49 protein-coding genes, 3 tRNA genes and 2 pseudogenes (1 of these 54 running past the window's edge) are annotated in these 56021 nt (G+C 72.4%); 26 read left to right on the top strand and 28 right to left on the bottom strand.

Annotation, left to right across the window (positions count from 1 at the left end; translation table 11 throughout):
- Window positions 1-1712, bottom strand: partial view of an FtsX-like permease family protein gene (locus ACXJMZ_RS28515; RefSeq protein WP_457032911.1) — the 5' portion only. 640 nt of this gene lie to the left of the window's left edge; 1712 of the gene's 2352 nt are visible here — the first part of the coding sequence; its start codon is at window positions 1710-1712; the stop codon falls past the left edge of the window.
- Window positions 1709-2401 (bottom strand): ABC transporter ATP-binding protein, encoded by a 693-nt coding sequence (locus ACXJMZ_RS28510; RefSeq protein ID WP_457032910.1) that lies wholly within the window; start codon window positions 2399-2401, stop codon window positions 1709-1711. Before ACXJMZ_RS28510 ends, ACXJMZ_RS28515 begins: the two co-directional genes overlap by 4 nt.
- Window positions 2402-2606: 205 nt before the next feature.
- Here ACXJMZ_RS28510 and ACXJMZ_RS28505 point away from each other — a divergent pair, with 205 nt between their 5' ends.
- The 3 genes and pseudogenes from ACXJMZ_RS28505 (at window position 2607) to ACXJMZ_RS28495 (ending at window position 5180) form a co-directional block, all read left to right on the top strand.
- Window positions 2607-3761: a sensor histidine kinase gene (locus ACXJMZ_RS28505; RefSeq protein ID WP_457032909.1), complete on the top strand. Its 1155-nt coding sequence runs from the start codon at window positions 2607-2609 to the stop codon at window positions 3759-3761.
- Window positions 3746-4435: a response regulator gene (locus tag ACXJMZ_RS28500; protein ID WP_457032925.1), complete on the top strand. Its 690-nt coding sequence runs from the start codon at window positions 3746-3748 to the stop codon at window positions 4433-4435. Before ACXJMZ_RS28505 ends, ACXJMZ_RS28500 begins: the two co-directional genes overlap by 16 nt.
- A gap of 74 nt (window positions 4436-4509) precedes the next feature.
- Window positions 4510-5180, top strand: a pseudogene (locus ACXJMZ_RS28495) (MerR family transcriptional regulator).
- Here ACXJMZ_RS28495 and ACXJMZ_RS28490 read toward each other — a convergent pair.
- The 4 genes from ACXJMZ_RS28490 to ACXJMZ_RS28475 are packed head-to-tail and all read right to left on the bottom strand — an operon-like array spanning window position 5177 to window position 10856.
- Window positions 5177-7333: a 3-hydroxyacyl-CoA dehydrogenase NAD-binding domain-containing protein gene (locus ACXJMZ_RS28490; protein ID WP_457032908.1), complete on the bottom strand. Its 2157-nt coding sequence runs from the start codon at window positions 7331-7333 to the stop codon at window positions 5177-5179. The pseudogene ACXJMZ_RS28495 and the gene ACXJMZ_RS28490 overlap by 4 nt on opposite strands.
- Window positions 7334-7362: 29 nt before the next feature.
- On the bottom strand, window positions 7363-8577 hold the full coding sequence (locus ACXJMZ_RS28485) for an acetyl-CoA C-acetyltransferase (protein WP_457032907.1): 1215 nt from the start codon (window positions 8575-8577) through the stop codon (window positions 7363-7365).
- An 11-nt stretch (window positions 8578-8588) separates the two neighbouring features.
- Window positions 8589-9731, bottom strand: coding sequence for an acyl-CoA dehydrogenase family protein (locus ACXJMZ_RS28480; RefSeq protein WP_457032906.1), 1143 nt, complete (start codon window positions 9729-9731; stop codon window positions 8589-8591).
- A gap of 12 nt (window positions 9732-9743) precedes the next feature.
- Window positions 9744-10856, bottom strand: a complete 1113-nt coding sequence (locus ACXJMZ_RS28475; protein WP_457032924.1) for a CaiB/BaiF CoA transferase family protein — start codon at window positions 10854-10856, stop codon at window positions 9744-9746.
- A 174-nt stretch (window positions 10857-11030) separates the two neighbouring features.
- Here ACXJMZ_RS28475 and ACXJMZ_RS28470 point away from each other — a divergent pair, with 174 nt between their 5' ends.
- The 7 genes from ACXJMZ_RS28470 to ACXJMZ_RS28440 all read left to right on the top strand — a co-directional run bounded on the left by ACXJMZ_RS28470 (window position 11031) and on the right by ACXJMZ_RS28440 (window position 17283).
- Window positions 11031-11294 carry a DUF1876 domain-containing protein gene (locus ACXJMZ_RS28470; RefSeq protein ID WP_457032905.1) on the top strand — a complete coding sequence of 88 codons (264 nt, stop codon included), beginning with the start codon at window positions 11031-11033 and terminating at the stop codon, window positions 11292-11294.
- A gap of 86 nt (window positions 11295-11380) precedes the next feature.
- Window positions 11381-12082: a hypothetical protein gene (locus tag ACXJMZ_RS28465; RefSeq protein ID WP_457032904.1), complete on the top strand. Its 702-nt coding sequence runs from the start codon at window positions 11381-11383 to the stop codon at window positions 12080-12082.
- A gap of 157 nt (window positions 12083-12239) precedes the next feature.
- Window positions 12240-13616, top strand: a complete 1377-nt coding sequence (locus ACXJMZ_RS28460; RefSeq protein WP_457032903.1) for an FAD-dependent oxidoreductase — start codon at window positions 12240-12242, stop codon at window positions 13614-13616.
- Between the two features lie 80 nt (window positions 13617-13696).
- Window positions 13697-14674: a hypothetical protein gene (locus ACXJMZ_RS28455; protein WP_457032902.1), complete on the top strand. Its 978-nt coding sequence runs from the start codon at window positions 13697-13699 to the stop codon at window positions 14672-14674.
- A complete protein-coding gene (locus ACXJMZ_RS28450; RefSeq protein ID WP_457032901.1) occupies window positions 14674-15888 on the top strand; it encodes a sensor histidine kinase in 1215 nt (404 codons plus the stop codon). Before ACXJMZ_RS28455 ends, ACXJMZ_RS28450 begins: the two co-directional genes overlap by 1 nt.
- Window positions 15885-16526, top strand: coding sequence for a response regulator (locus ACXJMZ_RS28445; RefSeq protein ID WP_457032900.1), 642 nt, complete (start codon window positions 15885-15887; stop codon window positions 16524-16526). Before ACXJMZ_RS28450 ends, ACXJMZ_RS28445 begins: the two co-directional genes overlap by 4 nt.
- Window positions 16527-16632: 106 nt before the next feature.
- Window positions 16633-17283, top strand: coding sequence for a Pr6Pr family membrane protein (locus ACXJMZ_RS28440; RefSeq protein ID WP_457032899.1), 651 nt, complete (start codon window positions 16633-16635; stop codon window positions 17281-17283).
- Window positions 17284-17290: 7 nt separating this feature from the next.
- Here ACXJMZ_RS28440 and aroA read toward each other — a convergent pair whose 3' ends face one another.
- Entirely contained in the window at window positions 17291-18529 is a 1239-nt protein-coding gene (aroA, locus tag ACXJMZ_RS28435) for a 3-phosphoshikimate 1-carboxyvinyltransferase (protein ID WP_457032923.1), read from the bottom strand.
- Between the two features lie 243 nt (window positions 18530-18772).
- Here aroA and ACXJMZ_RS28430 point away from each other — a divergent pair, with 243 nt between their 5' ends.
- Window positions 18773-19687, top strand: coding sequence for a hypothetical protein (locus ACXJMZ_RS28430; RefSeq protein WP_457032898.1), 915 nt, complete (start codon window positions 18773-18775; stop codon window positions 19685-19687).
- A gap of 322 nt (window positions 19688-20009) precedes the next feature.
- Here the strand turns inward: ACXJMZ_RS28430 and ACXJMZ_RS28425 are convergent, their stop codons facing one another.
- The 8 genes from ACXJMZ_RS28425 to ACXJMZ_RS28390 form a co-directional block, all read right to left on the bottom strand.
- Window positions 20010-21137, bottom strand: coding sequence for a glycerate kinase (locus tag ACXJMZ_RS28425; protein ID WP_457032897.1), 1128 nt, complete (start codon window positions 21135-21137; stop codon window positions 20010-20012).
- The gene (locus ACXJMZ_RS28420) at window positions 21134-21955 is read right to left on the bottom strand and encodes a sugar phosphate isomerase/epimerase family protein (RefSeq protein ID WP_457032896.1); all 822 of its coding nucleotides are present in this window, start codon (window positions 21953-21955) and stop codon (window positions 21134-21136) included. The genes ACXJMZ_RS28425 and ACXJMZ_RS28420 overlap by 4 nt, the downstream gene beginning before the upstream one ends.
- A complete protein-coding gene (locus tag ACXJMZ_RS28415) occupies window positions 21952-23055 on the bottom strand; it encodes a dihydrodipicolinate synthase family protein (protein WP_457032922.1) in 1104 nt (367 codons plus the stop codon). The genes ACXJMZ_RS28420 and ACXJMZ_RS28415 overlap by 4 nt, the downstream gene beginning before the upstream one ends.
- A 35-nt stretch (window positions 23056-23090) precedes the next feature.
- Window positions 23091-24242 (bottom strand): Gfo/Idh/MocA family protein, encoded by a 1152-nt coding sequence (locus ACXJMZ_RS28410; RefSeq protein ID WP_457032895.1) that lies wholly within the window; start codon window positions 24240-24242, stop codon window positions 23091-23093.
- A 27-nt stretch (window positions 24243-24269) separates the two neighbouring features.
- A complete protein-coding gene (locus tag ACXJMZ_RS28405; protein WP_457032921.1) occupies window positions 24270-25250 on the bottom strand; it encodes a hydroxyacid dehydrogenase in 981 nt (326 codons plus the stop codon).
- 101 nt (window positions 25251-25351) lie between these two features.
- Window positions 25352-26251 (bottom strand): carbohydrate ABC transporter permease, encoded by a 900-nt coding sequence (locus ACXJMZ_RS28400; RefSeq protein ID WP_457032894.1) that lies wholly within the window; start codon window positions 26249-26251, stop codon window positions 25352-25354.
- Window positions 26248-27165, bottom strand: coding sequence for a carbohydrate ABC transporter permease (locus ACXJMZ_RS28395; protein ID WP_457032893.1), 918 nt, complete (start codon window positions 27163-27165; stop codon window positions 26248-26250). Before ACXJMZ_RS28395 ends, ACXJMZ_RS28400 begins: the two co-directional genes overlap by 4 nt.
- Window positions 27162-28505 (bottom strand): ABC transporter substrate-binding protein, encoded by a 1344-nt coding sequence (locus ACXJMZ_RS28390; RefSeq protein WP_457032892.1) that lies wholly within the window; start codon window positions 28503-28505, stop codon window positions 27162-27164. The genes ACXJMZ_RS28395 and ACXJMZ_RS28390 overlap by 4 nt, the downstream gene beginning before the upstream one ends.
- A gap of 235 nt (window positions 28506-28740) precedes the next feature.
- On the opposite strand from ACXJMZ_RS28390, the gene ACXJMZ_RS28385 reads away from it, so the two are divergent.
- Both ACXJMZ_RS28385 and ACXJMZ_RS28380 read left to right on the top strand, forming a co-directional pair.
- The gene (locus ACXJMZ_RS28385; protein WP_457032891.1) at window positions 28741-30606 is read left to right on the top strand and encodes a DUF2264 domain-containing protein; all 1866 of its coding nucleotides are present in this window, start codon (window positions 28741-28743) and stop codon (window positions 30604-30606) included.
- Complete coding sequence (locus tag ACXJMZ_RS28380; protein WP_457032890.1) at window positions 30603-31346, top strand: sugar phosphate isomerase/epimerase family protein; 744 nt, start codon at window positions 30603-30605, stop codon at window positions 31344-31346. Before ACXJMZ_RS28385 ends, ACXJMZ_RS28380 begins: the two co-directional genes overlap by 4 nt.
- Before the next feature lie 17 nt (window positions 31347-31363).
- On the opposite strand, the gene ACXJMZ_RS28375 is transcribed toward ACXJMZ_RS28380, so the two are convergent.
- Window positions 31364-32134: an SDR family oxidoreductase gene (locus tag ACXJMZ_RS28375; RefSeq protein WP_457032889.1), complete on the bottom strand. Its 771-nt coding sequence runs from the start codon at window positions 32132-32134 to the stop codon at window positions 31364-31366.
- A 97-nt stretch (window positions 32135-32231) separates the two neighbouring features.
- Between ACXJMZ_RS28375 and ACXJMZ_RS28370 the strand changes: the two genes are divergently transcribed.
- Together ACXJMZ_RS28370 and ACXJMZ_RS28365 are read left to right on the top strand one after the other, a co-directional pair.
- Window positions 32232-32855 (top strand): TetR/AcrR family transcriptional regulator, encoded by a 624-nt coding sequence (locus ACXJMZ_RS28370; RefSeq protein ID WP_457032888.1) that lies wholly within the window; start codon window positions 32232-32234, stop codon window positions 32853-32855.
- Window positions 32856-33017: 162 nt separating this feature from the next.
- Window positions 33018-33311 (top strand): hypothetical protein, encoded by a 294-nt coding sequence (locus tag ACXJMZ_RS28365; RefSeq protein WP_457032887.1) that lies wholly within the window; start codon window positions 33018-33020, stop codon window positions 33309-33311.
- Window positions 33312-33348: 37 nt separating this feature from the next.
- On the opposite strand, the gene ACXJMZ_RS28360 is transcribed toward ACXJMZ_RS28365, so the two are convergent.
- Window positions 33349-34359, bottom strand: coding sequence for a HEAT repeat domain-containing protein (locus ACXJMZ_RS28360; protein ID WP_457032886.1), 1011 nt, complete (start codon window positions 34357-34359; stop codon window positions 33349-33351).
- Window positions 34360-34415: 56 nt separating this feature from the next.
- Between ACXJMZ_RS28360 and ACXJMZ_RS28355 the strand changes: the two genes are divergently transcribed.
- Window positions 34416-34988, top strand: coding sequence for a YdeI/OmpD-associated family protein (locus ACXJMZ_RS28355; protein WP_457032885.1), 573 nt, complete (start codon window positions 34416-34418; stop codon window positions 34986-34988).
- Window positions 34989-35000: 12 nt separating this feature from the next.
- Here ACXJMZ_RS28355 and ACXJMZ_RS28350 read toward each other — a convergent pair whose 3' ends face one another.
- From ACXJMZ_RS28350 to ACXJMZ_RS28340, 3 genes are all read right to left on the bottom strand, one after another.
- Window positions 35001-35387 carry a hypothetical protein gene (locus tag ACXJMZ_RS28350; RefSeq protein ID WP_457032884.1) on the bottom strand — a complete coding sequence of 129 codons (387 nt, stop codon included), beginning with the start codon at window positions 35385-35387 and terminating at the stop codon, window positions 35001-35003.
- Window positions 35384-35794, bottom strand: coding sequence for a hypothetical protein (locus ACXJMZ_RS28345; RefSeq protein WP_457032883.1), 411 nt, complete (start codon window positions 35792-35794; stop codon window positions 35384-35386). Before ACXJMZ_RS28345 ends, ACXJMZ_RS28350 begins: the two co-directional genes overlap by 4 nt.
- A gap of 204 nt (window positions 35795-35998) precedes the next feature.
- On the bottom strand, window positions 35999-37069 hold the full coding sequence (locus ACXJMZ_RS28340) for a substrate-binding domain-containing protein (RefSeq protein ID WP_457032882.1): 1071 nt from the start codon (window positions 37067-37069) through the stop codon (window positions 35999-36001).
- 132 nt (window positions 37070-37201) lie between these two features.
- Between ACXJMZ_RS28340 and ACXJMZ_RS28335 the strand changes: the two genes are divergently transcribed.
- A complete protein-coding gene (locus ACXJMZ_RS28335; RefSeq protein WP_457032881.1) occupies window positions 37202-39178 on the top strand; it encodes a carbohydrate binding domain-containing protein in 1977 nt (658 codons plus the stop codon).
- Between the two features lie 43 nt (window positions 39179-39221).
- On the opposite strand, the gene ACXJMZ_RS28330 is transcribed toward ACXJMZ_RS28335, so the two are convergent.
- From ACXJMZ_RS28330 to ACXJMZ_RS28320, 3 genes are all read right to left on the bottom strand, one after another.
- A complete protein-coding gene (locus tag ACXJMZ_RS28330; RefSeq protein ID WP_457032880.1) occupies window positions 39222-39599 on the bottom strand; it encodes a toxin Doc in 378 nt (125 codons plus the stop codon).
- Window positions 39596-39823, bottom strand: coding sequence for a hypothetical protein (locus tag ACXJMZ_RS28325; RefSeq protein WP_457032879.1), 228 nt, complete (start codon window positions 39821-39823; stop codon window positions 39596-39598). The genes ACXJMZ_RS28330 and ACXJMZ_RS28325 overlap by 4 nt, the downstream gene beginning before the upstream one ends.
- Window positions 39824-39899: 76 nt before the next feature.
- Window positions 39900-41507: an ABC-F family ATP-binding cassette domain-containing protein gene (locus tag ACXJMZ_RS28320; RefSeq protein WP_457032878.1), complete on the bottom strand. Its 1608-nt coding sequence runs from the start codon at window positions 41505-41507 to the stop codon at window positions 39900-39902.
- Window positions 41508-41784: 277 nt separating this feature from the next.
- Here ACXJMZ_RS28320 and ACXJMZ_RS28315 point away from each other — a divergent pair, with 277 nt between their 5' ends.
- The 4 genes and pseudogenes from ACXJMZ_RS28315 to ACXJMZ_RS28300 form a co-directional block, all read left to right on the top strand.
- The gene (locus ACXJMZ_RS28315) at window positions 41785-43422 is read left to right on the top strand and encodes an ABC-F family ATP-binding cassette domain-containing protein (RefSeq protein WP_457032877.1); all 1638 of its coding nucleotides are present in this window, start codon (window positions 41785-41787) and stop codon (window positions 43420-43422) included.
- A 72-nt stretch (window positions 43423-43494) separates the two neighbouring features.
- On the top strand, window positions 43495-44169 hold the full coding sequence (locus tag ACXJMZ_RS28310; RefSeq protein ID WP_457032876.1) for a nitroreductase family protein: 675 nt from the start codon (window positions 43495-43497) through the stop codon (window positions 44167-44169).
- Window positions 44170-44253: 84 nt separating this feature from the next.
- Window positions 44254-44853: a GNAT family N-acetyltransferase gene (locus ACXJMZ_RS28305; protein WP_457032875.1), complete on the top strand. Its 600-nt coding sequence runs from the start codon at window positions 44254-44256 to the stop codon at window positions 44851-44853.
- Between the two features lie 154 nt (window positions 44854-45007).
- Window positions 45008-45895 (top strand): annotated as a pseudogene (locus ACXJMZ_RS28300) (aldo/keto reductase); the annotation flags it as partial.
- Window positions 45896-45933: 38 nt separating this feature from the next.
- Here the strand turns inward: ACXJMZ_RS28300 and ACXJMZ_RS28295 are convergent.
- Window positions 45934-46890: an aldo/keto reductase gene (locus tag ACXJMZ_RS28295; protein WP_457032874.1), complete on the bottom strand. Its 957-nt coding sequence runs from the start codon at window positions 46888-46890 to the stop codon at window positions 45934-45936.
- A gap of 95 nt (window positions 46891-46985) precedes the next feature.
- On the bottom strand, window positions 46986-47636 hold the full coding sequence (locus tag ACXJMZ_RS28290) for an HAD family hydrolase (RefSeq protein WP_457032873.1): 651 nt from the start codon (window positions 47634-47636) through the stop codon (window positions 46986-46988).
- A gap of 36 nt (window positions 47637-47672) precedes the next feature.
- Here ACXJMZ_RS28290 and ACXJMZ_RS28285 point away from each other — a divergent pair.
- The 4 genes from ACXJMZ_RS28285 to ACXJMZ_RS28270 all read left to right on the top strand — a co-directional run bounded on the left by ACXJMZ_RS28285 (window position 47673) and on the right by ACXJMZ_RS28270 (window position 49315).
- Window positions 47673-47747, top strand: a tRNA-Trp gene (locus tag ACXJMZ_RS28285).
- Window positions 47748-47787: 40 nt separating this feature from the next.
- Window positions 47788-47863 (top strand) — tRNA-OTHER (locus tag ACXJMZ_RS28280).
- 4 nt (window positions 47864-47867) lie between these two features.
- Window positions 47868-47938, top strand: a tRNA-Gly gene (locus tag ACXJMZ_RS28275).
- A 6-nt stretch (window positions 47939-47944) separates the two neighbouring features.
- On the top strand, window positions 47945-49315 hold the full coding sequence (locus ACXJMZ_RS28270) for an SDR family NAD(P)-dependent oxidoreductase (protein ID WP_457032872.1): 1371 nt from the start codon (window positions 47945-47947) through the stop codon (window positions 49313-49315).
- 7 nt (window positions 49316-49322) lie between these two features.
- Here the strand turns inward: ACXJMZ_RS28270 and ACXJMZ_RS28265 are convergent, their stop codons facing one another.
- Genes ACXJMZ_RS28265 through ACXJMZ_RS28255 form a run of 3 tightly spaced genes read right to left on the bottom strand, consistent with a single transcriptional unit; the run spans window position 49323 to window position 53592 of the window.
- Window positions 49323-51164, bottom strand: a complete 1842-nt coding sequence (locus ACXJMZ_RS28265; protein WP_457032871.1) for an AAA family ATPase — start codon at window positions 51162-51164, stop codon at window positions 49323-49325.
- Window positions 51161-52567: a hypothetical protein gene (locus ACXJMZ_RS28260; protein WP_457032870.1), complete on the bottom strand. Its 1407-nt coding sequence runs from the start codon at window positions 52565-52567 to the stop codon at window positions 51161-51163. The genes ACXJMZ_RS28265 and ACXJMZ_RS28260 overlap by 4 nt, the downstream gene beginning before the upstream one ends.
- Window positions 52564-53592: a hypothetical protein gene (locus tag ACXJMZ_RS28255; RefSeq protein ID WP_457032869.1), complete on the bottom strand. Its 1029-nt coding sequence runs from the start codon at window positions 53590-53592 to the stop codon at window positions 52564-52566. Before ACXJMZ_RS28255 ends, ACXJMZ_RS28260 begins: the two co-directional genes overlap by 4 nt.
- A gap of 252 nt (window positions 53593-53844) precedes the next feature.
- Between ACXJMZ_RS28255 and ACXJMZ_RS28250 the strand changes: the two genes are divergently transcribed.
- Window positions 53845-55908: a hypothetical protein gene (locus ACXJMZ_RS28250; RefSeq protein WP_457032868.1), complete on the top strand. Its 2064-nt coding sequence runs from the start codon at window positions 53845-53847 to the stop codon at window positions 55906-55908.
- Window positions 55909-56021 lie beyond the last annotated feature (113 nt).

The following is a 56021-nucleotide window of genomic DNA, read 5'->3' as shown; positions in this document are numbered from 1 at the left end:
CTGGTGTCGCCCTCCTGGGTGACCCGTACCGAATCGCCGATCCTGCTGCCGGTCCGTTCCAGGAACCGGGTCGGCACCACCACCTGCCCGGGGCCGGTGAGCCACTGACCGGAGATCAGCTCGGGGGCGCCGGCGGCGGAGTCGCCCTGGTAGAGGACGGCTTGGGCCGCGCCGGGAATACCGGCCACGGTCACCTCCGCGAAGGCCCTGCCGTAGAACGAGGCTGTGCCCGCGTTGGCCTCGACGGCGGCGCGCACCTTGGCCGGGTCGGCGGCCACGGTGGCCTGCTGCCCGGGGGCCGGGGTCCCGGGGCCGTGGGCAGCGCCGCTGAAGACGGAGACCGCCGCCAGGCTCTCGCGGTCCTGGGCCTTGGTGATCGCACCCATCGAGCTGGTCAGCCCCACCGCGAAGGTGGCCGTGACGGTGCCGAAGACCACCGCGAGCAGCATCGCGACCGCCCGGACCGGATGGGCGAACGGAACGGCCAGGCCGTACGTCACCGCACGCGGCAGCGGCAGTCGGCCGAACGCCCGGTGCGCCCACTGGCCGCGCCCGGTGCGCGGCGCCCGGCCGACCGCGATGGCCTCCACCGTCCGCAGCCGGCCGGCCCGCAGCGCGGGGACCAGCGCGGCGATCCCGACCACCAGCAGGGCGACCGCCGCCACCAGCAGGTCCACCCACCAGGAGACCGCCAACGAGGCTGCGCCGTAAGCTTGTTCGGTGTCGGCCAGCAGCGGCAGTGCCAGCAGGTTGCCGAGCAGCACGCCCAGCGCGATGCCGGCTCCGGCCGGGATCAGCGCCTGGGCCAGGTAGGCCCGGACCACCTCGCCCGGGGTGAAACCGACCGCCTTGAGGATGCCGATCCGACGCAGACCGGTGCCGACCGCGCCGCCGACCACGCTGCCGACGATGATCACCGACATCGCGAGGCCGAGCACGCCGAACGCGACCAGGAACGGGATGGTCGGCGCGGCGCCCTGGTCGGCGGCGCGCTTGGTGTCGAGATAGGACTGGGCGCCGAGCAGCGCGCCGGACGGTACGGCTGCGGCGAGCCACTCCCGGGCGGCGGCCAACTGCTCCTTCGTCCCGGCCGCGTCGAGGCGGTAGAGCCGCTGGGTGGTGACCGGGCGGTCCGCCGAGGCCAGCGCCGTCAGCTGACCGGGCGTCACCCAGGCGTCGGCGGTCCGGCTCGCCGACAGGGCGAGGCCGACCACCGTCAGGGTCGGGCTGCCGGCGGCGTCCGGGACCCGCAGCGTGGAGCCGAGCCCGAAGCCGGGCCCGGCGAGCGAGGTGGCGAGCACCAGCTCGCCCGGCTGCTCCGCCCACCGGCCGGACTGCAGGTCCAGCCGGTCCACCTCCCCGCCGGGGCCCGACCGCCCGGCCACCGTGAACGTCGGTGTCCGCCGGCCCTCCTGGTCCAGGCCCCGGAGGGTGGTGGTCGGGTACGGGCCGCCGCTCGCCGTGAAGCCCGGCAACTTCGCGGTGGCGTCGAGCTGTTCGGCGCCCACCTGGGCCGGGTCGAACTGCACGGTGAGGTGCGCGCCGTGCTGCCGGGCGAAGGCGCGGTCGAAGGGGGCGTTCACGGCGACCAGCAGCGCCCCGGCCACCACCGCCGAGGCGACGGCCATCATCACGGCCACCGCGATGACCACCGTCTGCACCCGCCGCCGGCCCACCCCGGACCGGACCACCCGGCCGATCGGACTGCTCATCGGAGCGCCTCCGTCCGGCTGTCCAGGGCGAGTTGACCGTCCACCAGGCGGATCGTCCGGGTCGCGCACGCCTCGGCCAGCGCCAGGTCGTGGGTGACCAGCACGACGGTCTGACCGCTCCGGTGCAGGTCCACCAGCAGCTCCCGGACGTCCTGGCCGGAGGCGCTGTCCAGCGCCCCGGTCGGCTCGTCGGCCAGCAGCAGCGCCGGCCGGTTCACCAACGCCCGGGCCACCGCGACCCGTTGGCGCTCGCCACCGGACAGCCGGCCGGGGTAGGCGCGGGCGTGCTGCTGGATGCCCAACAGCTCCATCAGCTCACCGGCACGCGTCGCCGCCGTCCGCCGCGCCGTCCCGGTCAGCTGGGCGGGCAGCTGGATGTTGTCGGTGACGGTGAGGTCGTCGAGCAGGTTGAAGAACTGGAAGACCATGCCGATCCGCTCCCGGCGGAACCGTGCCAGCGCGTGTTCGCTCAGCCCGTCGATCCTGCTGCCCGCCACGGTGACGGTCCCCTCGGTCGGCCGGTCGAGCCCGGCCACCAGGTTCAGCAGCGTGGACTTGCCGCTGCCGGACGGTCCGGTCACGGCGAGCGCCTCGCCCTGGGCCACCGTCAGGTCGAGCGGTCCGAGCGCGGGCGGCCCGGCACCGTCGTACCTCCGGGCCACGCCGGTCAGTTCGATCACATGGTTCATCGCAGGTCCTCAACCGAGACAGGAAGTGTTGACTCGGCGAACCTAGGAGCGGCCCCTGCGGTGGCGCGTCGGCCCCGGCACCGACTTTCGCCCTCCCTGCGGACGGTCCGGCCGCCGCGTCATCCCTGCGACGTACGCCTGGCGGACGGGACCTTCGTCGCCGGGGAGGACGCGGGCCGGGACGGCGGGGCCGCACAATGACCCGGTGAACGCGGAAGACCGGCGCGGATGGCGTCAGCAGGGGCGCGGCCCACGAGGCGACGGGTACAGCGTCCCGGTGCTGCCGGTGCCGTCCCCCTTCGGTCCGCCGCCCGAGGAGCCTTCGGCCTCCGCCGGATTCTGGCTGCTGGTCCTGCTCTCGGCACTCCCGTTGGCGGCCCGGCGCCGGTATCCGCTGGCGGCGTTCGGGGTGGCGGTGACCGCCGTGCTGGCACTGGCCGACGACGCCTCCTGGATCAACGTGCTGACCTGCGTCATCGGCGCCTACAGCGCGGTGATGTACAGCCGCCACCGGGCCGGTGCGGCGGCGGGTCTGCTGGTCGCCGCCGTGCTGGCCGGGATCGCGCTCCGGGAGGCGGAGCCGGTCCTGCCCGGCTGGTCCAGCCCGGCGGTGGTGCTGCTGGTGGCCGGGGTGCTGGCCGGGCTGGTCCGGTTCTGGCAGCGGCAACTGGCGGCCGGCCGGGACCGTTTCACCGAGCTCCAGCAGGCCCAGCAGGAGGCCACCCGCCGGGCGGTCGAGGAGGAGCGGGCCAGGATCGCCGCCGAACTGCACGACGTGGTGACCCACAATGTCAGCGTGATGGTCATTCAGGCGGGAGCGGCGCGTACGGTGCTGGACACCGCACCGGAGCGTTCCAAGCAGGCACTGCTGGCGGTGGAGGCCGGCGGCCGGGCCGCGCTGGCCGAGCTGCGCCACGTGATGGGCCTGCTCGCCGCGCCCGACCACGAACGGGCCGAGGGCCTCGAACCGCAGCCCGGTCTCGCACAGTTGGCGGCCCTGACCGAGCGGGTGGCCGCCGCCGGGACACCGGTCGCGGTCACGGTGACGCTGCCGCCGGAGCCGCTGCCGCCCGGGGTGGATCTGACGGCGTACCGGGTCGTCCAGGAGGCGCTGACCAACACCATCAAGCACGCGCCGGGCGCCCGTGCCCAGGTGGTGATCGGCCACACCGGGGACTGTCTGGAAATCGAGGTCACCGACACCGGCCGGGTCGGCGACTCCCCCGTCGCGCCCGGCGCCGGCCGGGGACTGATCGGGCTGCGCGAGCGGCTGGCGGTCTACCACGGGGAGCTGACGGCCGGTCGGACCGCCGACGGCGGCTACCGGATCAGCGCCCGGCTGCCCTGGCGGACCGCGTGAACCGGCCACCGCTGCGGGTCGTGATCGCCGACGACCAGGGCCTGGTGCGGACCGGCTTCGGGATGATCCTGGCCGCCGACGGCATCGAGGTGGTGGCCGAGGCCGCCGACGGCGCCGAGGCGGTCACCGCCGTCCGCCGCACCCGGCCGGACGTCGTCCTGATGGACATCCGGATGCCGCAGATGGACGGCATCGAGGCCACCCGCCGGATCCTCGCCGACGCCGCCCCGGACGGCGTCCGGGTGGTCATCCTGACCACCTACGACCTCGACCACTACGTCTACGCCGCGCTGGCCGCCGGTGCCAGCGGCTTCCTGCTCAAGGACGTCACCCCCGAACACCTGGTGGCCGCCGTCCGCCTGGTGCAGTCCGGCGACGCCCTGCTCGCCCCCGCCATCACCCGCCGCCTGGTCGAACGCTTCGCCCGGCCCGGCGAGCCAGCCACCGCCCTGCACCGGGACCTCTCCGCACTGACGCCGCGTGAGCTGGAGGTGCTCCGCCTGCTCGCCACCGGCCTCAGCAACGCCGAACTCGCCGACCGCCTGGTGCTCAGCCCGACCACGGTGAAGACCCACATCGGCCGCATCCTGGCCAAACTGGAGCTCCGCGACCGCGTCCAGGCCGTGGTCCTCGCGTACGAAACCGGGCTGATCACCCCCACCGGGAGCAGCTAGCGCCGCTCGTTGGTGGGACACTGCTGCTGTCACAGCGGTACTGCCGCGTCCGATCCCGAGCGGGAGGCTTCACCATGACAGCGGCTGCGTCCCCGCAGATGACCGTCGACGAGCTGGCGGCCCGGGCCGGGGTGACGGTCCGGACGCTGCGGTTCTACAGCACGAAGGGGCTGCTGCCGCCGCCGGAGCTGGGGCCGCGCCGGGTGGGCCGGTACGGGGCCGAGCACCTGGGGCGGCTGGAGCTGATCGAGGAGTTGCAGCGGCAGGGCCTGACGCTGGCGGCGATCGAGCGCTACCTGTCCCAACTCCCGGCCGACGTCGGCTCCTTGGACCTGGCCATCCACCGCGCGCTGGTGGCCTCCTGGACCCCGGAGGCGGCGGAGGAGGCAACGCGGGCGCAGCTCGGCCGCCGGGCCGGACGGCCGCTGTCGGAGGCGGACGTCGACCGGCTGGCCGCGATGGGCGCGGTGCACCGGACCGACGACCCGGAGCTGTTCAAGATCGACCCCGGTCCCCCCCCCCCCCCCCCCCCCCCCCCCACGACCTGCACCGGCTGTTCCGGGACACCGTCTGGCGCCCGTACCGGGAGAGCGAGCCTGGTGACCAGGAGCTGACCCGGATGAAGGAGCTGGCCGGACAGATCCAGCCGATGATCGTCCAGGCCCTGGTGACGGCCTTTCAGCGCTCGCTCGCCGAGGAGCTGGCCGCGCGCCCGGACGAGGACGCGCGGCCGGACAACCCCTAGAACGTCCGCCCGTCGGCGGCCATCTCCGCCAGCAGCACGGGCGGCTCGAACCGCGCCCCGTACGCCGCCGCCAACTCGCGGGCCCGAGCGGTGAATCCGGGCAGGCCGCCGTCGTAGCCGTTGATGTACTGGAGCACACCGCCGGTCCAGGCCGGGAAGCCGATGCCCAGGATGGAGCCGACGTTGGCGTCGGACACCGAGGTGAGGACGCCCTCGGAGAGGCAGCGGACCGAATCCAGCGCCTCGGCGAAGAGCATCCGCTCCTTCATGTCCTCGAACGGAATCTCCGCGCCCGGGCGGGCGAAGTGCTCGCGCAGGCCGGGCCAGAGGCGGGTGCGGCGGCCGTCCTGGTAGTCGTAGAAGCCCGCGCCGCCGCTGCGGCCGGGGCGCTCGAACTCGTCGAGCATCCGGTCCATCACGGTGTCGGCGGGGTGCTCGGGCCAGTCGCCGCCCGCCTCCTCGATCGCCCGGCGGGTCTCGTTGCGGATCTTGCGCGGCAGGGTGAGGGTCAGCTCGTCCAGCAGCGAAAGCACCTTGGCGGGGTAGCCGGCCTGGGCGGCGGCCTGCTCGATCGAGGACGGGTCGAGGCCCTCGCCGACCATCGCCACGCCCTCGTTGATGAACTGGCCGATCACCCGGGAGGTGAAGAAGCCGCGCGAGTCGTTCACCACGATCGGGGTCTTGTTGATCTGGCGGACCAGGTCGAAGGCCTGGGCCAGCGCCTCGTCCCCGGTCTCCGGACCCCGGATGATCTCGACCAGCGGCATCTTGTCGACCGGCGAGAAGAAGTGCAGACCGATGAAGTCGGCGCGCCGGGTGACTCCTTCGGCCAGCACGCCGATCGGCAGGGTCGAGGTGTTGGAGCAGAGCAGCGCGTCGGGGGCGACGACGTCCTGGACCTCCTGGAACACCTTGTGCTTGAGCTCGGTGTTCTCGAAGACCGCCTCGATCACGGTGTCGCAGCCGGCCAGATCGGCCGCGTCGGCGGTCGGGGTGATCCGGGCCAGGAAGGTGTCCCGCTCCTCGGCGGTGGACCGGCCGCGCGCCACGGCCTTGTCCAGCAGGGCCGCCGAGTACGCCTTGCCGCGTTCGGCCGCCTCCAGGGTGACGTCCTTGAGCAGCACCTCGATGCCCGCCTTGGCACAGGAGTACGCGATGCCCGCGCCCATCATCCCGGCGCCCAGCACGGCGACCTTGCGAGCCTTCCGGACCGGGGAAGCCGGGCGGCTGGCACCGGAGTTGACGGCCTGCATGTCGAAGAACAGCGCCTTGATCATGTTCTTCGAGGTCTGCCCGCAGGCCAGCTCGGCGAAGTAGCGGGCCTCGATCACCATCGCGGTGTCCACGTCCACCTGGGCGCTCTCGACCGCCGCCGCCAGGATGTTGCGCGGGGCGGGGTAGGGCGCACCGGCCAGCTGCTTGCGCAGGTTGGCCGGGAAGGCGGGCAGGTTGGCGGCGAACGCGGGGTGGCTCGGGGTGCCGCCGGGGATCTTGTACCCCTTGACATCCCAGGGCTGGACGGCCTCCTCGTGCGCGTCCACCCAGGCCCGCGCCTTGGCCAGCAACTCATCGGAGTCAGAAGCGAGTTCGTTGACCAGCCCGTGCTCCAGCGCCTGCGCGGGCCGGTACTGCCGCCCCTGCAGCAGCACCTTCAGCAGCGCGTCCGTGATGCCGAACATCCGCACCGTACGGACCACGCCGCCCCCGCCCGGGAGCAGACCCAGCGTCACCTCGGGCAGGCCGATCTTGCTGCCGGGGGCGTCCAGTGCGACCCGGTGGTGGCAGGCCAGCGCGAGCTCGAGACCGCCGCCGAGCGCGGCGCCGTTGATCGCGGCGACCACGGGCCTGCCGAGGGTCTCCAGGGTGCGCAGCGCGCGCTTGATCCGCATCGAGTTCTCGAACACCCGCTGGGCGTCCTCGGGGCGGGCGGCGGAGATCAGCCGCAGGTCGCCACCGGCGAAGAAGGTCTTCTTGGCGGAGGTGATGATCACGCCGCGCAGGCCGTCAAGTGCCTTCAGCCGGGCGACGGTTGCCTCCAGCGCGTCGGTGAAGGCGGCGTTCATGGTGTTGGCGGACTGGTCCGGGTCGTCCAGTACCAGGGTGACCACGCCGGTCGCGTCCTGCTCCCAGCGGATGGGGGTGGTGACAGTCATGAGTCAGGGTCTCCAGGAGTGACGGGTGGTCAGATGCGCTCGACGATGGTGGCGACGCCCATGCCGCCGCCCACGCACAGGGTGATCAGGCCGTAGCGAAGGTCGCGCCGCTCCAGCTCGTCGACGATGGTGCCGAGCAGCATCGCGCCGGTGGCGCCGAGCGGGTGGCCGAGCGCGATCGCGCCGCCGTTGACGTTCACCTGGTCGTGCCGGAAGCCGAGTTCGCGGATGAAGCGGAGCGCGACGGCGGCGAACGCCTCGTTGATCTCGACCAGGTCGATGTCGGCGGCGGTCAGCCCGGCCTTGGCGAGCGCCTTGCGGGTGGCGGGGGCCGGTCCTGTGAGCATGATGGTGGGCTCGGAGCCGGAGACGGCGGCCGAGACGATCCGGGCCCGCGGGCGCAGCCCGTACCGCTCGCCGATCTCCCGGGAGCCGATCGCCACCAGCGCCGCGCCGTCCACGATGCCGGAGGAGTTGCCGGCGTGGTGCACGTGGTCGATGGACTCGACCCAGTGGTACTTCTGCAGCGCGACGGCGTCGAAGCCGCCCGCCTCGCCGATCCCGGCGAACGATGGCTTGAGCCCGGCCAGCGTCTCGACCGTGGTGCCGGGGCGGATGAACTCGTCCCGGTCCAGCACCACAAGTCCGTTGCGGTCCTTGACCGGTACCACCGAGCGGTCGAACAGGCCGTCGGCCTGCGCCTTGGCGGCCCGGGTCTGGGACTCGACGGCGAAGGCGTCCACGTCGGTGCGGGACAGGCCCTCGATGGTGGCGATCAGGTCGGCGCCGATGCCCTGCGGGACGAAGTGGGTGTCGTAGGAGGTCATCGGGTCGGCGAACCAGGCGCCGCCGTCGGAGCCCATCTTCACCCGGCTCATCGACTCCACGCCGCCGGCCAGGATCAGGTCCTCCCAGCCCGAACGGACCTTGGCGGCGGCCAGGTTGACCGCCTCCAGGCCGGAGGCGCAGAAGCGGTTCTCCTGCACCCCGGCCACGGTGTCCGGCAGCCCGGCCGCGATCGCGGCGATCCGGGCGATGTCGGAGCCCTGGTCGCCGATCGGGCTGACCACGCCGAGCACGATGTCGTCGATCGCGGCCGGGTCCAACCCGGGCAGGCGGGCCTGGAGTTCGTGGATCAGACCGACCACCAGGTCGATCGGTTTGGTGCCGTGCAGCGAGCCGTTGGCCTTGCCCCGGCCGCGTGGGGTGCGGATAGCGTCGTAGACGTACGCTTCGGTGGTCACGTGAGTGCCTCTCAACTCAGCAGGGAGCGGCCGATGATCTCTTTCATGATCTCGGTGGTGCCGCCGTAGATGGTCTGGATCCGGCCGTCGGTGAACGCCTTGGCGACCGGGTACTCCGTCATGTAGCCGTAGCCGCCGTGCAGTTGCAGGCAGCGGTCGGCGGTGCGCTTCTGCAGCTCGGTCGCCCACCACTTGGCCATCGAGGCGTCCACGGGGGTGAGCGCGTAGCGGTTGTGCTCGGTGATGCAGCGGTCCACGAAGGTCCGGGTGACCGCGCACTCGGTGGCCAGCTCGGCGATCTCGAACCGGACGTGCTGGAGCTTGGCCAGCGGCTTCCCGAACGCGGTGCGCTGCTTGACGTACTCGGTGGTCAGCTCGACCAGGTACTCCGCCCCGGCGATCGCCGAGACCGCGATCCCCAGCCGCTCCTGGGCCAGGTTGCGCATCAGGTAGAGGAAGCCCTGGTTCTCCTCGCCGAGCAGGTTCGCCTTCGGCACCCGGACGTCCTGGAAGAACAACTCGGCGGTGTCCTGGGCCTTCTGGCCGATCTTGTCCAGGTTGCGGCCGCGCTCGAAGCCCTCCGTGCCGCGCTCCACCACCAGCAGGCTGAGGCCGTGCGCGCCGCCCTCCGCGGTGGTCTTCGCGACCACCACCACCAGATCGGCCAGGATGCCGTTGGAGATGAAGGTCTTGGCGCCGTTCAGCAGGTAGTGGTCGCCCCGGTCCTCGGCCCGGGTGGTGATGCCCTGGAGGTCGGAGCCGGTGCCCGGCTCGGTCATCGCGATCGCGGTGACCAGCTCGCCGGAGCAGAAGCCGGGCAGCCAGCGCTGCTTCTGCTCCTCGGTGGCCAGCTGGGTCAGGTACGGGCCGATGATGTCGTTGTGCAGGCCGAGCGCCAGACCGCTGGCCCCGGCCCGGGTGAACTCCTCGGCCAGCACGGCCGGGTAGCGGAAGTCGGCGCTGCCACCGCCGCCGTACTCCTCCGGGACGGCCAGGCCGAGCAGGCCCTGCCGGCCGGCCGCCAGCCAGGCCGAGCGGTCGACGATCCCGGCCTGCTCCCAGCGTTCGTGGTGCGGGAGCACCTCCTTGGCCAGGAAGGCCCGGACGGTCTCCCGGAACGCCTCGTGCTCCTCGGTGTAGATCTCACGCTGCACGGTTTCCTGCCTTCAGCCGGAGAGGCTCTTGATGTCCCAGTCCCGGGCCACCTCGGTAGTGTGACCGCCGGGCCGGGCCGGGGGGCGGCGCAGCGCGCCGGGGGTGACGGAGAAGCGCGGGGCGGGGGCGGGCTGGGTGATGCCGCCTTCGGTGACGTACGTGCCGCGCGCCACCAGGTGCGCGTGCTCGGCAGCCTGACCGAGCGTCAGTACCGGGGCGGTGCAGGCGTCGGTGCCCTCGAAGACGGCCGCCCACTCGGCCTGGGTCCGGGTGGCGAAGCGGGTCGCGATCAGCGCCCGGAGCTCGGGCCAACGGGCCTGCTCGTACTGGCCGGGGGCGTCCGGGCCGAGCTCCAGCAGCCGGGCGAACTCGGCGTAGAACTGCGGCTCCAGAGCGCCCACCGCCAGGTATCCGCCGTCCGCCGCCTGGTAGACGGAGTAGCAGGGCGCGCCGCCGTCCAGCAGGTTGACGCCGCGTCCGTCCTGCCAGAGGCCGGCGGCCCGCAGGCCCCAGAGCATGGTGGTCAGGTGGGCCGCGCCGTCCACGATGGCGGCGTCCACCACCTGTCCGGTGCCGGTCTGTTCGGCGTGCCGCAGCGCGGCCAGCAGGCCGGTCACCAGGTAGAGCGAGCCGCCCGCATAGTCGCCGAGCAGGTTGGCGGGGAAGGCGGGCGGCCCGTCGGCCGCCCCGGCCAGGCCGAGCACGCCGGCGGTGGCCGCGTAGCCGAGGTCGTGCCCGGCGCGCTGGGCGAGCGGGCCGTGCTGGCCCCAGCCGGTCATCCGGCCGTAGACCAGCGCGGGGTTGCGGGCCAGACAGGCCTCGGGGCCGACGCCGAGCCGTTCGGCCACGCCGGGGCGGTAGCCCTCGATCAGCAGGTGGGCCCGCTCGGCCAGGTCGAGCACCTGGCCCGGACCCTCGGGCGCCTTGAGGTCGACCACCACCGAGCGCTTGTTCCGGTTGGTGACGTCGTACGCCGGGTCGGGTCCGAGCACGGCCGGCTCGGGCCGGTCCACCCGGACCACGTCGGCGCCGAGGTCGGCGAGCAGCATCGCGGCGAACGGCCCTGGGCCGATCCCGGCCAGCTCCACCACCCTGACCCCGGCCAGCGGCCCGGGGCTGGTCATCTGTGCCACCGACCGTCCTCCCATGTTTGACAGTGGGGCTGTCACAGTCGCGATGATAGACAAGTGACCGGCCGGTAACAAGAGCTGCGACGACGGGCCGGGAGCAGCCTTGCGATCGGCTCCGCAGAGGCGGATTCTGGGGCTGAACGATCCACCCGAGAGAGGTGATCGGACATGCAGAACCACTGGATCGTCGACCTCACCTTCGACGAGGACGACACCCGCACCACCTGCACCGCATCGCTCAGCGGCTTCAGCGCCCCCGGCGTCCGGGGTCTGGGCATCGCCCGCCGCAACCCGGACGACGCACCCGACTCCACCGTCGGCGAGGAACTGGCCGCCGCCCGCGCCTGCTCCAACCTGGCTCACGAGCTGATCCACAAGGCCGCCTCCGGAATCGAGGACCGCACCCACACCACCGCGCACCTGATCTTCTGATCCACCCTCCACCGGGGCCGGGCCACCACCGGGCCCCGGTGATAAAATTTCATGGCTCGGGACGATTCGTCCGGAAGGTCGCGATCATGACGTCGATGAGCGTGGTAGGCCGTCGCAGCACCGTTTGGGCTGCGGTCGCCGGCATTGTCTCAGCCGGGCTCCTGGTGGCCGGGCAACTGCTTCTGTGGCGGACGCCGGAGTACGACGGTGTCGATGCGGTGCCGAAGCTGACCCGTTACTACCTCGACAGCGGCAACCGGCACCTTGCCGAGACCTCGGCCCTGATGCACCTCGCGTCGGCGTTGCTCTTCGTCTGGTTCCTGGTGGCGCTGATCCGGATCGTGCGCGGGGCGGAGCGACGCGCGGGCAGGCCGGAAAGCCTGTCGACCGCGATGCTGATCGGCGGCACGCTCTTCGCGGTGTTCATCATGCTGGCCGGTATCACGGGAAACCTCTTCGGGATCACGTCCAACTACGCGGACGGCTTCCCGATCGAGCCGCGCACGGCGGTCATCGCCATTCTGCTGCTGGACATGTCCTATGCGAGCACGATCGCGGCGATGGCGGGCGTGTCGGTCCTGCTGTTCGCCCTCTGGCGCGCGACGCAGACCCTCCACGCCCTGCCTGCCTGGCTCGGCTGGTTCGCGTTCGTCCTGGCCGTCCTGTCCCTGGCCGGGCCGTTCGGCGCCTGGGTCACCCCGCTGGCCTTCGGACTCTGGATGCTCGCGGCGAGCGTGGTGCTGCTGATGCCGGCCGCCGAACCCGAAGGTACCGCCGCCGCGACCTGACCCCCTCCGACGGCTCGCAGCCCATCGGCCGGTCATAGCTCTACTTATCGACCCCATAGGTCATCCCTATGGGGTCATAAGCACGGAAAGGGTAGCCTAACCGGGAGCCGCCGGTCAGCCTGGCGGATAACCGCCGCCCAGCCGAAGGACGCATCGCATGCCTCGCCCCATCCGAGTGGCCATAGTCGGAGCCGGTCCCGCCGGCATCTACGCCGCCGACGCGCTGCTGAAGTCCGAGGTCGCCACCGAGCCCGGGGTCTCGATCGACCTGTTCGAGCGGATGCCTGCCCCCTTCGGTCTGATCCGCTACGGCGTCGCCCCCGACCACCCCCGGATCAAGGGCATCGTGACCGCGCTGAACCAGGTGCTCGACAAGCCGCAGATCCGCCTGTTCGGCAACGTCGACTACGGCACCGACCTGGTGCTGGACGACCTGCACCGGTTCTACGACGCCGTGGTCTTCTCCACCGGCGCCGACGCCGACCGCGCACTGGACATCCCCGGCATCGAGCTGGACGGCTCCTACGGCGCGGCCGACTTCGTCTCCTGGTACGACGGCCACCCGGACGTCCCGCGGACCTGGCCGCTGGAGGCCGAGAAGGTCGCCGTGCTCGGCGTCGGCAATGTCGCCCTCGACGTGGCACGGATCCTGGCCAAGACCGCCGACGAGCTGCTGCCCACCGAGATCCCGCCGAACGTCCACGCCGGCCTGGCCGCCAACAAGGCCGTGGAGATCCACGTCTTCGGCCGCCGCGGCCCCGCACAGGCGAAGTTCAGCCCGATGGAGCTGCGCGAACTCGACCACTCGCCCACCATCGAGGTGATCGTCAACCCCGAGGACATCGACTACGACGACGGCAGCATCGCCACCCGCCGGGGCAACAAGCAGGCCGACATGGTCGCCTCCACCCTGGAGAACTGGGCGATCCGCGACATCGGCGACCGCCCGCACAAGCTCTTCCTGCACTTCTTCGAGTCGCCGGTCGAGGTGCTCGGAGCGGACGGCAAGGTGGTCGGCCTGCGCACCGAGCGCACCGAGCTGGACGGCACCGGCAACGTCAAGGGCACCGGCAGCTACCAGGACTGGGACATCCAGTCCGTCTACCGCGCGGTCGGCTACCTCTCCCAGGAGCTGCCCAAGCTGCCGTTCGACACCCTCTCGGGCACCGTCCCGCACCAGGCGGGCCGGGTGATCGAGGGCGGGCAGCACCTGCCCTCCACCTACGTCACCGGCTGGATCAAGCGCGGCCCGGTCGGCCTGATCGGCCACACCAAGGGCGACGCCAACGAGACCGTGGCCTGCCTGATCGAGGACTTCCGGGGCGGCGCGCTGCGCACGCCGGAGGCCCCGGAGCAGGACGCGATCGTCTCCTTCCTGGCCGAGACCGGCGTCAACTACACCAGCTGGGACGGCTGGAAGCTGCTGGACGCGTACGAGCGCGCGCTCGGCGAGCCGCAGGACCGCGAGCGGGTCAAGGTGGTCGAGCGGGCCGAGATGCTCCGCGCCAGCGGGGTGACGCTCCCTCAGGAGTAGGACCGCTTCCCCCGCCAGGGGGATCCGGTTCGTGACCACGGTGGACGTGGAGCAGGGGCGCCGGGCGAGAGGGTCGAGGCATGGACCTCACCTCTTCCGGCGCCCTTCGCCGTGGCCTGTGCGCCGTCGCCGTCGCGGCCACCCTGCCCTACCTGACCCTCAAACTGCTCTGGCTGTGCGGCAGTACGGTCGGCTTCACCGGCCAGGCCGACCTGTCGATCGACGCCGACGCACTCTGGATGGCCAACCTGGTCACCTTCGGGATGGACGCCGTCGCCCCGCTGCTCGCGCTCGCCTTCGTCCGTCCCTGGGGCCGGCGGGTGCCGGTCGGCCTGCTGCTCTTCCCGATGTGGGTGGCCACCGGCCTGCTCGGAACCCTGGTACTCGAACTGCCGCTGATCTTCGGCGCGGAACTGCTGCTCGGCGGCGAACCCCCGGCTGCCCAGGGCTGGTTGCAGCCCTGGGTGTTCGCCCTGGTCTACGGCGGCTTCGTGCTCCAGGGGCTGGCCCTGATCGCCGGTTTCGTGCTGCACGCCCGGGAGCGCTGGACCGCCCTGCTCGGCAGCCGGATCGGCGACCTGCCGCGCACCGCCACCCTCCGGCTCCAGCAGGTGCTCAGCTGCCTGGCCGCCGGACTCGCCCTGCCGGTCGCGGCCGCCAAGCTGTACTGGGCGCTGGGCGGCGACTTCGGACTGCCGCTCTCCTTCCTGGACGGACCGCAGCGGTCGGCCCGGATCATCGCGGGCGTCACCGGCGTCCTGCTGCTCGCGGCCGGTGCGGCCTTCCTGCGGCTGGCCTTCAGGATCGGCCCCGACCGGCTGCTCCGGCCCACGCTGGTGACCGCCTGGCTGACGGCTGGTTCGGTGTTCGCCTGGGGTTCCTTCACGCTGTTCTTCGACGGTCTGCGGACCGACCTGCCGAGCGCGGCGGACGCCGTCCCGCCGGTCACCTCGCTGGTGAGCATCGGGCAGGCCGGGGTGGGCCTGCTGCTGCTGGTGGTCGGCGCGGTCGCACTGCTCGAACACGCGTCCGCCAGGGCTGACGTAGAGTCAGCCTGATGAGTGCACTGATCGGGCGCAGAGCGGCCCTGCGCTGGGTGCATCTGGTGCTCGGCGGGGCGCTGTTGATGCCGTACTGGATGCTCTCGCTGGTCCTGCTGACCTCGCAGTCGGGGGACCTCAGCCCGCGGGAGACCGTGCTGTTGCAGTTCACCGCGCTGGCCCTGGCGCTGCCGATGGCCGCCGTCACCGCGCTGGTCCCGGTGGTCCGGGTGCTGGAGAGCACCGCCGCCCGGGCCCTCGGGCTGGGTGCGGCGGGCGAGTTGGCGACCGTCCCGTCGCAGTCCTGGGCCGCCCGGCGGCGCACCGCGGCCTGGTACGTGCAACACCTGCTGCTCGGCGGGATCGTCGCCGGGATGTCGCTGGCGGTGCCGCCTGCGGTGGTGGCCCTGGTGCTCTTCCCGGACCACGATCTGCCCCGGCTCTGGTTCGGTGACGTGCGGGTACCACCACCGCTGGTGCTCGCGGCGGTACTCGCCGTCCTGCCCGTGCTGGCCAATGCCGCCGCCGGGGCCTGGCTGGCTCGTACGGCGCCCGTACTGCTCGGTCCGACGCCCGCCGAGAAGCTGGCCGCCGCCGAACGACGGGCTCTCGAACTGGCCCAACGCAATCGGCTGGCCCGGGAGTTGCACGACTCCGTCGGCCACGCGCTGAGCGCCGTCGGCATCCAGGCGGCGGCCGCCGGGCGGGTGCTGACGAGCAGCCCGGAGTTCGCCGCGGAGGCGCTGCGGGCGATCGAGGAGACGGCCCGCACCGCCGTCGCCGAGCTGGACACCGTGCTCGGGCTGCTCCGCGAGGACCACCCCGCCGACCCGGCCACCGGCCCGACACTGGCGGAACTGAGCACGCTGCTCCGTCAGTTGGAGCTGGCCGGAGTGCCGGTCGAGACCCGGGCAGGACCGGGGCTGGCCACACTGCCGGGCGAGGTCTCCCGAGCCGCGTACCGGATCGTCCAGGAGGGCCTGACCAACGTACTCCGGCACGCCGGGCAGGTGCCCGCCACGCTCCGGATCGAACTGGCCGCCGGAGCACTGGAGTTGGAGCTGAGCAACCCGGTCGGCGCCGAGCGGCCGAGCCGTCCAGGCGGCGGCCGGGGGCTGCGCGGGATGGCCGAGCGGGCCGCCGTGCTGAGCGGCGAGTGCGCCGCCGGGCCGACCGGGGACGGCCGGTGGCGACTTGCCGCCCGGCTGCCGATCGAGGGGGAGAAGTCATGATCCGTGTGGTGGTCGCCGACGACGAGCGGCTGGTCCGGCTCGGCCTGCGGGCCATCCTGGACGCCGAACCCGACCTGACCGTGGTCGGCGAGGCGGCGAGCGGTGCGGAGGTGGTGTCGGTGGTCCGCGAGCTGCGGCCTGACGTGGTGCTGATGGACGTCCGGATGCCCCAGGTCGACGGCATCCGGGCCACCGAGCAGTTGACGACGACCCTCGACCCGGCGCCCCGGGTGCTGGTGGTGACCACCTTCGAGAACGACGACTACGTGTACGAGGCGCTGCGCGCCGGGGCGGCCGGCTTCCTGCTCAAGCGGGCCCGGGCGGAGGAGATGGTGCAGGCGGTCCGGCTGGTCGCGCACGGCGACTCGCTGCTCTTCCCGAACGCCATCCGGCAGCTGGCCGCTGGACGGCGCCCGGCCGTCCCCTCCCCGCTGACCGACCGGCTCACCGAGCGGGAGGGCCAGGTACTCCGGCTGATGGCCGCCGGGCTCACCAACGGCGAGATCGCCGAGCGCCTGGTGGTCAGCCCCGAGACCGTGAAGACGCACGTCGGCAGCGTGCTGGCCAAGCTCGGCGCCCGGGACCGCACCCAGGCGGTGATCACCGCGTACGAGTCGGGCTTCGTCCAGCCGGGCTGACGGATCTGCTGCCGGGGATCGCCTTCCGCACCCCGGCTACCCACGGGTAGAGTGCGTCGACCGGTCCCCTGGGGGGCGAACCGTACGCAAAGAACTGGTGAACGCGATGTCAGTCTGGACCCGCCCGGCGCTCTGGTGCCGCCTGGCCGTGGTGATCTCGGCCGGGCTCGGACTGATCCTCAGTACGGGTTCGCTGGTGTACTTCACGGTCGAGAGCAACGTCATCGTGCTCGGCTACTACATCGGCGCCGTGTACTGGATGGTCAAGCGGGAGACCGTGGACGCCCCCGCGCCCCGGCTGCGCGGCGCCGCGACGCTGTACATCACGATCACCGGCCTGGTCGCGCACATCCTGCTGAACAAGGGCGTCAACCCGCTCCCGGGCCTGGTCGACGGCGCCGACCTGCGGCAGGAGTGGTCGAGCTTCTTCCTGCACTACGTCACGCCGGTGCTGGTGCTGGCCGACTGGCTCTGCCTGAAGCCGCGCAACGTCTCGCGCTGGAAGGACCTGCCGCTCTGGCTGACCTTCCCGCTCGGCTACGCGGCCGTCACGCTGGCCCGGGCCGCGATCTTCCCGGACTTCCCCAACAAGTACCCGTACTTCTTCCTCGACCCGTCCGAGAAGGGCTACGGCTGGGTGTCGCTCCAGGTGGTCCAGCTGACCTTCGAGTTCATCGCGCTGGCCGCGCTGGTGGTCGGCCTCGACCGGCTCGGCACGCTGGTCGCGCGCAGGCTCCGGCCGGTCGAGGCCACCTGACCGCTGCTCAGACGCCCCAGGTCGCGCGCAGCTTCGCGAACTCCTGGTGGAACGCCGGGAAGGTCTTCCGTACGCAGCCCGGGTCGTCGAAGGTGGTGCCCGGCGTGCGCAGCCCCGCGACCGCGAACGACATCACCATCCGGTGGTCCCCGTGGGTGGCGATCTCCGCCGCCTGCGGGGTCCCCGGCTGGATCTCGATCCAGTCCCGGCCGGTCCCGACCGTGATCCCCTGGCGGCGCAGGTTCTCCGCGCAGGCCTCCAGCCGGTCGCACTCCTTGACCCGGGTGTTGTAGACGTCCTCGATCCGCACCGGCCCGTCGGCGAACGGCGCGATCGCGGCGAGGGTGGGCATGGTGTCGGAGATGTCCCGCATGTTCACCGTCAGCCCGCGCAGCCGGCCGCCCTCGGCGCCGGTGACCGTGACCGCGTCGGCGCCGATCCGCACCGTCGCACCCATCCGCTCCAGCACGTCGACGAACCGCAGGTCGCCCTGCAGCGCGTCCCTTCCGAGACCGGGGACGGTCACCTCACGGCCCGTCAGAGCAGCCGCCGCGAACACGTAACTCGCCGTCGAGGCGTCCGGCTCGACCGGGTACGCGGTCGCCGTGTAGCCGCCCGGCGGCACCACGAAGACCTTGCCCTCGCGCTGCACCTCCACCCCGAAGCTGCGCATCATCGCGAGCGTGATCTCCACATACGGCACCGAGACCAGGTCCGTGACGGTGATCCGCAGCCCCTGCTCGGTCAGCGGGCCGAGCAGCAGCAGCGCCGTCAGGTACTGCGAGGACAGCCCGGCGTCGAGCGTCAACTCCCCACCCTTGACGCCCTTGGCGCTGATCCGCAGCGGGTGGTGGCCCTCCTGCTCCTCGTGCACCAGCTGCACCCCGAGCTCGCGCAGCGCCTCGGTCAGCGGGCCGACCGGCCGCCGCCGCATCTGCGCCGAAGCATCGAACCGGAACTCCCCGTACCCCGCCGCCGCCAACGCCGGCAGGAACCGAGCCGTCGTCGCCCCGTCCCGGCAGTACACCTCGGCATCGTTGGCCGGCCCCTGCGGCCGCCCCTCGATCACCCAGTCCTGCCCGTCGGCCGCCACCTCGTACCCGAGCTTGGCCAGCCCCTCGGCGAACCCCTCGGTGTCGTCCGAGTGCAACGGCCTGCGGAGCCTGGTGGTCCCCTCCGCCGCAGCCGCCAGGAACAGCGCACGCGCCGTCACCGACTTCGAACCGGGTATCTCGACAACCGTCACAACGTCCTCCACGGCGGGCTCATCTCGGGGTCGCCCTCATCCTCCCCCGCCGCGCCCCGACCACCCGGGGCCGTCCCACGACTCGGACCGCAGTCCGTCAGCTCGGTCCCGGGGCGGCTGCCGGCGGCGGTTCATAGCAGGTAGCTCCGCCAAAGGACACCTACCAGGTCAGAGGTACCGCAGTCCGGCCCGGCCGATCACGATGGGCGCATGAACGGTCGGGGCGGACGAGGAGCAGGGGCAGTGGTCGCGTTGGCCGCCGTCGTGGCGGTGCTGAGCGGTTGCCAGCAGGAGCGGCCACCGGCCGCCGCGACGGCGGCGGTCCCGGTGCCCGCCGCGTCGGCGAGCGAGCGCGAACTCCTGGACTGGGCCGAGCAGGCCCGCACCGCGGACTGCATGACCAAGGCGGGCTTCCGGTACTACGTGGAGTGGGCTCGCGACGCGGTGGTCGCCTCGGAGCACCGATCCGACTTCGGTTCCGCCGACACGGACTGGGCGGCGAAGTACGGCTACGGCATCCTGCGCCGACCGCCCAGGCCGGTGCTCTCCTCGGACCCGGCGCAGACCAACGCGGCGTACGTGGGGGGCCTGCAGCGCGAACGAGCCGACGCGTACACCGCGGCGCTCAACGGCGACAAGGCGGACTCCGTCACGGTCCCGCTGGCCAACGGCACGTCGGCGTTCACGCCGCGCGGCGGCTGTGTCTCGGCTGCCCGGCGCGAGCTGTACGGCGATCTCGACCGGTGGTTCGAGCTGAGCATCCGCGCCACCAACCTGCAGATCGAGACCGGCCCGGTGGTCTCCCAGGACGCCCGGTACACAACGGCGTTGACGGCGTGGCGGGACTGCATGGCGGCGGCCGGCCATCCGGTGCCGAGCCCCGGGGAGTCCCGCCGGCAGGTGGCCGAGACCATACGCAACGCCCCCGACCCGGAGGCCGCCTGGCGGCTGGAGGTCGGGGTGGCCACCGCCGACGCGAACTGCGCCGGTTCCGCACGACTGGTGTCGGTTGCGGAGCAGGCGGACAGCGAGGCGCGGGCCAAGATCCGGGCGGCGAGTCCCGCCGAGTTCGCGGAGTACGACGCGATGCAGGCCAGGGCCGTGCAGCGAGCCGGAGAGCTCGTCAAAGCTTCGACGCGGGGAAGCCGCGTCGACTGAATGGGAGGGAAGCGAAGATGATTCGCATCAAGAAGCTCGGCATCACCGCGGCCGTTGCGGCCGGCTTTGCGCTGGCGATTGCCCAGCCTGCTTCGGCGGATGCCGGTCGGGTCGTCAGTGACTACTGCCACACCGGCGACTTCTGCGCGTTCTACCTGCCGAACTACCAGTACACCAGTGGCAACCAGGCGATCGCCTGGGGCGGCGACAACTGGGACTGGGCCAACTCGACCACCGGCAAGTGGGGCAGCATCAACAACAACTCGGAGTCCTGGTACAACGCCGGTGCCCCCGACACCTACGACAAGGTGAAGATGTACAACTACGCGGGCGGCAGCGGCCTGCTGTACTGCTTCCCGCGCAACTCGGGGGGGGGGGGGGGGGGGGCCCCCCGGCCTTCTGTCTGCCGGGCCATGGTGGCGCCGGCTGCCCGGAGCCAGTGCAGGGGACGGGCAATGGCTTCGGCGGTGGAGCCGGCGAGGGCGGTCAGGGTCAGGGCCGGGAGGGTGGCGGCGCCGGCTACGACTGCCGTACGGGTGTGGGCGGCGCGGTGGAGGACTTCGCCGGTGGCCTTGCCCTGGTGGGAGGTTGCGTCGAAGCGGCCCTCGCCGGTGATGACCAGGTCGGCGTCGGCCACGGCGGCCGACAGTCCGAGCAGGTCCGCGACGGCGGCGGCGCCCGGGGTCGACTCGGCGCCCCAGGCGGCGTGCAGACCGTAGGCGGTGCCGCCCGCGGCGCCCGAACCCGGCCGGTCCGGTTCGCCGCCGAGCACGGTGGTGAGCCTGGCGAGGGCGTGGTCCAGCCGGGCCACCTCGGCGGGGGTGGCGCCCTTCTGCGGGCCGTAGACGGCGGCGGCGCCGGACGGGCCGAGCAGCGGATTGGTCACGTCGGTGAGCAACAGCACCCCACCGGGCGGCGGCGGCCGCAGCGCCGAACGGTCGGCCCGAACCGCCGAGGCCAAAGCAGCTCCACCGTCCGACAGTTGATGACCGGAGGCATCCAGCAGACGCAACCCGAGGGCGGCCAGCAGCCCCGCCCCGCCGTCCGTGGAGGCCGAGCCGCCGAGGCCGATCAGCAGCCGTCGGGCTCCCCGGTCCAGCGCGGCCGCGACGACCTCGCCCGTACCCCGGGTGGTCGCGGTGAGCGGGGCCAGGCGGTCGAGCAGCGGGAGGCCGCTGGCGGTGGCGAGCTCCACCACGGCCGTGCCGTCCGGGAGCAGGGCGTACTGCCCGGTGACCGAACGGCCGTCCGGACCGGTGCAGTTCGGCACCGACACCAACTCCCCGCCCGCGCCGACGGCGGCGTGGGTGCCCTCGCCGCCGTCCGCCATCGGCCGCAGCACCAGCTGGTCGGACGGCCTGACGGAGCGCCAGCCTGCCGCCAGCGCCTCGGCCGCCTCGACTGCAGTGGCCGTCCCCTTGAAGGAGTCCGGCGCGATGACGACCTTCACCGAGGTTCCACGTACGTACGGTGCCGCTCGACCATCGTGGCCAGGGTCTCAGCGCCAGGGGTGTCCCAGACCTGCTGATTGAAGATCTCCACCTCGATCCAGCCGTCGTACCCGGCACCGGCGACCATCGCCCCCAGCGCGCCGAAGTCGATGCAGCCGTCCCCGACATGGCCGCGTCCCAGCAGTGCGTCGGCGGGCAGCGGCAGGGTCCAGTCGCAGACCTGGTACGCCGCGATCCGCTCGCCCGCCCGGGCGATCTGCGCGGGCAGGTCCGGGTCCCACCAGACGTGGTAGCTGTCGACCACCACGCCCACCTGGGAGACCGGGAAGGCTTCGGCGAGGTCCAGCGCCTGGCCGAGAGTGGAGACCACCGCCCGGTCGGCGCAGAACATCGGGTGCAGTGGCTCGATCGCCAACCGGACCCCCAAGTCACCCGCGTGCGGCGCGAGTTCAGCCAGCATGGTACGCACCCGCCCCCGCGCGCCGACCAGGTCGCGGGAGCCGTCCGGCAGGCCGCCGACCACCAGCACCAGAGTGTCGGTACCGAGTTCGGCCGCCTCTTCGATCGCCTGCAGGTTGTCGGCCAGCGCGGCCCGCTGCCCCTCTCCCGTGTCGGCGGTCAGGAAGCCGCCCCGGCAGAGGCTGCTGACGGCCAGTCCGGCATCGCGGCAGAGCTTCGCGGCCCGGTCGACCCCGACCTCGGCCACCTTGTCCCGCCAGAGGCCGATCGCCGGGATACCCGCGTCGACGCAGCCCTGCACCGCCTCCGGCAGCGACCAACCCTTGGTGCTGATCTGGTTGAGCGACAGCCTGGTCATGCCGTCACCCCCGCCGCCACCGCGAGGTACTGCCGCATCCGCCGGGCAGCCAGCTCGGGGTCGGGCAACACCCCGGCCACGTCGGCCAGTTGGAAGAGTTCGACCAGATGCGGCACCGACCGGGCACTCTGCGCCCCGGCGACCATGGTGAAGTGCTCCTGATGACCCGCCAGCCAGGCCAGGAAGACGATCCCGGTCTTGTAGTGGTAGGTCGGCGTACTGAACAGGTGCCGGGCCAGCGGCAGGGTCGGACCGAACAGTGCGTCGTACCGGTCGAGGTGGCCCGCGTCCAGCGCGCGCAGCGCGGCGGCGGCCACCCCGGCGATCGGGTCGAAGATACCCAACAGCGCGTCACTGTGGCCGAGTTCGTCGCCCCGGATCAGCTCCGGGTAGTTGAAGTCGTCGCCGGTGTAGAGCCGGACGCCGGCCGGGAGTGCCCGCCGCAGCGCGATCTCGCGGTCCGCGTCCAGCAGGGAGACCTTGATGCCGTCGATCCGGCCGGCGTGCTCGCCGATCAGGGTCAGCACCGTCTCGGTGGCGCGGTCCAGGTCGGCCGACCCCCAGTACCCGGCCAGCGCCGGGTCGAACATCTCGCCCAACCAGTGCAGGATCACCGGCTGCGCGGACTGCCCGATCAGCTTCCCGTACACCGCGAGGTAGTCCTCCGGTCCACGGGCGGTGGCGGCCAGCGCGCGGCTGGCCATCAGGATCGGCTGCGCCCCGGCCTGCTCGACCACCGCCAACTGCTCTTCGTAGGCGGCGAGTACGCCGTCCAGAGTCGGAACGGCGAGCTGGTCGGTGCCGACCCCGCAGGCCAGTCGGCCGCCCACCGCGCGGGCCTCGACACCGGAGCGGGTGATCAGTTCACGGGTCGCTGCCCAGTCCAGGCCCATACCGCGCTGCGCGGTGTCCATCGCGTCGGCGACGCCGAGCCCGAGCGACCAGAGGTGGTGCCGGAAGGCGAGCGTGGCGTCCCAGTCCAGAGCGGCCGGCGCGCCGGGAGCATTCGTGCCGAGCGGATCGGCCACCACATGCGCGGCGGCGTACACGGCCCGGGAGACCGGCGCCGGGCCGGCCGGCAGCGCCAGCGGCTCGCGCATCCGGTACGAGCCGACGCCAGGAAGGACCAAGGTGGTCACAGCGTCAGCTCCGGCACGTCGAACCGACGGCCCTCACGGGCCGATCGCAGTCCCAGCTCCGCCAGTTGGACGCCCTTGGCGCCCTCCAGCAGGTCCCAGCGGTACTCCGACCCGGTGACCACATGCCGCAGGAAGAGCTCCCACTGCACCTTGAAGCCGTTGTCGAACTCGCCGTTGTCCGGCACCTGCTGCCACTGCGTACGGAACGACTCACCGGCCGGCAGGTCGGGGTTCCAGACCGGCTTCGGGGTCGAAGCCCGGTGTTGGATCCGGCAGTTGCGCAGCCCGGCGACCGCACTGCCCTCGGTACCGTCCACCTGGAACTCGACCAGCTCGTCGCGGTCCACCCGAACCGCCCAGGAGGAGTTGATCTGTGCGGTCACACCGCCCGCCAACTCGAAGACGCCGTACGCCGCGTCGTCCGCCGTCGCCGGGTAGGCCGCGCCCTGCTCGTCCACCCGGGTCGGGATGTGGGTGGCGGTGTGCGCGTACACCGAGCGGACCGGGGCGATGATGTTGTCGAGCACGTAGCGCCAGTGCGGGAACATGTCCAGGATCATCCCGCCGCCGTCCTCGGCCCGGTAGTTCCAGGACGGGCGCTGGGCGCTCTGCCAGTCGCCCTCGAAGACCCAGTAGCCGAACTCGCCGCGCACGGACAGGATCCGGCCGAAGAAGCCACCGTCCACCAACCGCTTGAGCTTGATCAGACCGGGCAGGAAGAGCTTGTCCTGCACCGCGCCGTTGCACACCCCTGCGGCGGTCGCCAGGCGGGCCAACTCCAGTGCACTGGAGAGGGATTCGGCCGTCGGCTTCTCGGTGTAGATGTGCTTGCCGGCCGCGATCGCGGTCCGCAGCGCGGCCTCCCGGGCCGGTGTGACCTGGGCGTCGAAGTAGATCTCGGCCAACGGGTGGGCGAGTGCCTCGTCCAGTGAGGTGGTCCAGTGGGTGAGGCCGTGCCGGTCGGCCAGCTCCTTGAGCTTGAGCTCGCTGCGGCCGACCAGGATCGGTTCGGGCCACAGCACCTCGCCGTCGCCCAGGGCCAGGCCGCCCTGCTCGCGGATGGCGAGGATCGAACGGACCAGGTGCTGGCGGTAACCCATCCGCCCGGTGACGCCGTTCATCACGACGCCGATGACCCTGCGGGACATCGCAACACTCCTAACAGATAATCGAGTTCACGCGCTGGTGGAGATGTCCTGCGGCAGCACGGGGTGGGCGAACGGCCGACCGGCCGCGTAGCGGGCCAGCTCGTCGGCGGCCGCCACGGCCATCCGGTGCAGCTCGCCGCCGAGCGATCCGGCGACGTGCGGGGTGAGCAGCACGTTCGGCAGCTCGTAGAGCGGGGAGTCGGCGGGAAGTACCTCGGGGACGGTGACGTCCAGCACCGCGTTCAGCCGTCCGGGGAGCAGCTCGGCGAGCAGTGCGTCCTGGTCGATCAGCGAGCCGCGCGAGGTGTTGATCAGGGTGGCGCCGTCCCGCATCAGGGCGAGCCGGCGGGCGTCGATCAGGTGGTGGGTCTCGGCGAGTTCGGGGGCGTGCACGCTCACCACGTCGGCGGCGGCGCAGAGTTCGTCCAGCTCGACCGCCCGGGCACCGAGCGTCTCGGCCTCCTCCGCCGTCACGTACGGGTCGTGCAGCAGCAGGTCGAGGTCGTGCGGCCGGAGCAGCTCGATCACCCGGCGGCCGATCCGGGAGGCGCCGATGATGCCCACCGTGCGGCGGTAGTTGCCGGTGCCCGCGTACGCGCGCTGCCAGTCGTGCGGGGCGCGTCGGGCGCGGTAGTCCTCGCGGATCCGGAACAGCTGCTTGTTGGCGAACAGCACGGCGGCGACGGTGTATTCGGCGACCGGGAGGGCGTTGGCCCAGGCGGCGGAGGTGACCTGGAGGCCGCGCTGCCAGCAGGCGTCGGTGATGTGGTGCTTGACCGATCCGGCGGCGTGGATCACCGCGCGCAGCTGCGGGGCGGCGGCCAGTACGGCCTCGTCCAGCGGCGGGCAGCCCCAGCTGCTGACGATCACCTCGGCCTCCCGCAGGGCGGCGGCGGCTGCCGGTTCGGTGAAGTCGTCCACCACCAACAGCGGGTCGAGGTCGGCGAGTTCGGCGAGCCGGGCGAGCGTACCGGGGTCGATCAGCTGCTCGGCCAGGTCGCGCTGCATGGCCAGCAGGGCACGCGGGCGGCGGAGCGGGCGGCCCGTTGGGACGGGCGCCGGAGCGAGGTCGGGCACGCGGGTCTCCTGAACAGGCTGAGTGAAGGTGGTCATTTGACGCTCCCGGCGGTGAGCCCGGCCTTCCAGTGCCGCTGCAGGGCCACGAAGGCGACCACCAGCGGGACGACGGCGAGCAGCGAGCCGATCACCACCAGCGGGTAGTACTCGGGGAAGGCGCGGGTCTGGGCGTTCCAGCTGTACAGCCCGAGGCTGACCGGGAAGAGCCGGTTGTCGGAGAGCATCACCAGCGGCAGGAAGAAGTTGTTCCAGATCGCGGTGAACTGGAACAGGAACACCGTCACGAAGCCGGGCATCACCATCTTGAGCCCGATCGACCAGAAGGTGCGCAACTCCCCCGCACCGTCCATCCGGGCCGCCTCCAGCACCTCGCCGGGGACGTACCCGGCGCAGAACACCCGGGCCAGGTAGACGCCGAAGGGGTTGACCAGCGAGGGCAGGAAGACCGCCCAGAAGGTGTTCACCAGGTGCAGTTCGGAGGCGAGCAGGTACATCGGCAGAGCAAGCGCGGTGGTCGGCACCAGCACGCCGAGCAGCACCAGGCCGAAGACCTTCTCCTTGCCGGGGAAGGCGTAGACGTGGAACGCGTAGCCGGCGCAGACGCAGACGAACGCGCAGAGCACGGCCCCGATCCCGGCGTACAGCAGGGAGTTGAGGTACCAGCGGAAGTAGATGCCGTCACCGGCCTCGGCCAGTGCGCTCAGGTTGGCGCCGAGGTTCCAGCGGTCCGGGGTGAGCGCCCGGCCGCCGATCAGGTCGCCGGTGTTCTTGGCGGAGGCGGTGACCAGCCAGCCGAGCGGGAGCAGGGTGTAGGCGGTGGCCAGCAGCAGCGTGCCGTTGACCGCGGTCTTCGACAACGACCAGGGGCGGCGCGGGCGTTGGCGTTCGGTCTTGGCCACCGAAGGCCGGGGCGGGGAGAGCAGGGCGGTCATCCGGTGACCTCCGTCCGTCGGCCCGCGCGACCCCGGCCGAGCCGGGTGACCACGAAGGAGAGCGCGGCGGCGGTGAGTGCGAGCAACACCGAGGAGGCCGCGGCCAGTCCGTAGTCGCCGCGCTCGAAGGCGGCGGTGTAGGCGTACATGTTGGGTGTCCAGGTGGAGATGACGCCGGGTGAGACGCCGTGCAGGATCATCGGCTCGGTGAACAGCTGGAGCGAGCCGATCAGGGTGAACAGACCGACCATCGTGAGCGAGGCCCGGATCAGCGGGATCTTGATGTTCAGCGCGGTGCGCAGCGGCCCGGCGCCGTCCACCACGGCGGCCTCCAGCACCTCGCGCGGGATGGCCTGCAGCGCGGCGTAGAAGATCACCATGTTGTAGCCGGTCCACTCCCAGAGGGCGATGTTCACCACGGCGGGCAGCGGGCTGCCGAGCAGGTCGGGCTGCGAGCCGACCGCGTCCAGGGCGCTGATCACCGGGCTGATGCCGGGGGTGTAGAGGTACATCCAGATCAGCGCGGCGATGATGCCGGGGACCGCGTGCGGCAGGAACAGCGCCAGTTGGAAGAACCGGCGGGCCCGGGCCAGCGCGGAGTCCAGCAGCAGGGCCAGCAGCAGCGACAGGCCGACCATCAGCGGGATGTACAGCAGGCAGTACTGAGCGGTGGTCAGGAACCCGGCCCGGAACGCCTCGTCGCCGAGCGCCCGGGTGTAGTTCGACAGACCGGTGAAGACGGTCTCGGCGCCGCCGAAGCCGAGGCCTGAGCTGCGCTCGGTGTACAGGCTGAGGTAGAGCGCGTAGCCGATCGGGACGAGCGTGCAGGCGGTGAAGAGGACCAGGAACGGGGCGAGCAGCGCACCCGCCGCCCCGTACCTGCTCCGCCGGACGCCGTTGGAGGGCGTGGTCACTCGGCGACCTTGAGCCCGCGGTTCTTCAGCTCGGCGACGGTGGCCTTCTGCGCGCCGTCCGCGGCCTGGCCGATGGTGCCGCCACTGCCGAGCTTGCCGAAGGCGTCCTTCAGCGAGGTGTTGGTGGCGCCCATCGCCGGGCCCCAGCTCCAGTTCGGCTTGATGGACTTCGCGGCGTCCTGGTAGATCGTGTAGATGTCCTGGCCACCGTAGAAGGCGGTGTCGAAGGCGGCCTTGGCGACCGGGATCAGCTCGGGCGAGGCCGGGTAGGCGGAGGAGGTGCCGGAGGCGATCCGGGCCTTGATGCCCTCGGGGGTGGTAGTGGCCCAGGTGGCGAACTCGACGGCGGCCTTGGCCTTCTTGCTGTCCTTGGAGACCGCGAAGGTGGTGCCGCCGAGCATGCCGCTGGCGGGGCTGCCGTCCCAGCTCGGCATCGGGGCGACCGCCCACTTGCCGGTGCCGTCCGGCACCGAGGACTTCAGCACGCCGCCGCCCCAGGAGGCGCCGAGGTAGCCGGCCGTCTCGCCCTTCTGCAGCGAGGCGGTCCACTGCTGGCTGAACGAGGGCATCGAGCGGACCAGGTCGTCGGCGATCATCTTCTGCCAGTAGTCGGCGACCTTGGTGGTCTCGGCGCTGGTCAGGTTGACCTTCCAGCTGTCGCCCTGGGTGCCGAACCACTTGGCGCCGGCCTGCCAGGAGAGCGCCTCGAAGGTGCTCGGGTCGTCCGGGAAGAAGGTGGCGATCCGGGTGTTCGGGTCGGCCTGCTTGAGCTTCTCGGCGGCGGTGCGGAACTCGTCCCAGGTCTTCGGCACGGTGATCCCGGCCTTCTCGAACAGGTCCTTGCGGTAGTAGAAGGCCTGCGGGGCCGCGTCCAGCGGCAGCGCCCAGTTCTTGCCGCCGAGAGTGGTCAGCTCGACCGACTGCGGCAGGTACTTGGCCTTCAGGTCGGCGCTGACCAGCTTGGAGATGTCCTGCACGGCCCCCTGGCTGACGAAGTCGGGCAGCTGCGGGTACTCGACGTTGAAGACGTCGGGGGCGTTGCCGGCCTTCACCGCGTTGGCGATCTTCGCGTAGCCGCCCGCGTTGCCGGAGGGGATCTCCTCGAAGGTGATCTGGGTGTTCGGGTGCGAGGCGTTGAAGGCCGCGACCACGTCCTTGGTGCCCTTGGCCCAGCCCCAGAAGGTGAGGGAGACCGGCTTGCCGTCATTGGCCTCGGCGCTCGACCGGTCGGCGCTGCCCGTGCTGCCGCTGCTGCCGCAGGCGGCGACCAGGGAGAGCGAGAGCGCGGAGGCGGCCGCGAGGAGGAGGGCTCTGCGGGGGCGGGTGGGGGAAGAGGGCATGGCACGGCTCCAGTGCGAGGGGGATCGATACGCCGGTTTTGACCCTGGATCGCCTTGCTTACGGCGATCTGACGAGGTGTGATCGCCATCTTGGGGTGGTCGGCGATCGGAGTCAAGAGATTGAGATCAAATGATCTGATCTGATCTCTCGGCAGATCATTCGATCCATGCTTCTTGACGCATGATCAGTGCCCTCCTAGATTCAGGCGGGTAGCCCCGGACAGAGGACCCCGCCATGCCCGTCTTCCCCTTCCCGTTGCCCCCCGAGGACCGCGAGCTCAGTCCGCACACCGGCTGGACCAGGGCGCACTGGGAGGCCGTCGCCGACGGCCTGCTGGCCGCCGTCCGGCCGTACGCGACCCCGGGACAGGCCCTGATCAACCTGCCGGGCCCGCGCCCCAGCCTGTCCGGGCCGCGCTCGGACGGCCTGGAGGGGTACGCCCGGACCTTCCTGTTGGCCGCCTTCCGGGTGGCCGGGGCCGACGGCGCCGACCCGGCCGGGCTGCTGGAGCAGTACGCGGCGGGGCTGGCGGCCGGCACGGCGGGCCCGACCACCGCGCGCGAGCTCGGCGGCGAGTCCTGGCCGGTGATCACCGACCGGGGCCAGGCCATGGTGGAGGCCGCCTCGATCGCGCTGGCCCTGCGGCTGACCCGGCGCTGGCTCTGGGACCGGCTCGACCCCGCCGTCCGCGACCGGGCCGCCGCCTGGCTCGGCGAGGCGCTGCGGCGGGCGCCGAACGACAACAACTGGTGGCTCTTCCCGCTCACCGTCGGCGGTTTCCTCGCCGAGGTCGGGTACTCCGACGAAGGCGCCGTCGAACGCGGCCTGGAGCGGATCGAGCAGTGGTATCTCGGCGAAGGCTGGTACACCGACGGCCGCCCGCGCGCCTTCGACCACTACAACGGCTGGGCGCTGCACCTCTACCCCGTACTGCACGCCCACCTGGCGGCCGACCGGCCCCTGCTGGCCCGCTACGGCGACCGCCTCGCCGCCCACCTGGACGGCTACGCCCGTACCTTCGGCGGCGACGGCGCCCCGGTCCACCAGGGCCGCTCGCTCAGCTACCGGTTCGCCGCCGCGGCCCCGCTCTGGGCGGGCGCGCTGACCGGCCGCACCCCGCTGAGCCCAGGCACCACCCGGCGGATCGCCTCCGGCGCCCTGCGGCACTTCCTCGACCGGGGCGCGGCCGGGCCCGACGGGCTGCTCTCGCTCGGCTGGTACGGGCCCTACCCGCCGCTGGTCCAGTCCTACTCCGGGCCCGCCTCGCCGTACTGGGCCAGCAAGGGTTTCGTCGGCCTGCTGCTGCCGCCGACCCACCCGGTCTGGACGGCAGTGGAGGAGCCCGCCCCGGCCGAACGCGCCGACACGGTCCACCCGCTGCCGGTGCCCGGGTGGCTGATCCAGTCGACCGCCGCCGACGGTGTGGTGCGGCTGCACAACCACGGCAGCGACGACCAGCCGGTGGGCGAGGCCCATCCTGACGACCCGTTGTACGCGAGGCTCGCGCACTCCACCGTGACCGGGCCGTCTGCCCTGCCCGACAACCACTTCGGACTGCTCAGCGGCGGTGCCGTCAGCGAACGGGGCCGGATCACCCCGCTCGGCGCGGGCGACGGCTGGGCCGCTTCCAGCCACTCCCCCTGGGACGGCGTCACCGTCACCTCGCTCACCCTGGCCCACGGCGCGGACGAGATCCGGGCCCACCTGGTGACCGGCGCCCCGGCCGGAACTCCGGTGCACCAAGGGGGTTGGGCCGTCGCCGGCACCTCCGTCTCCTCAGCAGTCACCGACGGCACCGCCTGGGCCCGGACGGCGGACCTGAGCTCAACGCTGCGCCCCCTGCACGGCTTCGGCCCCGCCTCGGTGCACGAACTGCCGGACGGTACGGCCTTCGGGCCCGTCGGCGCGCTGCCCGCACTCACCGGGACCACCGGCGACGGGCTGTTCGTCTGCGCCGCCCGCCTCGGGCGCTCCGCGCAGTACGAGTTCCCCGGCCTCCAGGTCTCCGTGGACGGACCGCGCCTACGGGTGCGGTGGCCCGACGACTCCTGCCACCAGGCGGAGTTGACCGAAGGAAAGGTGACGGTGGTGCAGTCATGAAATGGGCCTTCTCCACCCTCGGCCTGCCGGACGTCCCGCTGCCGGAGGTGCTGCGCCTCGCCACCACCCACGGCTGGTCAGGCGTGGAACTGCGCTGCACCGACGGCCAGCCGATCCACCTCGGCCTCTCCGCCACCGAACGGGCTTCCGTCGTACGGCAGTTCTCCGCCGCCGAGGTCCAGCCGCTGGCCGTCTGCTCGTACGTCCGGATCGCCACGCCGGGCGAGGACGCCCCGGTGCTCGCCGAACTCCTCGACCACGTACGGCTGGCAGCCGACCTGGGCACCCCGTACGTCCGGGTCTTCCCGCGCGGCGACGACACCACCGCCGTCCGCCGCCTGACCGCCGCCGCCCCGGCGGCCGACGCGCTGGGCGTCCGGATCCTGGTCGAGACCCACGACACCCACCGCGCCGGCGCCGACGTAGCTCGGGTCGCCGAACAGGTCAACTCCACTGCGGTGGGCGGGCTCTGGGACCTCATGCACACCTGGCTGGCCGGCGAATCCCCCGCCGCCACCCACGCCGCACTGGCCCCCCATCTCGGCTACGTCCAGATCAAGGACATCGCCTCCCCCGACGACCTCACCCCCCTCCCACTGGGCGCCGGCGTCCTGCCGATCGCCGACTGCCTGCGCCTGCTCCCCGCCGACACCTGGGTCTCATGGGAGTACGAGGCCCCCTGGCACCCCACCGCCGCCCCGTTCGCCCCACTCCTCGCCCGCCTGCCGGTCGCGCCCTGACGGAACGTCGGATCGGACTACACCCCCAGCGCGGAGCCGCCGGTGGCGTCCAGCGTCTGGCCGGTGATCCAGCGGGCGTCGTCGGAGGCCACGAAGGCGACCACGTCGGCTATGTCGCCCGGTCGGCCGACCCGGCCGAAGACGGAGTAGGCCGCCGCCTCGGCGTGCGCGTCGGGGTCGGCCAGCCAGGGGTTGATGTCGGTGGCGACGATCCCCGGGCTGACGGAGTTCACCGTGATCCCGCGCGGCCCGAGATCCTGGGCGAGGGTCAGCGTCATGATGTCGAGCGCGCCCTTGGTCATCGAGTAGGCGGTGATGGCGGGGAAGGCGATCCGGGTGGCTCCGGAGGAGATGTTGATGATCCGGCCGCCGTCCCGCAGCCGGTCGAGCCCCTCGCGGATGACGAAGAACGGCGCCTTGACGTTGACCGCGAAGACCCGGTCGTAGTCCGCCTCGGTCACCTCGTGGATCCGGCCGTGGGCAGCGATACCGGCGTTGTTGACCAGGATGTCCAGCCCGGTCGCGCCCTCGCCGTGCTCGGCCAGCGCGGCATCGAACGCCTCCCAGAGCGCCTCGGCGTCGCCGGGCACGCCCAGCTCGGCGCCGATCGCGAACGCCCGGCCGCCGTCGCCCCTGATCACCTTGACGGTCTGCTCGGCGGCCTCCCGGTTGCTGCCGTAGTGCACGGCGACCAGGGCGCCCTCCCGCGCCAGCCGCTCGGCGATGCCCCGGCCGATGCCCCGGCTGCCGCCCGTGACCAGTGCCGTCCTGCCTGCAAGCGAACCCATGGCTACGCCCTCGTTTCCCGTTCGGCCAATTCTGTAGCGACCGCTACTGAACGAGACCGTAGCACTCTTCTGTAGTGTCCGATATAGAATTTCCCCCATGGCCGCCGATCAGCCCCACGAACAGTCCGCAGCCCCCCGCGGGCGCCCCCGCTCCTTCGACCGCGAGGCCGCCCTCGCGCAGGCCGTGGCCCTGTTCTGGGAGCACGGCTACGAGGCGACCTCGGTCGCCGATCTCACCGCCGCCATGGGCATCCGCCCGCCGAGCCTCTACGCGGCGTTCGGCGACAAACGCTCCCTGTTCGAGGAAGCCGTGGCCAGCTACCAGCAGACGCACGGCGCAGTGCTGCCGCGCGCGCTGGACGGGGAGCCGACCGCCCGGGCGGGCATCGCGCGGATGTTGCACGCGGCGGCGGCCGAGTACACCGACCCGGCACACCCGTGGGGCTGCCTGCTGACCAGCTCGACGGTCAACTGCACCACGCGCGAGGTGGAGCGCGAGCTGCGCGGCGTACGCAACACCAATGTCCGGGCCCTGGAGTCCCGCATCCGGGCCGACATCGCGGCCGGCCACGAGCCGCCCGGTACCGACGCCGCCGCACTGGCCGTCTTCGTCGGGACGGTCCTGCAGGGCATGTCCCAGCGGGCCCGCGACGGCGCGACCCGGGCCGAGCTCGAACGGGTCGCCGAGTTCGCGATGCGCGCCTGGCCCGAACAGGTCTAGCGGCAAAGGCCCGTTCGGCGGTGGCCGGACGGATTCCGCCTGACGCCCCGGGCCGGGCGGGGGACCACCCCGCCTGTATGGCGCAGAGCAGCGCGCGGGTGACGGGTGGAGATGGTCGACTGGGCCGGGCACGGCAAAACCCTCTCGGTATTGGAGCCCAGCATGGCGATCATCGTGATCTTCGAACTGCCCGGCATGACCCAGGCCGCCTATGAGCAGACCACCGTCATGGTCGGCGGTCCCGACGGGGTCAAGAGCCCTGCCGACTGGCCGGTGGCCGGGCTCATCTCGCACACCGCCGGGCCCACCCCCGACGGCTGGTGCGTTGTCGATGTCTGGGAGTCCGAGGAAGCGTTCCGGCAGTTCGGCGAGATCATCGTGCCGATCCTGCGCGAGGTCGGTGCTCCGGACGTGCAGCCGAAGATCTACCCGGTCTTCAACCAGGTGACCCGGTAGCCGCAACGTCGCGCGGCCGCATCCCTGACGCGCTGGTTCAGGCCAGGTCGGCGAGGACCAGGTCGACGGCGCGCAGGGGGTCACCGCCCGCGCGGGCGAGCAGCGCCTCGACGTCGTAGCTCGACGGGCCGACGTCGAGGGTCAGTCCCTCGTCGAAGCGAACAGCGAGGACGGCGGCGCCCGCATCGGGCCGCAGCTGATCAAGGGTCGACAGCAACTCCCAGTAGTCAGCCTCCAGTTGGACCTGCTGCACCGGGTCACAGGCCCGCACGGCGGCGGCCACCCCGGGGTTGGCGGGATCGTACGTCAGCAGAGCCGGCAGGAGTTCGGGGGCGCCCATGAGCTGCGCCGCGTCGAACGTGAGGGTGTGCGCGCTCTCGGGGTCGTCGAGCAGTTCCATCAGCAGCGGTACGGCGCGGGGGTCACGTCGGCGGGCGAGCCCGCGGATGCCTTCCTCCCGGGCATCCGGGTGTCCGTCAGTCACCCGCTCCCAGAGCGCGGCCCGGATCGCGGGGCTGTCGGCCTCGGCCTGGTACCCCAGGGTGAAGGTCGCCCAGTTGCGCACCTCCGGCTCCTCGTCACGGGTCAGCGTGATGAGTGCCCGGATCTCCGGCGCGTCCGGCCGGCCCGTGACCAGACCGGCGAACGAGCAGGCCACCGCCTGCCGGATCTCGGCGTCGAAATGCCCGGCGAACCTGACCAGGACGGGCACGGCGCGCTGGTCGTACGTCCGCTCGATCGCGTGCACCAGCGACCGCAGCACCTCGCCCGCAGTCTCCCGCTCGGCCAGCGCGACCAGCGCGGTCGCCGTCTCGGTGCGGATCTCCTCGTTCTGGTCGGCGGCGTCACCCAGCAGATCACACCCGGTCCTGCGCTCGGCCGGTTCGCCGGAGCCGATCAGTTCCAGCCCTACCGGCAGCGCCGCCGGACCGTCAGCAGCCGCCTGCCGCACCAGCCTTCGGTACTCGTCCCGGTCGTCCGTCCCGGCGGCGACCTGTGCCGCAGCCAGCGCTCGTCCGACCAGTTCCGCCACCGTGCCCGTCTCCATCGGGCCAGTCTGACGCACCGGGAGCACTGTCCGAGCCTGGCCCTACCCTGGGCTGCATGGACGAGCGTGACGGGGTGGAGATCGTGGCCTTCGCGGACGGGGCGGCGTTCGAGCGGTGGCTGGCCGAGCACCACGGGCGGCAGGAGGGGGTGTGGGTCAAGGTCGCCAAGAAGAAGTCCGGCATCCCGAGCGTCACCGACGACGAGTTGGTGGATCACGGGCTGTGCTACGGCTGGATCTCCGGGCAGCGCCGCTCCCTTGACGGGCAGTACTACCTCCAGCGGTACGTTCCCCGGCGACCCCGGAGCCTCTGGTCCCAGGTCAACGTGGAGAAGGTCGCCGAGCTGACGGCGGCCGGGCGGATGCGCGAACCCGGGCTCGCGGAGGTGCGCCGGGCGCAGGCGGACGGGCGGTGGGCAGCCGCGTACGCGTCGCAGAAGAACGCGACGGTACCGACCGATCTGGCCGAGGCACTGGCTGGCGATCCGGCGGCGGCACAGGCGTTCGAGGCGCTCAACCAGACCGACCGCTACCAGCTCATTCTGCCCCTGCTCCAGGCCCTCACTTCTGCGGCCCGGCAGACCCGGCTGGCCAGAGCAGTGAAATCGCTGCGGCCGGACGCGAGTTGAGGAGTCACCCCGTCAGGGGCGGAGCTGGATCGCGGCCGTGAGGGTGTAGCCGACCAGGGCGCCGAAGAAGGCGACGGCGGTGACGTGGCGGCCGGTGAACGGCAGGCCGGCCAGGGCGGGGTAGAGCAGGACGGCGATCGCGGCGCAGAGGTCCGCCGCGTAGAGGCCGAGCGGCGGCAGGATGTTGGTGCTGCGGGCGGCCCAGCCGGTGGCCACCAGGAAGCCGGTGAGCAGGACGAAGCCGGACAGCAGGCCGGAGCCGATGGTCAGCAGGACCGAGTGCGGCTCGGGCACCGGCTCACCCTCGGCGAGGGCGGGGCGCAGTCGGTGGGCGACGGCGAGGCCGGTGACGGCGATGAGCAGGGCGGCGACTGCGCCGAGCAGGGCGAGCAGGTTCACGTGCGGCTCCCGGAACGCTGGACGGGGTGGAGCAGGGCCGCCAGGGCGGCCGGGACGAGGATCACCAGCAGCAGCACGACCGACCAGACCACCGGGTCGATCCCCGGGGCGGCGTCACCCGGAGGCGGGACCGGAGGCGGCGCGGCCAGCGCGCTGTAGGTTGCCGGCGGCGGCGCAGGCGGCAGCGCGGGCTGTGCTGTGGGCAGCACGGCCTGAGGCGTCGTCGGATCGGACACCACCACCTGCTGCGCCACCACCTTCGGCTTCGGCCGGACCGCCTTCGCGGTCGCCGCCCGGGGCGCTGCGGGCACCACGACGACACTGCTCGCGGAGACCTCGGGGGCGGGCGGGGTCTGCGCGACGACCGTAGGCGTCGGCGAAGGTGAGGGTGCCGGGGTGGACACCACCGGTGTCGGCGTGGCCGCCTCCGACGGGCACGGCTGCGCCGAAGGTGGCGGAGGTGGCGGAGGAGGGCAGAGCGGATCGTCGTCCATTCGGCCGATTGTGCGGCCCCGCCCCGCCCCGGAGACCGTGGAGCGAAGCGGCACTACCCGGACGGGTGACGCCACATCAGCCCCCGCACGCCCCAGGCGCACACCGGAGCTCCCAGGTCAGCCCTGCCCGCCGCAGGAGGTACGGATCTTGAGGCTCGGCAGCAGCTCGATGTGGTGCGCGGGCAACCCGGTCTCGTCGGCCAGCCGGCGCAGCAGCAGTTCCAGTGCGGCGGCGCCGACCGCCCGCTTCGGCGGGGCGACCGCGGTGAGCGGCGGCGCGGCCAGCGCGGCGAACACGTCGTCGTACGAGATCAGCGCGACGTCACCGGGTACGTCCACGCCCCGGGCCCGGAGCAGCGGCGGGAGCTGGATGGCGTCCTGGTCGTTGTGCACCAGGACGGCCCGGGTGCCGCGCCGGGCGGCGTCGGCGATCAGGTCGGCGACCGCGCCGGGGTCGGCCGGGCCGCCGCCGGGGCGGTGCAGGTCGATGACCGGCTGCGGGGTGAGGCCGAGCAGTCGGGTGCCCTCGGCGTAGCCGGTGCGGACCCGGTGGGCGGTCCAGGTGTCCTCGCGGGCAGCCAGCAGGACGGATTCGTGTCCCAGGCCCGCCAGGTGACGGAGCGCCAGCAGGACGCCGTGCCAGTGGTCGGAGGCGACCGAGTCGAGTTCGGCACCGGGGCTCTCGGGGGCGGCGCGCCGTTCGACCAGCACGGCGGGCACCGGCAGGTCGCCGAGCCAGGCGGACTGTTCGGCCCGGCTGCCGGGCTGCCAGTTGGGGGTGAGCAGCAGGCCGTCCACGCCGGACTCCAGCAGGCGTTCGACCTGTTCCCGGTCGTTGCCCGCCTCGTACGGGGCGATGCCGAGCACCAGCCGGGCGCCGGCCGCACCGGCGGCGGCCCGGGCCCCGGCGATCACCTCGTCGAAGTACGAGCCGACGGTGGGGACCAGCATGCCGATCACCCGCTCACTGTCGGCGATGCCGGCCGGGGCGCCGGAGTCGGCAGGCGCGAGCGAGACCGAGCCGTGCGAACGGTTCAGCCGGCCGCTCTCCGCGAGCGCCGCGACGTCGCGGCGGACCGTCACGGCGGGGATGCCGAGCCGGGCCGCCAGGTCCACCACCCGGACCGTGCCGAGGTCGCGGACGACCTCGGTGATGCGCGCGCGCCGTTCCTCCGCAGAGATGGTCATGAGTTCCCTTTCCCCGTGCACGGGTCTGTTCCGACCGCCTGATCACTTTGTATCATTCGATCGCCGATTGATCTAACGGTCTCGCTCGATCTCATCGTCAACCAGATCGCCACTCAGGGAGTCACCCCACTCATGCTCCTGCCCCGCACCGCCCTCACCCTCCTCGCGCTCACCGCCGCGGCCCTCCCGGCCCCGGCGCTGGCCGCCACCCCCGTCACCAGCTATCTGGACTGCTCCGCGGCGACCAACGGTACCGGTACCGCCACCAGCCCCTGGAACAGTCTGGCCGCCGCCAACACCCATGTCTTCGGCCCCGGCGACCAGCTGCTGCTCAAGCGCGGCGCCACCTGCTTCGGCACCCTCAGGCCGCAGGGCTCCGGGGCAGCCGGCGCACCGGTCACCCTGGCCGGCTACGGCGCCGGCACCGCCCGCCCGGTGGTGTCCGGCGACCCGGCCTCGGCCGAGCAGGCCGCCGTACACCTCTACAACGTCGAGCAGTGGGAGCTGCACGAGCTGGAGATCACCTTCCCCGACCCCGCCGCCACCAAGCGGGAGCGCAACGGCCTGCTGGTCGAGGTCGCCGACCTGCCCGACGGGGTCGGCTCGCACTACCTGGTCGACGACGTCTATGTGCACGACGTCAACGGCGACGCCACCAAGTGGAGCAACGGCATCCAGTTCCGGGTCTCCGGCACCGCCACCCCCACCAACTTCGACGACGTCCTGGTGCAGAACTCCCGGATCGCCCGGGTCGACCGCGAGGGCCTGACCAACCGCTCCAGCTGGATGTGCCGCCCGAGCTACGGCAGCGGGGACGGCTGCGGCTCCACGGTGAACTGGCGGCCCAGCACCCGGCTGGTCTTCCGGGGCAACACCGTCAGCGACACCGGCGGCGACGGCATCGTGGTCCGGGCCGCCGACCACGCGCTGGTCGAGCACAACCTGGCGTACGACCTGGCGATGCGCCCGATGGGTTCCAACGCCGGTATCTGGACCATCAACTCGGACTACACCACGGTCCAGTACAACGAGGTGCACCACGTCCGCAGGCTGTCCGACAACAACGACGGGATGGCCTTCGACTCCGACTACGGCAACACCGGCGCGGTCTTCCAGTACAACTACAGCCACGACAACGACGGCGGCTTCATGCTGTTCTGCGGGGCCTGCGGGGCCGGGTCCAGCAGCACCGGCACCGTGGTCCGGTACAACCTGAGCCGGGCCGACAAGAGCCGCTGGCTGTTCGCGGTCGGCGAGAAGAACGCCCAGATGTACAACAACACCGTGTACCTGCCCGCCGGTTCGACCACCGCGATCATCCAGGACGGCTCCGGCACCACCGCCACCCGGCTGTCCGGCAACCTCTTCCACAACCTCGGCACCGGCGGCTACACGGGCTTCGGCTCCAGCGTCTACCAGCCCGCCGACTTCGGCTGGACCGCCAACACCTTCTTCGGCAACCACCCAGCCAACGAGCCCACCGACCCGGAGAAGCTGACCACCGACCCCGGCTTCACCAACCCCGGCGGCAGCACCCCCGAGGACTACAGGATCAGCGCCAACTCCCCGTCCCGCACGTCGGGTTCGGTCATCGCGGGCAATGGCGGCAAGGACTGGTTCGGTGCCGCCGTACCCGCCGTCTGCCGCCCGGACCGGGGCTTCCAGCAGGCCACCGGCTTCGACGACACCGCCTGCGCCCCGGCCAACGCCGTCCGCAACCCCGGCTTCGAGACCGGCACCCTGGTCCCCTGGACCTACTACGGCGGCGTCACCATCGACACCGCGAATGCTCACTCCGGCACCCGCGCCGTCCGGGTCGGCCCCGCCCAGGCAGCCGCCGAGCAGGTGGTCACCCTCGCCCCCAACACCACCTACCGACTGTCCGGCTGGGGCCACGTCTCCGCCGCCGGCACCGAACTCTCGCTCGGTGTAAAGCAGTTCGACACTCTCGGCTCCACCACCCGGGCCGCCTTCACGGCCACCGGGTGGGCCGAGGGCAGCACCACCTTCACCACCGGACCGAACGCCACCAGCGCCAAGGTCTACTGCTACGCCCGCAGCGGCACCGGCTACGGCTGGTGCGACGACGTGACGGTCGTCCCGGCCTGACCCCCCATCGGCCGCGTCCGGTCCTCGCGGAGTCAGAGCGGGATCAGATCCGCCAGGACCGGATGCGGTCGGCCGCCACGAACACGTCGGCGTTGAACTCGGCCACGTCCCTGGCCAGTTCGACCAGCGCTCCGTACGGCGGGTCGATGCCCTCCTCGGCCGCGTGCATGTACGCGGCGGTGGCCATGCAGGCGTAGAGGTTGTTGCGCACCGGCAGCGGGCGCAGTTGCACGATCGTGTGCATCAGGGCGGCCGCGCACCAGGACGGGTCGGCGTCGTGGCCGAGCTGGGCGGTGTTCACCCGGTGCCGGGCGACGGCGGCCTGCAGGGCCGAGTAGTCACGGACCGTCAGGTCCTCCGGGTACGCCTGCTCCTGGACGTCGAGCAGCCAGCGGATGTCGACATGCAGCACGGTCTTCACGCGGCGGAGCCCTTGTCGGCCGGGGCGTCCTCGGGGAAGGCCGCGTCGAACTCGTCGAGGTGCTCGTTCCAGAACGCCACCGCGTGCTCCACGAACGTCCGGCGCTGCTGCTCACGGACGCTCAGGTCGTGTACGTATGCCTTCACGCTCTTGCCGTCGGCGGCGGCCGCCGCGCGGATCGCGGCGAGTTCGAGCTCGGTGTACTCGATGTTGAGCGCTGGCATGAAAAACACGGTACCGGAGGGGTACCTGACAGCAGTACCCCTCCGGCGGATCCCGTCACCGCGACCGGTCACCGGCTCACATCGGCTCGACCCCTCGCAGCTCGCCGTCGAGTTCGAGCCAGCGGGTGATGCCGATCCCGCGCAGGAACGGCAGGTCGTGGCTGGCCACCACCAGCGCCCCCTGGTATCCGGCCAGCGCCTGGGTGAGCTGGCGCACGCTGGCCAGGTCCAGGTTGTTGGTCGGCTCGTCCAGCAGCAGCAGTTGCGGCGGCGGGTCGGCCAGCAGCAGCGCGGCCAGGGTGGCCCGGAACCGCTCGCCGCCGGAGAGCGTGCCGGCCTGCTGGTCGGCCCGCCCGCCCCGGAACTGGAACCGGGCCAGCCTGGCCCGGATCGCGTTGTCCCCCGCCGACGGCGCGTACACCTTGACGTTGCCGGCCACCGAGAGCGCGTCGTCCAGCAGGTCCAGCCGCTGCGGCAGGTGACGCACCGGCACCGGTACGTTCATCTCCCCTTCCAGCGGCCGGAGTTCACCGGCGATGGTGCGCAGCAGGGTGGACTTGCCCGAGCCGTTCCGCCCGACCAGGGCGATCCGCTCCGCCCCGCGCAGCTCCAGGCTGACCCGGCTGCCGTACGCCAGCCGGACCTGGTCCATGCTGAGCACCGTCCGCCCGTCCGGGACGGCCGTCCGGGGCAGGTCGATCCGGATCTCGGCATCGTCCCTGACCGCGTCCTCGGCGGCGGTCAGCCGCTCCTTGGCCTCGTTGAGGCGGTCGGTGTGCATCCCCTTCAGCCGGCCCGCCGTCTCCTCGGCCCGGCGCTTGAACGCACCCGCGAGGATCTTCGGGTCGTTGCGCTGGATCGACTTCCGCTTGCCGTAACTGGCGCTCCGCTCCAGGCGGATACGGGCGTCGGCCAGATCGCGCTGCTGCCGGTGCACGTCGGACTCGGCCGCCCTGACCAGCCGTTCGGCGGTCTCCTGCTGGGCTGCCACGGTCCGTTCGTAGTCGGCGAAGTTGCCGCCGTACCAGGTGACCGCGCCGTCCCGCAGATCGGCGATCCGGTCCACGTGCTGGAGCAGTTCGCGGTCGTGACTGACGATCACCATCACCCCGGGCCAGGCCGCCACCGCCTCGTACAGCAGCGAACGGGCCCGCCGGTCCAGGTTGTTGGTCGGCTCGTCGAGCAGCAGCACGTCCGGTCGGCGCAGCAGCAGCGCGGCCAGGTGCAGCAGCACCGCCTCGCCACCGGAGAGCCCGCCGACCGTACGGTCCAGGTCGAGCCGGCCGAGGCCGAGCTTCGCCAGGGTGGCGACCGCGCGCTCCTCGACATCCCAGTCCTCACCGATCGCGGTGAAGTGCCGCTCGTCGGTGTCGCCGGACTCGATCGCGTGCAGCGCCCTGCGGGCCGCCGCGATGCCGAGCGCCCGGTCCACCCGCTGGGCGGTGTCCAGGGTCAAGTCCTGTGGCAGGTAGCCGAGTTCGCCGCCGATCCGGATGCTTCCGGAGGTCGGGGCGAGCTCTCCGGCGAGCAGCCGGAGCAGGGTGGACTTGCCCGCCCCGTTCAGACCGATCAGACCGGTGCGGCCGGGGCCGACCACGAGCTGGAAGTCGTGCAGCACGCTGCGGCCGTCCGGCCACTCGAAGCCGAGGTCGGTGCAGCGGATGGAAGAGCTGGGTTGTGCCATGGATGGCCTCCCGGAAGTGGTCGCCGTGATGGGAACGAGCACGGGGAGACACCGCTGCGCCGCAGGAGGGGGAGGCACCACGAGAAGGGGGCTCACCACCGAGGTCGACGGCACGCACGCCCGCGAAGGATGTCAGCGGGGGGCGGTGTCTCAGGACCTCAGTAGAGCAACGGCCTTCTCCAGTCTTCGGATCGCTTGTGGGCCGAGGTCCACGGTAGGCGGGCGCCGGACCACCCGCAAAGGGTTTTCCGGCAGGCCGGATAGGATCGGGGACATCATGAGCGCCACTCTCGTAGTCAAGGACCTCAGCGCCGGCCACGGCGACCGCATCCTCTTCTCCGGCCTGGACCTGGTCGTCGCCCCTGGCGACGTGGTCGGCCTGGTCGGGGCCAACGGGGCGGGCAAGTCGACCCTGCTCCGGTTGATGGCCGGTCTGAGCACCCCCGAGAGCGGTTCGCTCAAGCTGAGCCCGCCGAGTGCCAACGTCGGCCACCTGCCGCAGGAGCCCGAGCGCCGCCCCGGCGAGTCGGTCCGCGACTTCCTGGCCCGCCGCACCGGTGTGACCGCTGCCCAGGCCGCGCTGGACGAGGCCACCGAGGGTCTGGTCGAGGGCCGCCCCGGTGCCGACGACGCGTACGCCATCGGTCTCGACCGCTGGCTCGACCTCGGCGGCGCCGACCTGGACGAGCGCGCCGAGGAGGTGGCGGGCTCGCTCGGGCTGAAGGTCGGCCTGGACCTGCCGATGACCGCGCTCTCCGGCGGCCAGGCGGCCCGGGCCGGACTGGCCTCGCTGCTGCTCTCCCGGTACGACGTCTTCCTGCTCGACGAGCCGACCAACGACCTCGACCTGGACGGTCTGGAGCGGCTGGAGTCCTTCGTCAAGGGCCTGCGCGCGGGCACCGTGCTGATCAGCCACGACCGCGAGTTCCTCACCCGCACGGTGACCCGGGTGCTGGAGCTGGATCTCGCCCAGCAGCAGGTGAACCACTTCGGCGGCGGCTACGACGCCTACCTGGAGGAGCGCGCGGTGGCCCGGCGGCACGCGCGCGAGGAGTACGAGGAGTTCGCCGACACCAAGGCCGGCCTGGAGTCGCGGGCCCGGATGCAGCGGGGCTGGATGGAGACCGGCGTCCGCAACGCCCGCCGCAAGTCCAGCGACAACGACAAGATCGGCCGCGCGACGCGCGCCGAGTCGACCGAGAAGCAGGCGGCCAAGGCCCGCCAGACCCAGCGCATGATCGAGCGCCTGGACGTGGTCGAGGAGCCGCGCAAGGAGTGGGACCTGCGGATGGAGATCGCCGCCGCCCCGCGCTCCGGATCGGTGGTCGCCACCCTGCGCGGGGCGAAGGCCGAGCGCGGCGAGTTCTCGTTCGGTCCGGTGGACCTGCAGATCGACTGGGCGGACCGAGTGGCCATCACCGGCGCCAACGGCGCGGGCAAGTCCACCCTGCTGGCCGCCCTGCTCGGCCGGCTCGAACTCACCGACGGCAGCGCCACCCTGGGCTCCGGCGTGCTGGTCGGCGAGGTCGACCAGGCCCGCGGGCTGTTCTTCGGCGAGGAACCGCTGCTGGACGCCTTCCAGGCCGCGGTGCCCGACCTCTCCCCGGAGGAGGGCCGCACCCTGCTGGCCAAGTTCGGCCTCAAGGCGGCCCACGTGCTGCGCCCGGCCCACACCCTCTCCCCCGGCGAGCGGACCAGGGCCGCGCTGGCCCTGCTCCAGGGCCGGGGCGTCAACCTGCTGGTGCTGGACGAGCCGACCAACCACCTGGACCTGCCCGCCATCGAGCAGCTGGAGTCCGCCCTCGCCTCCTACACCGGCACCCTGCTGCTGGTCACCCACGACCGCCGGATGCTGGAGGCGGTGACGGTCAACCGCCGCCTGGAGGTCTCCGGCGGCCGGGTGCAGGAGCTCTGACACTCGGGGGACCTAACGGATCTGTGGTCCAGACCTTCCGTTGAGGCGCCGTCATGTGCTGTGCTGTCGGCCATGGTTGACAGCACAGCGCCGGCGGCCGGCTACCCCACCGTGCCGCTCCGCCCGATGACGGTCCCCACCCACGAGGCGGAGATCCGCAGCAGGTCCTTTCACGACGTGATGGCGCTCCGCCGGACCGTCCGCGACTATTCGACCCGCCCGGTCCCCGACGGGGTGATCGACTGGGCGATCCGTACCGCATCGACTGCCCCCAGCGGCGCGCATGTTCAGCCCTGGCGGTTCGTGGTGATCACCGACCCGGAGCGGAAGCGACGGCTCCGCGAGGCGGCCGAGACCGAGGAGCGGGAGTTCTACGCGCACCGCGCCTCGGAGGAGTGGCTGGCCGCGCTGGCCCCGATCGGGACGGACTGGCAGAAGCCGTTCCTGGAGGACGCCCCGGCCGTGATCGTGGTGTTCGAGGTGCACAAGGGGCCGGACTCGCCCCGGCCGTACTACACCAAGGAGTCGGTCGGCATCGCGGTCGGCTTCCTGCTCGCCACCCTGCACCAGGCGGGCCTGGTGACGCTCACCCACACCCCCAGCCCGATGCGCTTCCTGAACGAGGTCTGCGAGCGGCCGAGCGAGGAGCGGGCCGCCTACGTCATCCCGGTCGGCTACCCGGCGGACGACGCGCGGGTCCCTGACCTGCACCGCAAGCCGCTGGACGACGTGCTGATCCGACTCTGACCGACCGTCCGGTTATCCGGAAGCAGTCTCCGCTCAGCGAGAAAATACCTGGTCGGGGGCGCGGCACGAGGAGATAATCCGCTCATGAGCGAGACCACCCACGAGCCCGCCCCCGGCCCCGAGGCTGCCGCCATCACCACCGGCCGGCCGCCCGAACTGATCGCCCTGCCCGGCGGGGTGTCCCTGCGCCGCCGGGCGCTGGCCGACGCCGATCCGATGAACGCGGCCGTCGTCGCCAACCTGGCGCACCTGCAGCCGTGGATGCCGTGGGCTGCCGAGGCCCCCACGCCCGAGCTCTCCAGAGAGCTCGCCCAGGCCGGCGTGACCGCCTGGGACCAAGGCACCGACTTCATGTACCTGGTCGGTCTGGACGACCAACCCGGCAGCGTGGTGGGCGCGTTCGGCCTGCACGGCCGGATCGGCCCGGGTGCGCTGGAGATCGGCTACTGGGTCGCCGCCGACCACACCCGCCGGGGCATCGCCACCGCCGCGGCCGCCCGGCTCACCGAGGTCGCCCTCGCACTGCCCGGCATCACCCGGGTGGAGATCCACTGCGACGAGAGCAACCAGCCCAGCGCCGCCGTCCCCCAGCGGCTCGGCTACCGGCTCGACCGGATCGACGACTGCACCCCGACCGCCCCCGCCGAGACCGGCCGCAAGCTGATCTGGGTCCGTACCGTCTGACTGCCTGAGCTTGATCTCCGTACCCGGGGGTGTCCGGGCGGAGGTCAGGCTCAGCGGCCTTCCGGCCCAGGTCAGAGGCGGTCGGTGGCATAGGGTGCGATACGGGCGACGTACCACGGCCGCCCCTTCCGGATCCGCCGAAAGGACTCTCACCGTGCCGACCGCGTCTGCCACCGGACCCACCGTCAGCCCGTCGCCCGCCCGGTTCGGCCTGGGTACGGCTGCGGTCGGGCGCCCCGGCTACATCACGCTCGGCCGCGACCTCGACCTCCCGGCCGAACGTACCGTGGCTGCTCTGCGGGAGCGGACGCACCGGCTGCTGGACGCCGCGTACGCGGCCGGGGTCCGGTACTTCGACGCCGCACGGTCGTACGGCCGCGCCGAGGAGTTCGTCAGCGAGTGGCTGGCCGCGCACCCCGGAGCCACCGACGTGGTGGTGGGCAGCAAGTGGGGTTACACGTACACCGCCGACTGGCGGACCTCCGGGGTGCCCGTGCACGAGGTCAAGGAACACTCGGTGGAGGTGTTCGACCGTCAACTCAAGGAGTCCCGTGCCCTGTTGGGTGCACGGCTGAACGTCTACCTGGTGCACTCGGTCACGCCGGACAGTCCTGCCCTCACCGACCCCGCCCTGCACGACCGGCTGGCGGCCCTGGCCGAGGAGGGTGTCCGGGTCGGTCTCTCCACCAGCGGGCCCGCGCAGGCCGAGACCGTCCGGGCCGCGCTGACCGTGACGGTGGCGGGCCGCCCGCTGTTCGCCGCCGTGCAGTCCACCTGGAACGTGCTGGAGCCGTCCGCCGGGCCCGCGCTGGCCGAGGCGCACGCGGCGGGCTGGTTCGTGGTGGTCAAGGAGGGCATGGCCAACGGCCGCCTTGCCGACCGCAATGCCGGCACCGAGCTGCGCGCGATCGCCGACACGGCCGGTACCTCCTGCGACGCGCTCGCCCTGGCGGCGGCCGCTGCCCAGCCCTGGGCGGACATCGTGCTCTCGGGCGCGGTCACCGTCGCCCAGTTGAGCTCCAACCTCGCCGGCCCGGCTCTCTCCCCCGCTCGGGTCTTCCCCGAGCCCTCGGCTCGCGCTCAGTACCGGTCGCCGACCGGGGCGGGCAGTGCGTCCAGTTCCGCCAGGTCGGCCGCCGTCAGGGCCAGATCGGCCGCACCGGCGTTGTCCGCCAGGTACCTGGGCGTCTTGGTGCCCGGGATCGGCACCACGTACTGCCCCTGCGCGACCACCCAGGCCAGCGCGACCTGCGCCGGGGTGGCGCCGTGCTGCTCGGCGATCCGGCGGACGGTGTCCACCAGTGCCTGGTTGGCGGCCAGCGCGTCCGCCTGGAAGCGCGGCAGGGTGGACCGCCAGTCGTCCGCCGGAAGGTCGGCGGACGAGTTGAACCGGCCGGCCAGGAAGCCCCGGCCGAGCGGCGAGTACGGGAGGAACGCGATCCCGTTCGCCTCGGTGTACGGCACCACCTCGGCCAGCGCGTCCCGGGTCCAGAGCGACAGCTCCGACTGCACCGAGGTCACCGGGTGCACCGCCCTGGCCCGCTCGATCTGCTCCACCGTCACCTCGGAGAGCCCGAGGTGACGCACCTTGCCGGCCGCGACCGCCTCCGCCATCGCACCCCAGGTCTCCTCCACCGGCACCGCGGGGTCGATCCGGTGCAGCTGGTAGAGGTCCACGTAGTCGGTGCCCAGCCGGCGCAGGCTCTCGTCGATCGACCGCCGCACGTGCTCCGGCCGCCCGTCGTTGCCGACCCTGGCCCCGTCCTTGCCCTCCACCAGGCCGACCTTGGTGGCCAGCACCGCGCGCTCGCGGTACCCGTCGGCCAGGCCCTTGCCGACCAACTCCTCGTTGTCGTACGGCCCGTAGACGTCCGCCGTGTCGATCAGCGTCACGCCGAGGTCGAGCGCCGTGCGCAGCACCTCGACCGAGGCCACGTCGTCGCGCCCGTTCGGGTCGTACGCCCAGGTCATGCCCATGCAGCCGAGACCGATCGCGCCGACCTCGGGGCCGTCGACGCCGAGCTTGGTGGTCCGCACAGTTGTCACTCCTTCAGTTGCCGTACCGATCGCGCAGAAACCACCCTGCCCCTTGGAGTGCACTCCAAGTCAACCTCGACCCGCCGGGTCCTCTCCTACCGCTCAGCGATGAGCCCGGGCAGGTCGCGCATGTCGTCGAAGACCACGGTGCCAGGGCCTTCGAGCCGCTCGGCGCGGGTCAGTCCGCCCGCGTAGCCGAACGCCCGCATCCCGGCCGCACGGGCCGCCTGGACACCGGGGCGGCTGTCCTCGACCACCGCGCAGGCGGCCGGGTCGACGCCCATCCGCTCGGCGGCCAACAGGAACAGGTCCGGGGCGGGCTTGCCGTGGGCGACCTCCGAGGCGCTGAAGATCCGGCCCGCGAAGTGGTCGTACAGGCCGGTCCGGCCGAGGGTGTGCCGCATCTTCTCGTGCGACCCGCTGGACGCGACGCAGGTCGGCAGGGTGATCGCCGCCAGGGCCTCGGGCAGGCCGTCCACGGCGCTGATCCCGGCGTCCACCTCCACCTCGTGACGCTGGATCAGCTGCTCCCACCAGAGGGCCGCCGTCGGCGCACCGAGCCGCTCGGCGATCTGCTCCTTGATGGAGGTGCTGGAGCGGCCGATGAACCGGTCGATCACCTCCTCCTCGCTGAGCGGCCAGCCGAGTTCGGCGCCCAGCGCGACCTGCAGCCGGAGGGCGATCCGCTCGCTGTCCACCAGCACACCGTCGCAGTCGAATATCACCAGTTCTATCGGCTTGATCATCCCCGCAGCATAGAACCGGCTACGATCGGCCCAGCTGCCCGGGCGTAGCGCAGAGGCAGGCGCATGGTCTCCAAAACCAACTCACGCCGGTTCGAATCCGGCCCCCGGGCAGCCCTCCTGATCCGTGCCCCGGGTAAGATCCCTGCCAGTTGCCCGGGCGTAGCGCAGAGGCAGGCGCGCCACTACCGCATGGTGGTCCACGCCGGTTCGAATCCGGCCCCTTGGCAACAAGTCCCGTAGCGCAGAGGCAGGCGCGCCGCCTTGCCAAGGCGGGTACGCCGGTTCGAATCCGGCCGGGACCCCTAGTAGTGGGAGACGCAGTGCCGCAGGACGAGTTGACGCAGCAGGAGCTGGCCGCGTTCGAGCTGACGCTAGGACGGCTGCGTCGGCTGCGCTTCGACGATCCGGTGCGCTTGCGCGCTGAGCACAGCAGCGAGTCCTTCGTCCGGGACGGCCGCAAGCGCCGCCGTCAGGCGAGCGCCACCAGGGACGCCGCGCTGATCGGCAGCACCGCCACCGGCGGTCTGACCCGCCGTGAGGACGCCCCGCTGCCGACCTCTGCGGCGACCACCCCGCTCGGCGAACTCCGGCGCGCGCAGCACTGCTACGTCTGCAAGACCGCCTACTGGCAGGTGGACAGCTTCTACCACCGGCTCTGCCCGGACTGCGCCGCCGACAACACCAGCCGGCGCGGCCTCGCCACCGACCTGCGCGGCCGCCGCGCCCTGCTCACCGGCGGCCGGGTGAAGATCGGCTTCCAGCTGGCCCTGATGATGCTCCGGGACGGCGTCGAACTCACCGTCACCAGCCGTTTCCCGCACGACACCCTGCGCCGTTTCCAGACCGCCCCGGGCAGCGCACAGTGGCTGGACCGGCTGGACGTGGTCGGCATCGACCTGCGCGACCCGCGCCAAGTGCTGGGCCTCTGCGAGCAGTTGCGCACCGACGGACGGCCGCTCGACATCCTGGTGAACAACGCCGCGCAGACCCTGCGCCGCCCGCCGGAGGCGTACGCGCTGCTGGCCGCCGGGGAGCACGAGACCCTGCCGCCGGGCAGCCGGGTCACCCTCGCACCCGGTTTCCGTCCGATGCCCGCGCTCACCGCCGCCTGGCCCACCACCGAGCTGACGAGTCCCCAACTGCCGGGCCAGGTCGCCCCGTTGGCCGACGAGGCCGGACTGCTGCCGGACACCGCGCCCGCCAACTCCTGGTCGGCCCGGCTGGGCGAGTTGGACCCCGCCGAGGTGCTGGAGACCCAGCTGGTCAACTCGCTGGCCCCGGCGCTGCTCTGCGACCGCCTGCTGCCGCTGCTGCTCGCCTCCCCGCACCCCAACCGCTACGTCGTCAACGTCACCGCCGTCGAGGGCAGGTTCGAGGTCCGCAACAAGACCGGCGGCCACCCGCACACCAACATGGCCAAGGCCGCCCTCAACATGCTCACCCGCACCAGCGCGGCCGAACTCGCCGACCAGGGCGTGCACATGTGCGCGGTGGACACCGGCTGGATCACCGACGAGAACCCGGCCCCGAAGAAGTCCCGGCTGGCCGACCACGGCTTCCGCACCCCGCTCGACATCGTGGACGGCGCAGCCCGGGTCTACGACCCGATCGTCCGGGGCGAGGCCGGTTCACCGGTCTCCGGCGTCTTCCTCAAGGACTACCGCGAGGCGGCCTGGTGAGCAGCCGTCAGCGTGGCAGTTTGGCGAACAGGTCTATCCAGAACCGTTGCTGCTCCGACGAGGCGCCCACCAGGTAGGTCGAGCGGAGCTTCGGCGGCAGCAGCGCCACCAGCCGCCGCACCACCCCCTTGTACCGGCGCAGCTGGGACAACTCGGCGTTGGCGATGGCCTGGTGGACCAGATCGGTGTCGTTGCCGCCCTCGCTGGAGTGCTCGGCCGCCCGGCGCAGCCGGTCCTCCCATCCCTTCGGATCAGCCGCGATCTCCCGCAGCCCGGCCACCGGGCGGTCGGCCAGCCGGTCGATCAGCGCGGTGAGCGAGACCGGGGCGTACTCGCCGTCACCGAGATAGACGGTGCCCATCTCCAGGGGCAGTCCGTGCTGGTGCAGCTTGATCAGGCGTTCCATGGTGCGCTTGCTGATCCAGCCCCGGCCGTCCTCGTCCAGGTCGAACTTCCACCAGTCCAGCACGGTCTCGGCGACCGGGCCGTAGCGGGCGATCAGCCACTCGTTGGCGGGGATGTCGGCGGGGTCGAGATCCAGCGAGGCGGTGAAGCGGCTGGCCTGGGCGATGTTGTTACGGGCCACCAGCAGCTTGCGGCCGAGATGGTAGGGCGGGTTCTGCAGGGCGATCTGGGCCCGCAGGTTGGCGATCGGATGGCCCGCGATGGACCACTCCTGGGTGATCTCCATCAGCTTGGCGAAAGCCGAGCGGTCCTTCGGGCGGTTGTACTCGTCCCAGACCAGCACCTTTGGTTCGTCACCGGTGAAGATCCCGGCGAGCAGGTTGTCCAGCGTGCCTTCGGGGGTGGGGATCGGCGCGCAGAGGTCCTCGACGTTGGTGACCGGCAGCGAGAAGTACAACGGCGGACGGCCGTCCAGCGCCTCCTTCGCCAACTCCCGGACCACTTCGGTCTTTCCGCAGCCGGGCGGTCCCTGGAGCAGCACGGCCCAGCGGCGGGCGAAGGCGGCACGCAGCACCCGGCGGACCGGGTCGGCGATCCGGGCGGGGTTGGACACCCCGAGGGCGGCGGCGATCCGGTCCAGCGTCTCGTGGGTACGGTCCGGTCCCGGCCGCCCGTCCGAGCCCGGCTCGGCCAGCCGCAGCCGTTCGCCGTTGACCAGCGGCAGGCCCCAGATCAGCGGGAAGCCCTCGCGGGCGTTGGCGAGCACGTGCTCCAGAGTGCGCGGGGAGAGCAACTCCCTGACGGCGGGCGCGAGTGCGGCCCAGATCGCGAAGACCGGCTTGAGGTCCCACTCCGGGAAGCGGGCAGCCAGACTGGTTCGCCAGACGGTGTCGGCGGCGGTGATCCGGATCGTCACCATCCGGTCCAGGATGGCGAGATCGCCGCGCCGGGCGGCGGTCTCGGCCAGCGACTCGTTGTCGGCCAGGAAGACCCCGACACAGCCGAGCTCGCGCAGGTCGTACTCGCCCAGCGTCCAGTTGCAGGCGATCTGCATCAGCTGGGACTGGATGCCGTCCCCCGCCTGCAGGGAGTCGTCGATCAGCAGCACGAAGCTTTGCCCCGGGCGGAGTTGGCTCATCACCAGCTGACGCAGCACCAGTTCACCGCTGGCCTCGTCCCGGACCGGAGCATTGGCCAGCAGATCGTCGGGCGTCAGGTTGGCGGCCGGGACGACCACCAGCCGCAGGTCCGGGTGGGCGGCCGCCAGATGACTGTGGAAGCCGGAGGTCTTGCCGATGCCGTGCTCGCCGAAGATCTGCCCGGTCAGGCCGAGTTCGATCATCGCGTCGATGAACTCCTCCAACCGGGAGCGTCCGGTCCAGCCCTCGGGTGCGACCGGGTAGGTGGCGGTGGCCCGCCAGGGCCTGGTGGGGGCAGTGGTCATCGGGGCACGGCTCCTGTAGTGGTGACGCGGTGGCAGGCCATCGGGGGTCGGTGGTGCTCGGGCCAGTCGTCGCCGGAGCCGTCCCCGCCGTCGGTGATCAGCCAGATCCACTTGTCCGGCTCAGCGGGGGTGATCGGCGGGGCGTGGCCGTCGGTCACCACGATCACCGCGTCCGGGTTCTCGGCGAACAGGCCGCCCGGGCCCTCGGTGCGGCCCTCCACGTAGTCGGCCACCACCTGAAAGCTGGTACCCCCGCCGCCGTAGACCCGCTCCCCGGGGCGGAACGGCATCACCGTGCCGTCGAACGAGAGCCAGTGCGCGTCCACGCCGTCGATCCGGCCGACCAGTTCGGTCAGCCAGTCCACCACCCGGGTCGGCATCGAGCCCGAGGTGTCGTACGCGACCACCAGCACCCGTCGGCGGACCGGGCCGCGCCGGGAGAGCATCGGCGGCTGGCCGAGGGCGGCGAGCAGCGCACCACGCTTCTTCGGGTAGACCAGCCGTTCGCCCTCGCTCAACCGGCTGGCCAGCACGTCCACCAGCCAACGCTGCCACCACTCCACCTGGCGGGTGGCATCGGTCGTCCCGCGCAGCAGGCCCGCACCGAGTCGGCCCCAGAGGCGGGAGATCCGCTCCGAGGAACCCTCGGTGCGCTCCACCAGGTCCCGCAACTCCTGCTCGGCACCCCGGTGGCCACGCCGGGCCGCCAGCAGGGAGTTGAGCAGCACGGAGGAGGTGATCCGGTCCACCGTCTCCTGATCGAGCGGCAGGTCGAGATCCGGGTCGAGGTGCACGCAGCCGTGCGCCACCGGGGGCCGGCGCATCCGGCGCAGCTCGGTGTACACGCTCTGGTCGGTGGCGACGAACTCCCGGTACTCCACCGACGGCAGGCCCTGCCCCGCCAGGTCCTCCCGGTACTCCTGGTAGACCTGACGGGGGTGGATGCCGACCGGTTCGCCGTTCAGCGTGGGCAGTTCGCGCCGGGCCAGGCGGACCATCGCGACGTGATTGATGGTCACCTCGGTGGCCAGCCGGTGCACCGGGTCGTCCCGGAGTTCCGGCTCGACGTACAGGTGACGCTGGATCAGGTGTCTGGCCTCGTGGAACAGCGCGAACTTGACGCCCTCCAGGCCGATCCCGACGAAGAACTCCGGGTTGTAGAGCAGCAGGCAGCTGCCGTCGCCGGAGGCCACCACGGCGGCGGTCGGCACGGCGGTGGTGGGCAGCTGGTGGTAGCACTTGGCGTACAGCCAGGAGGCCACGGCCGACTCGGTCAGGCCGAAGTCGAGCAAGGCGGCCTCCTTCAGCCGCTCGGCCTCGGCCACCACCCCGGGGTCGGCCGGCTGCCAGCCGAGCAGCGCACGGCGGTCGGTGAGGTCGACGACGTGCGGACGGTCCGTCACGACGGGCCGATGATCCGGCGCACCAGGCCGCCCAGGATCTGCCAGGGGGTCGGCTCCGCCTCGGGCACCGAGGGCCCACGCTCCGGTGCGGGTGTGGCCACCGGTACGGGTGCGGAAGCCGGAACGGGAACGGGCTCGGCTGCCGGTTCCTGCTCGTACTCGTACTCCGGCTCGTGTTCGGGCGCCGGGCCGGCGACCGCCCCGGCGGTGGCGATCAGCTCGGGGAGGGTGCCGGTGAAGCCGGGCAGCAGCTGGGCCAGCACCGCCCAGGCCTCCCCGTGCCCGCCCAACTCCCGCTCCACCATCGGCCGCAGGACGTCCTCGACCTCGGCCAGCCGGGACGGGAAGACGATCCGCCCGAGGCCGAGCACCCGCAGGGAGTCCAGCGCGGGAGCGGTCCGGTCCAGCAGATCCACCGGGCCGCCGAGCACCCCGGCCTGCCGAAGCCGGTGCTCGAACTTGCGGTGGCTGCCGAACGCGGTCCGCAACTCCGGTGGGCAGTCGATCTGTTCGGCCAGCGCCCAGCGCGCGTAGCCGGGAAAGGGCTCTTTCCGGTGAGCGGACGCCACCAGCGGCCAGTCAGCTCGCCGCAGCTCTCGCGCGGCCTCCCTGGCATCCTTGAGCGACCCGCTGCCGGTGGCCCGCCGGAGCTTGCCGATCAGTTGTTCCGGTACGGCGAAGCCCGAGTGCCGAACCGGCTTCGAGCTGTCCGGTGCCGACTCGGACCGCCCGGGACCGAACAGCAGCCCGCTGCGGACGTCCTCGGCCACACCTGCGGACAGCAGGCCCTCGCGACAGAGCAGTTCGTTCAGCTCCGGGTGGTCCTCCTGGAGCATCCAGATCCGGACGCTCCGTGGCGCCATCCGGATGGCGTGGGCGGCCGAGTACCGCTGGTACCGCTCCCCCGTGGACGGCCCCACCGGTCCGTCCGGGTCGATCCGCAGCCGCGCGCAGATCCGCGCCCCCGTACCCACCGGTGCGAGCCCCAGTAGGTAGCGCACCCCTCGGATGGTCGACTCGTCCATGATCCCCTCCAGCTTCGACCCGCCATCATGTCAGCCGGTCACGGCGCGGCCGGCGCCGCCTTCGAACGGTCGGCGGCGAGCCACAGGGCGAAAGCGGCCAGCAGGACGAAGGCGCCGCCGCAGAGCAGGCAGACGGTGATCTGTTTCGCTCGTTCGCCACCGAAGCGGTCATGATGGCAGCCGGGCCTGCTCCGGCTCTCCCCAATTTTTATGGTTGGCCCACTCCCACGGCCCTGGGGCAGAATCCGGCCCATGTCCCAGACCTCCGATCAGCTGCTCCGCTCCCTCGACCCGCTGCCCTTTCCGCAGGTGGCCCCGACCGTCGCCCGGTTCACCAGGTCCCTGACCGATCGCCAACTGGACGACCTGCTGGCCGACCTGGACGGGCGCGGCCCGTACGAGCGCCGACTGGCCGGGCTCGCCGCGCTGATCGGGCGGCGCACCGAGTGGCTGGCCGACCGGCTGACCGACCCGGACCCGGTGGTCCGGGGGTACGCCCTGCGGGCCGTCCAGGTGCTGCCGGTGCCGGACGCCGCGATCGAGGCCGTGTACGGCGGTGCGTCCGCCGTGGTGCGGCTGGAACTCGCCAAGGCGGTGCTGGCCGGACGGCGGACGGCGCTGGCCGAGCGGCTGGTGGTCGGGCTCAGGGCCGGCTGGGGCGAGGCCGAGGCGGCTCGGCTGCTGCCGGGCTGTTCGGCGGAGTTCGTCGCCCGGCTGCTGCCGGAGCTGGCCCATGCCACCAGCAGCCTGCGGGCGCTCGCCCGCCGCCACCCGACCGTGGTGCTGGACTACGCCGAGCATGAACTCTCGGACCGCACGGCCGAGTTGCGGGAGCACTGGTGGGTTCGCCACGCCGCCGGACTGGCCGTCACGGTGGAGGGACACCCGGAGCGGGTACTCGACCTGCTGGAGCGGTACGGCCCGGGGCAGCTCCCGTACTTCCTGCAGTGCCAGCTACGCCCGTTGGTCACGGTGGACCCCGAGCGGGTGGTGCGCTGGCTGCTCGCCCCCGAACGCTCCGCACAGCCGCTCAGCGGCGGCTGTGCGCGCTCCGTGCTGTACCGCTTGGCGCGCTCCGAACCCGCCTCGCTGGCCGCACTCGGCCGCCGCTGGTTCGAGCAACGGCCGCGTGAGTTCCGGCAGTTGCTCAAGGCCATGGCGCCCAGCCGCCGGGCCGCGTTCTTCGACGCCGCGACCGAGGGACTCGACACCGAGGGTTTCGCCGCCCCGGAGCTGCTGCCGCGCGAGCACCGCTGGGCCCGCGCCCGGGCCGAGGCCAAGCGGCTGTCGGCGGCCGGCCGGGACTGGCGCACCGTACTGCCGGTGCTGGCCCAGCTGCCGGTGGCCGAGGCCGGGGCCGAGCTGCTGGCCGCCACCCGGCGCCCGGAGGCGGACGACCGGGCGCTCGCCTGGCCGCTGCTGATTGCCAACGCGGGCCGGTCCGGCGACCCCGCCGAGATCGCCCGGCTGCTCGCCCTGTGCGAGCGGTTGCGCAACGAGCAGGACCCGGTCCGGGCCCCCGCGCTCGCCGCGCTGGCCGAGCTGCACCCCGGGCTGTTCGGCCCGGCGGACTTCGATGCGCTCGACCGCGTGCTCACGGACGCGCTGGAGGCCAGGGACGGCTCGTACCGGACCAGGCAGGCGGTCACCAAGCTGGCCGTGGGCATCCTCCGCGAGCATGCCGCCGAGCCGGGATCCCCTTTGCTGGCCTGGGCGTTGGCGGCACTGGAGCGGATCACCGGCCAGCGCGGCAGCATCAGCCTGGGTGCCCTCCAGCACACCCTGCGCCGGGGCCAGGAGCACCAGGTGCTGGCCGCGCTGCGCCCGTGGCTGGACAGCGCCTCGGCGGTCGCCGACCACCGGCTGCTGTTCGCTCTCACCCACTCGCTCGGCGCCCGGGCGCACGGCATGCCCGAACTCCAGCAGCTGCTGGCGCAGGCGCTGCGGCACTGCAGCGACACCGCGTTCGGCACCGCCGCCGCACTCTGGCTGGCGGCCCCCAGGACCAGGGAGGAGCGGGTCGAGCAGATCATCGCGCTCGAACCCTCCGCGGTCTTCCTCCATCCCGTCCGGGTCGTGCTGACCACCCGCAGGACCGACCTGCTCGACCAGCTGCTGACCGGGACGCCGCCGTACGGACGCTTCCTCAAGCCCGACACCCGGCCCTGGCTGCCGGATCTCACGTACGCACACCGCTGGCTGCCCCGGCAGCAGGCCGCAGCGGCCCGGCTGGCCGAGCGGGCGGCTGCCGACACCACCCAGGCCGTCCACGCCCGGGCCGCCGCGATCACGGCAGCCTGGACGTCCGGGTGCTGACCGGGCGTCAGATAGGCGGTCCGGAGCAGTTCGGCGGCCCGCTCCGGCGGCAGGTATTCGGCCGCCAGCCGGACCGCCTCCTTGCGGGTGGTCACCTTGCCGCCCGTCAGCAA

The organism is Kitasatospora sp. P5_F3 (assembly GCF_054049135.1).
The sequence above is the reverse complement of the archived record's forward strand: the minus strand, read 5'-3'. Positions and strand labels throughout refer to the sequence as shown.

Coding starts and splice junctions, on each gene's coding strand:
- ACXJMZ_RS28320 (WP_457032878.1), bottom strand. CDS start 41,507: ATGGCACAACCCAGCTCTTCCATCCGCTGCACCGACCTCGGCTTCGAG.
- ACXJMZ_RS28390 (WP_457032892.1), bottom strand. CDS start 28,505: ATGCCCTCTTCCCCCACCCGCCCCCGCAGAGCCCTCCTCCTCGCGGCC.
- ACXJMZ_RS28360 (WP_457032886.1), bottom strand. CDS start 34,359: ATGGAGACGGGCACGGTGGCGGAACTGGTCGGACGAGCGCTGGCTGCG.
- ACXJMZ_RS28510 (WP_457032910.1), bottom strand. CDS start 2,401: ATGAACCATGTGATCGAACTGACCGGCGTGGCCCGGAGGTACGACGGT.
- ACXJMZ_RS28455 (WP_457032902.1), top strand. CDS start 13,697: ATGGACCTCACCTCTTCCGGCGCCCTTCGCCGTGGCCTGTGCGCCGTC.
- ACXJMZ_RS28415 (WP_457032922.1), bottom strand. CDS start 23,055: ATGCGCGAGCCGCTGGCGCTGCCGGCCGGCCCGGCGCCGGTCTCCCGG.
- ACXJMZ_RS28365 (WP_457032887.1), top strand. CDS start 33,018: ATGGCGATCATCGTGATCTTCGAACTGCCCGGCATGACCCAGGCCGCC.
- ACXJMZ_RS28460 (WP_457032903.1), top strand. CDS start 12,240: ATGCCTCGCCCCATCCGAGTGGCCATAGTCGGAGCCGGTCCCGCCGGC.
- ACXJMZ_RS28290 (WP_457032873.1), bottom strand. CDS start 47,636: ATGATCAAGCCGATAGAACTGGTGATATTCGACTGCGACGGTGTGCTG.
- ACXJMZ_RS28250 (WP_457032868.1), top strand. CDS start 53,845: ATGTCCCAGACCTCCGATCAGCTGCTCCGCTCCCTCGACCCGCTGCCC.
- ACXJMZ_RS28325 (WP_457032879.1), bottom strand. CDS start 39,823: ATGCCAGCGCTCAACATCGAGTACACCGAGCTCGAACTCGCCGCGATC.
- ACXJMZ_RS28445 (WP_457032900.1), top strand. CDS start 15,885: ATGATCCGTGTGGTGGTCGCCGACGACGAGCGGCTGGTCCGGCTCGGC.
- ACXJMZ_RS28380 (WP_457032890.1), top strand. CDS start 30,603: ATGAAATGGGCCTTCTCCACCCTCGGCCTGCCGGACGTCCCGCTGCCG.
- ACXJMZ_RS28265 (WP_457032871.1), bottom strand. CDS start 51,164: ATGACCACTGCCCCCACCAGGCCCTGGCGGGCCACCGCCACCTACCCG.
- ACXJMZ_RS28400 (WP_457032894.1), bottom strand. CDS start 26,251: ATGACCGCCCTGCTCTCCCCGCCCCGGCCTTCGGTGGCCAAGACCGAA.
- ACXJMZ_RS28475 (WP_457032924.1), bottom strand. CDS start 10,856: ATGACCAGCCCCGGGCCGCTGGCCGGGGTCAGGGTGGTGGAGCTGGCC.
- ACXJMZ_RS28355 (WP_457032885.1), top strand. CDS start 34,416: ATGGACGAGCGTGACGGGGTGGAGATCGTGGCCTTCGCGGACGGGGCG.
- ACXJMZ_RS28255 (WP_457032869.1), bottom strand. CDS start 53,592: ATGGACGAGTCGACCATCCGAGGGGTGCGCTACCTACTGGGGCTCGCA.
- ACXJMZ_RS28375 (WP_457032889.1), bottom strand. CDS start 32,134: ATGGGTTCGCTTGCAGGCAGGACGGCACTGGTCACGGGCGGCAGCCGG.
- ACXJMZ_RS28410 (WP_457032895.1), bottom strand. CDS start 24,242: ATGTCCCGCAGGGTCATCGGCGTCGTGATGAACGGCGTCACCGGGCGG.
- ACXJMZ_RS28470 (WP_457032905.1), top strand. CDS start 11,031: ATGCAGAACCACTGGATCGTCGACCTCACCTTCGACGAGGACGACACC.
- ACXJMZ_RS28420 (WP_457032896.1), bottom strand. CDS start 21,955: ATGACCAGGCTGTCGCTCAACCAGATCAGCACCAAGGGTTGGTCGCTG.
- ACXJMZ_RS28335 (WP_457032881.1), top strand. CDS start 37,202: ATGCTCCTGCCCCGCACCGCCCTCACCCTCCTCGCGCTCACCGCCGCG.
- ACXJMZ_RS28405 (WP_457032921.1), bottom strand. CDS start 25,250: ATGCAGCGCGACCTGGCCGAGCAGCTGATCGACCCCGGTACGCTCGCC.
- ACXJMZ_RS28370 (WP_457032888.1), top strand. CDS start 32,232: ATGGCCGCCGATCAGCCCCACGAACAGTCCGCAGCCCCCCGCGGGCGC.
- ACXJMZ_RS28385 (WP_457032891.1), top strand. CDS start 28,741: ATGCCCGTCTTCCCCTTCCCGTTGCCCCCCGAGGACCGCGAGCTCAGT.
- ACXJMZ_RS28310 (WP_457032876.1), top strand. CDS start 43,495: ATGGTTGACAGCACAGCGCCGGCGGCCGGCTACCCCACCGTGCCGCTC.
- ACXJMZ_RS28440 (WP_457032899.1), top strand. CDS start 16,633: ATGTCAGTCTGGACCCGCCCGGCGCTCTGGTGCCGCCTGGCCGTGGTG.
- ACXJMZ_RS28490 (WP_457032908.1), bottom strand. CDS start 7,333: ATGACTGTCACCACCCCCATCCGCTGGGAGCAGGACGCGACCGGCGTG.
- ACXJMZ_RS28315 (WP_457032877.1), top strand. CDS start 41,785: ATGAGCGCCACTCTCGTAGTCAAGGACCTCAGCGCCGGCCACGGCGAC.
- ACXJMZ_RS28305 (WP_457032875.1), top strand. CDS start 44,254: ATGAGCGAGACCACCCACGAGCCCGCCCCCGGCCCCGAGGCTGCCGCC.
- ACXJMZ_RS28340 (WP_457032882.1), bottom strand. CDS start 37,069: ATGACCATCTCTGCGGAGGAACGGCGCGCGCGCATCACCGAGGTCGTC.
- ACXJMZ_RS28465 (WP_457032904.1), top strand. CDS start 11,381: ATGACGTCGATGAGCGTGGTAGGCCGTCGCAGCACCGTTTGGGCTGCG.
- ACXJMZ_RS28450 (WP_457032901.1), top strand. CDS start 14,674: ATGAGTGCACTGATCGGGCGCAGAGCGGCCCTGCGCTGGGTGCATCTG.